Origin of the sequence: Silvania confinis (assembly GCF_025564085.1) — a bacterium.
Classification (GTDB): Bacteria; Pseudomonadota; Gammaproteobacteria; order Enterobacterales; family Enterobacteriaceae; genus Enterobacter; species Enterobacter confinis.
Map to the genome: position 1 here is coordinate 57,672 of NZ_JAMGZJ010000065.1, position 48,102 is coordinate 105,773.

Here is a 48,102-nt window from a genome sequence, read left to right on the forward strand (position 1 = left end):
GCTATGAAGTGGCGATCGACGATTTTGGTACTGGCTATTCCAACCTGCACAATCTGTACTCGCTGAACGTCGATATCCTGAAAATCGATAAAACCTTTATCGACACGCTGACCACCAACAGCACCAGCCATCTGATCGTCGAGCACATCATTGAAATGGCGCAAAGCCTGCGCTTAAAGACCATCGCGGAAGGGGTGGAGACGGCAGAGCAGGTGACATGGTTACATAAACGCGGGGTACAGTATTGTCAGGGCTGGCACTTTGCGAAGGCAATGTCGCCGCAGGACTTTATGACCTGGCAGCAACAGCCTGTCGCAGCATCACTGGCCCACAGCCATTAATTGAGCTGATGACGGTAGTCGGTAGGCGTGCGATCAAATTCGCGGCGGAAGACACGAGAAAACGTCTGCTGAGACACGTAGCCCAAATCCATCGCGATATCAAAAATAGGACGTTGCGTGGTGCGTAACGCCTGCGCCGCCAGTAATAACCTGCGCTGACGAATATACTCGCCCAGCGTCTGGTGCATCACCGCCCGGAACATCCTCTGCAGGTACCACTTCGAATAACCCGATTTTTTAGCCACCACATCGATACTTAATTGTTGATCGATATGCTCATCCATCCATTCAATAAGTGTGTGAACAATCTGCTGATGCGACATAAATCGGCCTCTCTCCGGATATACCTGTAGCTGTGGATTCGTGTTTTTATCTGCGGCCGAGTATAATTCCTCAAGTTAACTTGAGGTAAAGGGGTTTTATGGAAAAGAAATTACCGCGTATTAAAGCGCTGCTGACCCCGGGTGAGGTGGCCAAGCGCAGTGGCGTGGCGGTGTCAGCACTGCATTTCTATGAAAGCAAAGGGTTAATTAAGAGCATCCGCAATGCCGGCAACCAGCGGCGTTACACCCGCGAGGTGCTGCGCTACGTGGCGATCATTAAGATTGCCCAGCGGATAGGCATCCCGCTGGCGACCATTGGCGAGGCGTTTGGCATTCTGCCTGAAGGGCACGCGCTGAGTGCTAAAGAGTGGAGGATGCTGTCATCCCAGTGGCGCGAAGAGCTTGATCGACGCATTCATACCCTGGAGGCGCTGCGCGATGAACTGGACACCTGCATCGGCTGTGGATGTTTGTCGCGCAGTGATTGCCCGCTGCGCAACCCTGGCGACAGGCTGGGTGAGCAGGGGACCGGGGCGCGACTGCTGGAAGAGGATTAATTCCGGCAACACATAAAAAACTAAAGCGCCACAACAGGGCGCTTTAGTTTATTCCCGGTCTTTGTCTTTCTCTCTATCCCGCTGGTTCACAGGAGGGTTTCCCCCGACATCAACACCCCTCAGTCGAGCAATTTTGGGAGGTTCCGGTTTGTGCTGACACTTTAATTCTAGGCCGGGGCCGCAGGTTTGCCAGCTTTCAAGGGAAAAATCCTGGCAAAATTTTTTCGCCATGTTGTGCAGTTTTTTATAGTTAGTGAGTCAGCCTAACTGGAGATGACCATGATTACGGTTCACCACCTCAATCAGTCCCGATCTCAGCGCGTGCTCTGGGCGCTGGAAGAACTCGCTCTGCCTTATCAGATTGTCCGCTATCAGCGCGAAAAAAACATGATGGCACCGGACGCGCTGCGCAAAGTCCATCCGCTGGGTAAATCCCCGGTGCTGGAGGATAACGGCCTGATCCTTGCGGAGTCGGGCGCTATTCTCGAATATCTGCAGGAAACCTACGATCCCGAATCACGGCTCAAGCCGCAGGAGGCACAGCTCAAGCTGAACTACCGCTTCTGGCTCCATTACGCCGAAGGATCGCTGATGCCGCTGCTGCTGATGAAGCTGGTCTTCGCCAGCCTCGGCAAGCCGCCGATCCCCTTTGGTCTGCGATCGCTCGGCAAAGTGCTGGGCCAGGGGGTACAAAAAGCGTATCTCAATCGCCAGCTGGAAACCCACGCCCGCTATCTTGAGTCCTGGCTGACGGAGAACCCCTGGTTTGCCGGGGATCGCCTTAGCATGGCGGATATTCAGATGAGCTATCCGGTGATGGCGTTGCTGTCCCGTGGCGAAATCAGCGATCTTCCGCATCTGCAGGCCTGGCAGAAAAAGGTCGATATGCGTCCGGCCTGGCAGCGGGCGATCCAGCAAGGAGGACCGTTCGAGATCCCCGGCGGGCCCTGAAAATGTTATCAAATTGCGCATTGACGATAACGTTTGCGCATCCTCTGTCTACTTCTTCGCCGTCCCGATCAAATTTTAGGGGAAAACGACAAAGTTAAGTTGAAAATGCCCATGTTCAGGACGGATAATCGTTTGCTTTTATTTCACCACCCGATTTGTAAGCGCGGAGCTAAACGTTTGCTTTTTTTATGACGCCCCCTGGTGGTCATCAATCTGGCACAAGGATATGACGTTTCGCTGGCCGTGGAATGTCCATCACGCTTACAAACGACGATTATCTTTTTCAGGGGATGTTTTCTATGTCTACGCCTTCTGCGCGTACCGGCGGTTCACTTGACGCCTTCTTTAAAATTTCAGCGCGCGGCAGCACCGCGCGTCAGGAAGTGGTTGCCGGTCTGACGACCTTCCTGGCCATGGTTTACTCCGTGATCGTGGTGCCAGGTATGCTCGGCAAAGCCGGTTTCCCACCGGCTGCGGTTTTTGTTGCCACCTGTCTGGTTGCGGGCGTCGGCTCCATCGTGATGGGCCTGTGGGCGAACCTGCCGCTGGCGATCGGCTGCGCCATCTCCCTGACCGCGTTTACCGCGTTCAGCCTGGTGCTGGGTCAGCATATCAGCGTGCCGGTTGCGCTGGGTGCGGTGTTCCTGATGGGCGTACTGTTTACCATCATCTCTGCCACCGGGATTCGTAGCTGGATCCTGCGCAACCTGCCGCAGGGCGTGGCGCACGGCACCGGTATCGGTATCGGTCTGTTCCTGCTGCTGATTGCGGCGAACGGCGTGGGCCTGGTCATTAAGAACCCGCTGGACGGGCTGCCGGTTGCAATGGGCCACTTCGCCAGCTTCCCGGTGATCATGTCCCTGATTGGCCTGGCGGTGATCATCGGTCTGGAAAAACTGAAAGTGCCTGGCGGGATCCTGCTGACTATCGTGGGTATCTCCATCATCGGCCTGATTTTCGATCCGAGCGTGCATTTCTCCGGCATTTTCGCGATGCCATCCCTGAGTGATGAAAACGGTAACTCGCTGATCGGCAGCCTGGACATTATGGGCGCGCTTAACCCGGTGATCTTGCCAAGCGTGCTGGCACTGGTGATGACGGCGGTCTTTGATGCCACCGGCACCATCCGCGCCGTTGCCGGACAGGCTAACCTGCTGGATAAAGACGGTCAGATTATCGATGGCGGCAAAGCGCTGACCACCGACTCCCTGAGCAGCGTATTCTCGGGCCTGGTGGGCGCAGCCCCGGCGGCGGTGTATATCGAATCCGCAGCGGGAACCGCGGCAGGTGGCAAAACCGGTCTGACGGCCGTTACCATTGGCGTGTTGTTCCTGTTGATCCTGTTCCTCGCGCCGCTCTCTTACCTGGTTCCGGCCTACGCGACAGCCCCTGCGCTGATGTACGTTGGCCTGCTGATGCTGAGCAACGTGGCGAAAATCGATTTTGCCGATTTCGTTGACGCGATGGCAGGGCTTATCACCGCCGTGTTTATTGTGCTGACCTGTAACATCGTTACCGGCATCATGATTGGCTTTGCCTCGCTGGTGATTGGCCGTATTGTGTCGGGCGAATGGCGCAAACTGAACATCGGTACGGTGGTTATCGCCATTGCGCTGGTGGCGTTCTATGCGGGTGGTTGGGCAATCTAAGCTGTCAACTGCCTAAAAAGACGGGTGGCTCAGGCCGCCCGTTTTCATTTTCGGAACACATCTCGTTGCCTTATGCGTTACTCTGGGGACGATACACTGTGGCAAGATGCCAATGATTTAAACGTACAGAAATCTCGCAAACAGGGAACGCATGGAAATCTTCTTCACAATACTCATCATGACCCTTTTGGTCTCCCTTTCCGGGGTCGTCACCCGCGTACTGCCCTTCCAGTTACCGCTGCCGCTGATGCAGATTGCCATCGGTGCTCTGCTGGCGTGGCCCTCGTTCGGATTGCATGTCGAGTTTGATCCGGAACTGTTTCTGGTGCTGTTTATCCCCCCCTTGCTGTTCGCCGACGGCTGGAAAACGCCCACCCGTGAGTTTCTCGAACATGGACGAGAAATCTTCGGTCTGGCGCTGGCGCTGGTTGTCGTCACCGTGGTGGGGATTGGTTTTCTCATCTACTGGGTGGTGCCGGGGATCCCGCTGATACCGGCGTTTGCGCTGGCGGCAGTGCTGTCGCCGACCGATGCCGTGGCGCTGTCCGGCATCGTCGGAGAAGGGCGTATTCCGAAGAAAATCATGGGCATTTTGCAGGGCGAGGCACTGATGAACGACGCCTCCGGCCTGGTGGCACTGAAATTTGCCGTCGCCGTGGCGATGGGCACCATGGTCTTTACTATCGGCGGCGCGACCGTCGAATTCTTTAAAGTGGCGATTGGCGGCATTATTGCCGGCTTTGTGGTGAGCTGGCTGTACGGCCGCTCGCTGCGCTTCCTGAGCCGCTGGGGCGGTGACGAACCGGCTACCCAAATCGTGCTGCTGTTCCTGCTGCCGTTCGCCTCATACCTGATTGCCGAACACCTTGGCGTGTCGGGCATTCTGGCGGCGGTGGCGGCGGGGATGACCATCACCCGTTCCGGCGTGATGCGCAATGCCCCGTTGGCGATGCGCCTGCGCGCCAACAGCACCTGGGCGATGCTGGAGTTTGTCTTTAACGGCATGGTATTCCTGCTGTTGGGCCTGCAATTGCCGGGCATTCTCGAGTCGTCGCTGGTGGCGGCAGAAGCGGATCCGAACGTCGAAACCTGGATGCTGTTCACCGATATCGTGCTGATTTATCTGGCACTGATGCTGGTGCGTTTCGGCTGGCTGTGGACGATGAAAAACTTCAGCATGCGTTTTCTCAAGAAGAAGCCGATGGAGTTTGGCTCCTGGACCACCCGCGAGCTGCTGATTTCAACCTTCGCCGGGGTACGTGGTGCCATCACCCTTGCCGGTGTGCTCTCCATTCCACTGCTGCTGCCGGACGGCAACGTCTTCCCGGCGCGCTACGAGCTGGTGTTCCTCGCGGCGGGAGTGATCCTGTTCTCCCTGTTTGTGGGCGTAGTGATGCTGCCAATCCTGCTGCAGCATATGGAGGTGGGCGATCACGTCCAGCAGCATAAAGAGGCGCGGATTGCCCGGGCAGCAACCGCTGAAGTGGCGATTGTCACCATCCAGAAAATGGAGGAGCGGCTGGCGGTCGATACCGAAGAGAACATTGATACTCAGCTGCTGAAAGAGGTGAGTTCGCGGGTAATTGGTAACCTGCGCCGCCGTGCGGATGGGCGTAATGATGCGGAAAGCTCGCGGATGGAAGAAAATCTCGAACGCCGCTTCCGTCTGGCCGCGCTGCGCGCTGAACGCGCCGAGCTATACCACCTGCGCGCCACGCGGGAGATCAGCAACGAGACGCTGCAAAAATTGCTGCACGATCTCGATTTGATGGAAGCGCTGTTGGTTGAGAAGCAGTAACCGCTTGCCCGGTGGCGCTACGCTTACCGGGCCTACAATTAGCGCGTAGGCCGGGTAAGGCGAAGCCGCCACCCGGCATTATTCCACCGACGTCCAAAACCCTTCACAGCATTTCAGCCACGCCTGGGCGCTGTGCGACAGATAAACCCCTTCCCGCCAGATCATCCCTAACTGCCAGTGCAGATCGCTTTGTAGCGGGATCCAGCGCAGCGTATTTTTATCCAGCTTTTCGCAGATCGGCTGCGGCAGAATGGCGATGCCGACGCCCGCCTGCACCATCGCCGCCAGAAAGTCCCACTGGCCGCTGCGCACCGCGATGCGCGGTTTAACGCCGTGCTGGCTGAACAGCTGCATCAGCTGGCGGCTGAGGGCAAAATCTTCGTTGTAGATAAGCAAAGGGTGCTCGGCCAGCATCTCGGGCTCGATGGTGTCGAGCGTCAGCCAGCTACCGGAGCGCGGCACCAGCACGCACAGCGGATGGCTGAACAACGGCAGCGCAGTCAGCCCGCTGTCCTCTTCGACCGGCAGGGCGGTCATCGCCAGATCCAGCTCGCCATTCATCACCGCCTGCTGGACGGTTAAGCCGCCGAATTCAGAAATTTTAAGCTCCACGCCGGGATAGCGCTGGCGAAACAGGCCGATTGGCCCGGCCATCATCATCCCGACCATCGGGGGGATCCCGAGGCGCAATATGCCTTTGTTCAGATGGTTGATGTCGCCAAGCTCGGCCTCCAGCTGGCGAAATTCCGCCAGGATCGCCAGCCCGCGCTCAAATACCACCCGGCCAGTATCGGTCAGCAGCAGCTTGCGCCCGTCGCGGATCAGCAGGGTACAGTTCAGCTCATCTTCGAGGTTTTTCAGCATTTTGCTGATGGTGGGTTGCGTGACGAATAGCTTCTCCGCTGCGCGGGTAAAACTCTGCTGACGGACCACTTCGACAAAGTAACGCAGCGTTCTTATGTCCATGATTATTCCTCGAAACTATACCTTTGATGATTTTAATTCATTTCAGTCAGTAACGTGCGCTCACTATACTGGCGCCTCGTCTCATTTTAAGGAATCCGCCATGACCGTGGCGTTAGTTCGTGTTACGCCTGCCGTCGTGCAACGACTCCAGGTACCGGTTCAGGTACTGCTGTATGCGGGTCTTTTCGTCTTTGCCGAATACCTTGTCGACTGGCTGCATCTGCCGCTTCCGGCCAACCTGGTCGGGATGGTGCTGCTGTTCAGCCTGATCCTGTGCCGCATTATCCCCCTGCGCTGGGTGCGGGCCGGTTCCCGCTGGCTGCTGGCCGAAATGCTGCTGTTTTTTGTCCCAGCGGTGGTGGCGGTGGTGAATTATGCCCAACTGCTGCTGGTGGACGGCTGGCGCATCTTTGCGGTGATCGCTCTGAGCACCCTGATGGTGCTGGGCTCTACCGCGTGGGTGGTGGATAAAGTCTATCGCTTTGAAATCAGCAGGCAGAAACATGACTAACTTTCAGGTCAGCGTGCTGTGTCTTGCTGTGACGCTGGTTATCTACTTTGCCAACAAACGTCTCTATCGCCGCTTTCGCAAACTGCTGCTGATGCCGCTGGTATTCACCCCGATTTTGCTGGTGATGATGCTGGTATGGGGGCATATCTCCTGGCAGAACTATATCGGCGAATCGCACTGGCTGCTGTGGCTGCTCGGTCCGGCAACCATTGCCTTTGCGGTGCCGGTGTATGACAACCTCGCGGTCATCAAACGTCACTGGATGTCGCTCTCTGCCGGGGTGGTAACGGCCACGGTGGTCGCTGTCTGCAGTTCGGTGTGGCTGGCGCGGCTGTTTACCCTGTCGGATGAGATCCAGCGCAGCCTGGCGGTGCGCTCCGTGACCACGCCGTTTGCGCTGGCGGCGGCAAAACCGCTCGGCGGACAGCCGGATCTGGTGGCCCTGTTCGTGGTGGTGACCGGGGTGTTTGGTATGGCGGTGGGGGATATGCTGTTTTTGCGCCTCGCCATCCGCGAAGGGATGGCGAAAGGCGCCGGATTTGGTGCGGCATCGCACGGGGCGGGCACCGCACGCTCCTATGAACTGGGTCCACAGGAGGGTGTGGTGGCAAGCCTGGTGATGATGCTCTCCGGCGTGGTGATGGTGTTGATTGCCCCGCTGGTGGCGTGGGTGATGTTCTGAACTAACGGTTCAGACGCCGCACAATCCGCTCCACCTGCTGGCGGAAATCGGCGGCCACCTGGGCAGGGGTCTGCTTGCCCTGATCCAGTTTTTCGCGCGCGGCGGTGAACTGGTCGATCACCTGCAAATCCTCAATATACGGCGTGGCGACGACGGTAGTCTGCAGCGACTGCGCCTGACGTAACCCGGCAATCACCGGATCGCTCGGGTCAATCACCCCTTTTTCGGATAACAGCGCCTCCGCCCCCTTGTTGAGCGGGATGCCACGCTCCAGCCCCAGCGCCTCGACCGACTGCGGATCGTTAAGCAGGAAGTTGACGAGGATCGCCGCCTCCTTTGGGTGTTTAGTGGATTTCGCCACCGACAGCATCTGCGCCGTTTTGAAGTACACCCCGGACTCACTGCTACCGGGCTGCATCACGTAGTCGCCCAGCACCAGTTTCGCCGGCGGCGTCATGTTGTTGGCGAACATGCGGATGGTGATGTTCCAGGTGAACAACCCGCCCCATTCGCCGTTGATCCACGGCTTCATCTCATACAGATTGCCCTTGCCGTACGAGGAGAGGGTCTTCGGCGACGGCAGTACATGGTCGTCACTCAGACGCTTCACAAAGCTGAAGGCCTCACTCCACTGCGCCTCGTTCCAGGCAAAAGTACCGTCGCTGTTGAACATCGATTTCTGGTGCGTCTGCATCATGTAGGCATTGAGCAGCAGAATGACGTCCTGATCGACCATGGCGTAAGGATAATAGTTGTTGCCGAGCTTTTGCTGGAACACTTTCCCGGCGGCAAAGAATTCATCCCAGTTTTTCGGGTAAGCCAGCCCGGCTTTTTGCCAGGTGAGATCGTTGTAGTAAAACACCGGCGCGTTGACCGAGATCGGCAGTCCGTTGAGCTTGCCTTTAACGGTGGTGGATTGCAGGTCGCTGGCCTGATACTGGCTGAGATCCAGCTCCGCTTTCAGCGTGTTGAGGTCGTAATAGCCGTCACCGTTTTTGGAAAAGAGGATCAGCCACGGCCAGTTGGTCTGCATCACGTCCGGTTCGGTGCCGCTGGCCATCTGGGTGGTCAGGCGTGAAAGATGCCCGTCCCAGCCGGTGTACTCGGCCTTCACTTTGATCTCCGGATGCGCTTTTTCAAAGGCTTCCAGCGCCTTTAGCGTGGCCTGGTGACGGCTGTTGCCACCCCACCACGACATGCGTAATTCAACGGGCTGCGCCCAGCTTGCGGTACAGGAAAATAACAGCGATGCGATGATACCTGACACGAGTTTATTCATTATTGTCTCCAGTTATACACTTCATCCTTCAAGCTGCCTCTGCATTGGCTGCGCTCACTCACCCCAGTCACGTACTTATGTACGCTCCTGGGGCTGCGCTTCCTTGCCGCAACTTGAATGATTTTGTGTATAGGGGCATAAATTTTTATTATTAAACAGGTGAGTAACGGCTCAATACTGACCCGTGTCCGGCGCAGCCCTCTGCCGCGCCGGGATACGGTACTTAACGTTTCGTCAGACGCGAAACCAGCTCAAACTCCTTAAAATTCACCGGGCGCTGCTGCTGCATCGAAATGTTGCCCGCAATCCCGGTGAGGATCGACATCGCTCCCGCGCGATGATCGGCCGCCCGCTGCAGCGGATCGTTGCCGGGTGTGCCGAACAGGTCGTCCAGCATGGCGTTATCACCGCCGCCATGACCCCCTTCGCCGAGGCTAAACTCCGCTTTCCAGGGTTCGGCAAACATCGGGAAGACGGTGATATCGCAGGCTTCCAGGCTGCCCTCTTCAGCGCGTTTGCCCCCGGCGTTGACGTACGACTTCTCGACAATCTTCATCTCCAGACGGCCTTCGGTGCCGTTAAAGACCACGTTCAGCCCCTCCCACGGCAGGTAGGCATTGAGGGAGTAGGTGAGTTGCACCTGATTCTGGTATTTCACCAGCACCGACATGGTGTCTTCGATGGTGATCCCGTCGCTGAACACGCTCTGGTCGCGGAAGTAGTTATCTTCATGCTCGGCGTCCAGATACAGCGCTTTAAGCTGGGCGTTATCCGCCATATGCAGCGCAAACGGATCATCCTGCGCTGCGGCAAAGCCGTGGGCGCGCGGGTAGAACTGGGTCACGCCGCGTTTTTCGGCGTTCTCTTTGCCGTAGAACTGCAGGCTGCCTTCGGCGTATACGCGTTCCGGGTAGCTGCCGAGCCAGAAGTTCATCAGGTCGAAGTGGTGGGTGGATTTATGCACCAGCAGGCCGCCGCTGTTGCGTTTTTCACGGTGCCAGCGGCGGAAGTAGTCTGCGCCGTGCTCGGTATTCAGCAGCCACTCAAAGTGGACGGAGGTGACGTTGCCAATCGCGCCCTGCATCAGCAGTTCGCGCACTTTGCTGTGGTGCGGCGCGTAGCGGTAGTTGAAGGCTACGCGCACGGTGTGGCCGGTCTCTTCGATGGCATCGAGAATGCGCAGGGCGCGCTGTTCATCGATAGTCATCGGTTTTTCGGTGATCACATCACAGCCCGCATGCAGGGCGCGGATGATGTAGTCATCGTGGGTGCGGTCCATCGTGGTGACGATGACCGTGTCCGGGCGCGTTTCGCGGATCATCTCTTCAAACTGCGCCGCTTTCCAGGTTGAGACCGGCTCTGCGCCTTCATTTTTTAACAGCTGGTTGGCGTAATTCATTCGCGTCTGGTTGGTATCGCAAAATGCGACCATCGTGGCGTTATCACGCCAGCTGCCGCCAATAGCGGAAATATATAAACCCGCGCGCCCGCCCGTTCCGACCAATGCATATTTTTTCATGACATCCTCAATTAAGATATGGACTCAAATATCAGCAAGGCGACGCAATGAAACGTATTCCGCATCAACTGATGGAGCTGAACAGCACTTTTATCTGGCACTGGCCCTGGTTTATTCAGGGCGTTAAAAGCGCGAAACAGCATGGTTTCACTGGGATCATCCTGCACCAACAGGAACTGCTTTCTGTGCTTGCAACGCCCTCGCCGTTAAGTCAGAAACTTAACGTCGAGAACTTAATTCATCAGCAACATTACGCGTTGCAGTATTTAATACGCGTCGACCGTTATCTGGCAGACAATAATTTATCGTTCTGGCTGCAGGGTGAAGCCGCGCCGAATGACGATATTATTAAGCGTAAATTTCCCGAACTGACCTTCGAAGAAAAAAGCGCGCCGGATTTCTGGCAGCATTTCTATTCGGCAATATTGCATCCGCTATTACATTCGCTGCCGCATCTGAGCGGGCTTATTCTCAGCCTGACGACGCCAGACTTTCAGACCGCGCGCTGGCAGCAAAGCCTGCACGATGTCTGGAGCCTGCTGCGCGCCAAGGGCAAAAAGCTGGTGCTGCGCGACTATATCGATGACAGCTGGCCGCGACAGCAGCTGTCCAACATGCTGGCAACCCTGCCGAATGACGTTCGCGCCTCGATCAAAGCCACGGAGCTGGATTACCACCCGGGTTTTGCCAATCATCCCCACATCGCCACGCTGCCGGGGCACAAAAAGTGGATCGAGTACGATCTCTTCGGTACCGGCTACGGCTGGACCGCGCTGCCGTGCTATCTGGCCGATGAAATCAGCGGCCGCTTAAGCTGGGCGCTCAGCGCCGCAGAAAACGAAGTTGAAGCTGTGACCTCTCGAGTCAGCTGGCAGTGGTTGCCCGACAGCCGGGTGATGGACTCCGCCAACGCCATCAATCTGTTCGGCCTGACCGCCGCTAACCAGACTGCCGATTCGACGCTGCCCGCCCCCTTTGAGCGCTGGGTCGAGCATCATCAGCTTGGCTTTCGCTCGCTGCAGGACAAACATCAGCTCGACGCCATCCTGCGCGCCAGCTACGACTGGCTGTGTAAAACGCCCAACTTCCTCGGGCGACGGCTGCACTATCAAAGTCAGATCCCCGAGAGCGTGGCCCAGGCGCAGCTACTGCTGCATATGGACACCCGCAGCGCCAACTGGATGCACGCCTGGCAGCCGCTGATGCCCACTGACGATCCGACACTTGGCAAAGAGCAGCGCGAGCGGGTGGCGCTGGAAAAAGAGGCCGCCTGCTTCCTGGCGTCGCGTACGGTACAAAACCTGCGTGAGCTGATGCCGCGGATAACCTGCCCGGACGACACGCTGGAGATCCTGCTGGCCGCCTGGCGCAGCGCGGAAATCTACAGCCAGATGTTTTCCCATGTTGCGGCCGCGGTGACCGATATCCTGTGGCTCGACCATTACGGTGCTAACAGCCTGCCTGCGGACACGTTGCTGCAGCATCAGCAACGCCTGCTGCGCTACAGCGATACCCTCGAGCGCTGGCTGGTGAATCCGCCCGCCAGCGGGCCGCTGTTCCTGCCGCTGCTGCTGAGCCCGGAGCGCCTGCACCGTTTTGCCAGCAGCCTGAATGAGTTGCGATAACCTAAGCATAAAAACTACCGGCAGGGTTGTCTGTACGGGGGGCAGAGGTAAAGCTGGGGATTGCGGTGAAAACGGGGAAAGTGTGACGACCTTTGCGAAATGCAGATAAAGCTTGTGATACACATCGGCTTTTTTGCTTCCGGTGACGTGATTAACGTCACCAGAAGGGGGAAAAAATGTGATCCCCGACCAGCGGCCGGGGAGGGGATTAGTGCGCGTGACCTTTTTCGATACCCAGACCGGTTTGCGAACGGATGAACTGCGCACGGAATTTCTCGCGCTCCAGATTCCCTTCTGCTGAGTTGTCCGTCGCAGAGAAGAACCAGATCCCGATAAATGCCACCGCAATGGAGAACAGCGCCGGGTATTCATACGGGAAGATTGCCGTGGCATGACCGAGGATCTTCACCCAGATGGTCGGGCCAAGCACCATCAGGACCACCGCCGTCATCAGGCCCAGCCAGCCGCCCACCATCGCCCCACGAGTGGTCAGTTTTGACCAGTACATCGAGAGCAGGATGATCGGGAAGTTACAGCTGGCCGCAATCGAGAAGGCCAGACCCACCATAAAGGCGATATTCTGATTCTCGAACAGGATCCCCAGCAGGATCGCCACGACGCCCAACACCAGAACGGTAATTTTGGAGACGCGCAGCTCATCGCGCTCGCTGGCACCTTTACGGAACACGTTGGCGTACAGGTCATGGGAGACCGCAGAAGCACCCGCCAGCGTCAGACCGGCAACCACCGCCAGGATGGTGGCAAAGGCGACCGCCGAGATAAAGCCGAGGAACAGGTTGCCGCCTACCGCATCGGCCAGATGCACCGCTGCCATGTTATTGCCGCCAATCAGCGCGCCCGCTGCGTCTTTAAACGCCGGGTTCGCCCCCACCAGCATGATGGCACCAAAGCCGATGATAAAGGTCAGGATGTAGAAGTAACCCATAAAACCGGTGGCGTAGAAGACGCTTTTACGCGCTTCACGCGCATCTGACACGGTGAAGAAACGCATCAGGATATGCGGCAGACCGGCGGTACCAAACATCAGGCCGAGACCCAGAGACAAGGCCGATATCGGATCCTGCACCAGCCCACCCGGACTCATGATTGCCGCCCCTTTCGGGTGAACCGCCATCGCTTCGGCAAACAGGTTATTGAAGCTGAAACCGACGTGCTTCATTACCATAAAGGCCATAAAGCTCGCACCAAACAGCAGCAGAACCGCTTTGATGATCTGCACCCAGGTGGTGGCGAGCATGCCGCCGAACAGCACATACATCACCATCAGTACGCCGACCAGCACCACCGCGATGTGGTAGTTCAGGCCGAACAGCAGCTGGATAAGCTTACCGGCACCGACCATCTGGGCGATCAGATATAGCGCCACCACCACCAGCGAACCGCAGGCAGAGAGAACACGGATCGGCCCCTGCTTCAGGCGATAGGAGGCGACATCGGCAAAGGTAAATTTACCCAGGTTACGCAGACGCTCAGCGATCAGGAACAGAATGATCGGCCAGCCCACCAGGAAGCCCAGCGAGTAAATCAGCCCGTCATAGCCGGAGGTGTACACCAGCGCGGAGATCCCGAGGAACGACGCGGCAGACATATAATCGCCCGCAATCGCCAGCCCGTTCTGGAAGCCAGTGATATTGCCGCCCGCCGTGTAATAGTCATTACGCGAACGTACGCGTTTGGAGGCCCAGTAGGTGATCCCGAGGGTAAACACCACAAACACCAGGAACATCACGATCGCCTGCCAGTTAGTGGGCTGGCGCTGGACTTCCCCGGTCAGGGCATCCGCCGCGTTGGCGGCTAAGGGGAGTGTGGCGGCGAGCGCCGTCAGGACTCTCTTCATGATACTTTTACCTCACGCAGTACAGCCTGATTCAGACGGTCAAACTCGCCGTTCGCCCGCCAGATGTACACCCCGGTCAGGGCGAAGGAGATCAGAATCACACCCACGCCAATCGGGATCCCGCGAGTGACGCTGGTTCCGGCATGCAGCGGGGTACCCAGCCAGCCAGGCGCAAAGGCAATCAGTAAAATAAAGCTGATGTAAACAGCTAACATGATGATAGATAAAGTGAAGGCAAACCGTTGCCGCTTATCGACGAGCTCCCTGTAGTGCGCACTGTTCTCTATCTGCTGACAAATATTATCATTCATCACAGAGTCTCCGGGGTTTGTAGGGTAGTAGTTTTTATTATTCCCTCTCCCGGTGGGAGAGGGTTAGGGTGAGGGGGAAAGGTGCGGTTGAATGCCCTTACCCCGGCCCTCTCCCACAGGGAGAGGGAGAAAACCGGATTACGATGGCATGGCGATGGCCTGCTTCTCTTCGAGCAGTTTTTCCACTACGCCCGGATCGGCCAGGGTTGAGGTATCGCCTAAATTACTGGTATCGCCGGCGGCGATTTTGCGCAGGATACGACGCATGATCTTGCCTGAGCGGGTTTTTGGCAGTGAGTCGGTCCAGTGCAGCACGTCCGGGGTGGCAAGCGGGCCGATCTCTTTACGCACCCAGTTACGCACTTCGGTATACAGCTCCGGCGACGGTTCTTCGCCGTGGTTCAGGGTGACGTAGGCGTAAATCGCCTGGCCTTTAATGTTGTGCGGAATACCGACCACGGCCGCTTCGGCAATCTTCGGATGCGACACCAGCGCTGATTCGATTTCCGCCGTCCCCAGACGGTGACCAGAGACGTTCAGCACGTCATCCACGCGTCCGGTGATCCAGTAGTAACCGTCCTCGTCACGCCGCGCGCCGTCGCCGCTGAAGTACATGTTTTTAAAGGTGGAGAAGTAGGTCTGCTCGAAGCGGTCGTGATCGCCGAACAGGGTACGTGCCTGGCCCGGCCAGGAGTCGGCGATCACCAGGTTTCCTTCGGCTGCACCTTCCTGCGGCTTGCCTTCGTTATCCACCAGCGCAGGCTGGACGCCAAAGAACGGACGGGTCGCAGAACCGGCTTTCAGTGGGGTGGCGCCAGGCAGCGGGGTAATCATAAAGCCGCCGGTTTCGGTCTGCCACCAGGTATCGACCACCGGGCATTTCTCGTTGCCGATCTTCTTCCAGTACCACTCCCAGGCTTCCGGGTTAATCGGCTCGCCCACGGAACCGAGAATGCGCAGAGAAGAGCGGTCAGTGCCTTCGATCGCCTTGTCGCCCTCTGCCATCAGCGCGCGGATAGCAGTGGGTGCGGTGTAGAGAATATTGACCTGATGTTTATCCACCACCTGGCTCATTCGCGCCGGGGTTGGCCAGTTAGGCACGCCTTCGAACATCAAGGTCGTTGCGCCGCAGGCCAAAGGGCCGTACAGCAGGTAGCTGTGACCGGTGACCCAGCCCACGTCGGCGGTACACCAGTAAATATCGCCCTGATGGTAATCAAAGACATACTTAAAGGTGGTCGCGGCATACACCAGATAACCGCCGGTGGTATGCAGGACGCCTTTCGGCTTGCCGGTGGATCCCGAGGTATAAAGGATAAACAGCGGATCTTCCGCGTTCATCGCTTCCGGCTGGTGCTGGTCGCTGGCTTGCTCTATCAGGTCGCTCCACCACAGGTCGCGTCCCTCATGCCATTCCACGGCGTTGCCGGTACGTTTGAGTACAATCACACTGTTGACGCTGTTCACATTCGGATTTTTCAGCGCGTCATCGACATTTTTCTTCAGCGGCACCGCACGCCCGGCACGCACGCCTTCATCGGCGGTGATCACCAGTTTTGAGCTGGAGTCGATAATGCGTCCGGCAACGGCTTCCGGCGAGAAGCCACCGAAGATCACCGAATGCACGGCACCGATACGGGCACAGGCCAGCATCGCCACGGCGGCTTCCGGCACCATTGGCATATAAATGGCGACGACATCGCCTTTTTTGATGCCTTGCTCCAGCAGCACGTTGGCAAAGCGGCAGACGTCGCGGTGCAGTTCGCGGTAGGTAATTTTTTTGCTCTGGGTCGCGTCATCGCCTTCCCAGATGATGGCGGTCTGGTCGCCGCGCTCGGCGAGATGGCGATCCAGGCAGTTGGCGGCCAGGTTCAGGGTACCGTCTTCATACCATTTAATAGAGACGTTACCGGGTGCAAAAGAGGTGTTCTTGACCGTCTGATACGGGGTGATCCAGTCAAGGATTTTGCCCTGTTCGCCCCAGAAGGCGTCAGGGTTAGTAATGGATAGCTGATATTGCTCCTGGTATTGCTCCGGATTGATCAGGCAACGGTCCGCAATATTGGCGGGAATGTCGTGTTTGTGGACTTGGCTCATGGCTTTTGTTCTCCTTGTTGAATGTTAATAATATGTCGCATAAAAGTTAATTACAGAGGGCTGGTCAGCTTTGTTTACTATTTGGGCGGCAGATCACGGGAAAATTGTGGAGTTCAAAAAATAAGCAAATGATACTTTCAAGAAAAATAATTGCCTAAAACGATTATTTACATTTGTTGATAAAAAAGTTTTTTTATAACAAAAGGTTATTAAGCCAGACTAATAGAAATTAGCGTAATAACCTCATTTGTCAGTCAAATGCCTTGTTGTTAAAGGCTTGCGCAGCATGCCGTGCAAATGGTACTGATACGCCGCGTTAAAAAACCCATAAACGAACGCAACACAATTCATGCCCTTTCAGTATGTGTCGTCCTCCTCTTTTTACGAGTACGAACGCTTCATTGAGGAAGTCTCTTGTTATGAAAATTTTGAAAGTCAGCCTGGCCTGGCAAATTTTGCTGGCCCTTGTGCTGGGTATCTTGCTGGGTAGTTATCTGCATTATCACAGCGACAGCCGTGAATGGCTGGTGGTGAACATGCTGCAGCCTGCGGGTGATATCTTTATTCACCTGATTAAAATGATTGTTGTACCGATTGTGATTTCGACGCTGGTGGTCGGGATTGCAGGCGTGGGCGATGCGAAGCAGCTCGGGCGTATCGGCGCGAAAACCATCCTTTATTTCGAAGTGATCACTACGGTGGCGATCATTCTCGGCATCACGCTGGCGAACGTGTTCCAGCCGGGCTCGGGTATTGATATGTCGCAGCTGGCGACGGTGGATATTTCGAAATACCAAAGCACCACGGCGGATGTACAGAGCCACGCGCATGGCCTGATGGGCACCATCCTGTCGCTGGTACCGACCAATATCGTGGCGTCGATGGCGAAGGGCGAAATGCTGCCGATCATCTTCTTCTCGGTGCTGTTTGGTCTGGGGCTTTCCTCCCTGCCGGCGACGCATCGCGAACCGCTGGTGACTGTGTTCCGTTCTATCTCCGAAACCATGTTTAAAGTCACCCATATGGTGATGCGCTATGCGCCGGTTGGGGTGTTTGCGTTAATTGCTGTCACCGTGGCGAACTTCGGTTTTGCCTCCCTGTGGCCGCTGGCGAAGCTGGTGCTGCTGGTGCACTTCGCGATCCTGTTCTTTGCGCTGGTGGTGCTGGGACTGGTGGCGCGAATTTGTGGGCTGAGCATCTGGATTTTGATCCGCATCCTGAAGGACGAGCTGATTCTGGCGTACTCCACCGCCAGCTCTGAGAGCGTGCTGCCGCGTATTATTGAGAAGATGGAAGCCTACGGCGCTCCAGCGTCGATCACCAGCTTCGTGGTGCCGACCGGCTACTCGTTCAACCTTGATGGTTCGACGCTGTACCAGAGTATTGCCGCCATCTTTATTGCGCAGCTGTACGGAATCGATCTCTCTCTGTGGCAGGAAATCGTCCTCGTGCTGACTCTGATGGTCACCTCGAAGGGGATTGCCGGTGTTCCGGGCGTTTCGTTTGTGGTGCTGCTGGCCACGCTGGGTAGCGTAGGCATTCCGCTGGAAGGACTGGCGTTTATCGCCGGTGTAGACCGTATTCTCGACATGGCGCGTACGGCGCTGAACGTGGTCGGCAATGCGCTGGCGGTGCTGGTGATTGCCAAATGGGAACATCAGTTCGACAGCAAGAAAGCGCGGGCTTATGAACGTGAAATGCTGGGTCGCTTCGATAAGACGGCGGATCAGTAAGACAGAATCATCCTCTCCCCTTTGGGGAGAGGATGGGAAATTACTCCCCGCTTAACGCATCAAACTCTTCGCATCCGGTATCAAACCCTTCGCTACAGCTCAGATTTAACCAGTACAGCGCCTTCTGTTTATTGGGGGTGATAAACCCAACTTCCCCCTGCTGAAACACTTTGCCTGCCCAGTACTCGGCGTAACCCGTGCGCGAGAGGGTGGAACTGCGCTTAAACCAGACGGTGGCCTGGGCGTCATCCTGGGCGACTTCCACGCCGTTGGCGTAGATCAGCCCCAGCAGCAGCTGCGCATCCACCGCGGCGTCATCCTCGGTATTTTCTGCAGCCTTCTGCAGCAGGCTCAGCGCCTGCGGGTAGTCGGTTTTCCCGGCCTGGGTATTGACCAGTAGCCGCGCCAGCATCACCGCACCCGGTGCGCTGCCCGCTACCATCGCCTGCTGCGCCAGCCCTTTTGCCTGGGCCAGATCGCCATGCTTAAACTTGATTTGTGACAGCAGCGCCATGGCGTCGACGTCCCCGCCGGTGGCGGCTTTTTCGGCCCACTGTTCGGCCTGTTTATCGTCGCCGGAACTGTAATAGGTTTCGGCGAGGTAATACTGGGCGCGGCTGTCACCGGCCTGCGCCTGCGCCAGATACTGGCTGCCAATCTCCTCGGCAAATGCCCGGGAGGATAAAAGTAACAACAACAGATAAAGGTGTTTCATATGCTTTTTTCGTCTGGGTACATTGCGCGAGTATAAGCGCGGTACGAGCAGAAAAAAAAGGGTGCATTAAGACCCCAACCCCACTCAAGCCGGGCGGGTGACCCCGCCCACCGAAGCTAGCCTGCGGCGCAGGCTAATTTAGCCGCCACTTCATGCTGCTCACTCTTTATTGTGAGTTCGCATAACTTGCCGCGATTAATAAAGGTGAATAGCACTATGGTCAAACAGATAATTAATATTATTGCTGTCGCATATTTTAATGGCGTCATGCCTTTTACTCCTTGCAAATAAAAGAATAAGAGGCTATCGTCCCTCGTGTTGGGTTGTGAGGGAAGAGAGCCTCGGTTAATGGAAACATTATCCGGGGCTTTTCACTTTCTGTCCCTCGGTACTGCTTAAGACAGAAAGCCTTAAGCACCCGTCGTCAGTATTATCTCCATGAATCAGAAAGAGAAGGTGTAAATCGCTGTATGGCGAATTACATTATTCTGGAATTGCGCTCGCATAATAATATTCAGCAGGTTTAATTATTATTGAATGAATAAAAAGGGAGTGAATATATCACTCCCTTTTTATTCTTCGTTCCGTTAATGACGCATCAGCCCATGGCGGTTTCGCGTAAATGCTTTTTCAGTTGGGTATATTCCTCGAGGACATACTCTTCTGCCGCCCGCTGGTCGGCGATGGGCTCTACACGCACAGCACAATATTTATATTCCGGTGTTTTGGTTATCGGGCTTAAATTTTCTGTGACCAGTTCATTACAAGCCCCAATCCACCACTGGTAAGTCATGTACACCGCACCCATGTTGGGCCTGTCGCTGACCTGGGCCCGGGTGATGACCCGACCTTTGCGCGAATTGACCCACACCAGCGCCTCATCTTCAATGCCGAGGCGTGCGGCGTCGTCGGTGTTGATCTGCACGTAGCCCGGTTCATCAGCAAGCGCAGACAGGGCCGCACAGTTGCCGGTCATCGAGCGGCAGGAGTAGTGCCCCACCTCACGTACGGTAGAGAGCACCAGTGGATAGTCATCATCGAGCTTATCCATTGGCGCCATCCAGTCGCAGGTGAAGAATTGCGCCAGCCCGTTCGGGGTATCGAATTTTTCCTCGAACAGGAACGATGTACCCTGGTCGTCCGGGGATTCATCCCGGCACGGCCACTGGATATACCCCAGTTCACCCATTTTTTCGTAGGTTGCACCTGTAAAGCCCGGACACAGCTGGCGCAGTTCGTCCCAGATCTGCTGAGTATTGTCGTAATGCATCGGATAGCCCATCCGGGTGGCAATTTCACTGATGATTTGCCAGTCGGTTTTCAGATCCCACTGTGGCTCCACCGCTTTAAAGAAGCGCTGGAAGCCACGGTCTGCGGCCGTGTAAACCCCTTCATGCTCGCCCCATGAGGTAGACGGCAGGATAACGTCCGCCACGGCGGCGGTTTTGGTCATAAAGATGTCCTGCACAATCACCAGCTCCAGGGCATCAAAGGCGTTGCGTACTGCCGACAGTTCGGCGTCAGTTTGCAGCGGATCTTCCCCCATGATGTACGCCGCGCGCACCTCGCCATGCGCCACGCGATGCGGCAGCTCGCTGATGCGATACCCGGTATGCGCGGGCAGGCTCTCCACTCCCCAGGCGTTGGCGAATTTCTCGCGGTTTTCCGCATGCTTAACAAACTGATAGCCCGGGAAGGTATCCGGCAGGGCTCCCATGTCGCAGGCACCCTGCACGTTATTCTGCCCGCGTACCGGGTTGACCCCGACGTGGGCTTTGCCGAGATTGCCGGTCAGCATCGCGAGGCTGGTCAGCGAGCGCACGGTCTCCACCCCTTGCCAGAACTGGGTGACGCCCATGCCCCACAGCAGCGTCGCGGTTTTGGCCCCGGCGTACAGGCGCGCCGCCTGGCGGATCTGCTGCGCACTGACGCCGGTGACGGCTTCGACCGACTCCGGCGGGTAGCCTTCGACAATCTTACGGTAGTCCTCAAAGCCTTCGGTGCGGGCCGCGATAAACGCCGGGTCGTACAGCTGCTCGGCAATAATGACGTGTCCAATCGCATTCAACAGGGCGATGTTCGAGCCGTTGCGCAGGGCGATGTGCAGGTCGGCAATACGCGCGCTTTCTATCCGACGCGGATCGCAGACGATGATTTTGGCACCGTTGTGCTTCGCGCGCAGAATATGGTTCGCCACGATAGGGTGCGAATCCGCCGGGTTATAGCCGAAAATAAACACCAGATCGGTGTTATCAATCTCGTTGATGGCATTACTCATGGCGCCATTACCGACCGACTGGTGCAGACCTGCAACCGAGGGGCCGTGTCAGACGCGTGCGCAGCAGTCGACGTTATTGGTGCCAATCACCGCCCGGGCAAATTTTTGCATCAGGTAGTTGGTTTCGTTCCCGGTACCGCGCGAGGAGCCAGTGGTCTGGATCGCGTCCGGGCCGTACTGGTTCTTGATGTCGCTCAGGCGGCGGGCGACGTAGTCCAGCGCCTCGTCCCACGAAACCGACTCCAGCTTGCCGCCGCGCGTGCGGCGGATCATCGGGTTTTTCAGGCGCGGGGTGAGGATCTGGGTATCGTTGATAAAATCCCAACCGTAATAACCTTTCAGGCACAGTTTGCCCTGATTGGTTTTCCCGTTGGCAGCCTCTGCGCGCACGATTTTGCCGTTATCGACCACCAGGTTTATCTTGCAACCCGATGCGCAATAGGGGCAAACCGTGATGACGTTTTTCATCGCTCTCGCTCCGGTTATCTAGAATAGGCGGTTGATTTTATTATGCCGTCTTAATGCCACATTCCTGTTGTGGGATCTCCCTGACTTTACGGGCGAATCCTGGTCAATACCCTGACGAAAAGCAGGCAAGCGGCAAAATCGGTCGTGCATTCGCGGTTGGGATGTGACGGCGGTTGAAGATCCGTGAGGGAAATGCCGTTTTGGCTGGAGGCTGGCACAGAATGGGCCAGACTGATCGTTATCCCCTCAATGGAAACCGGCAATGAAACCCGCAATTCTGGTGGTTGATGACGACATCGCGGTCTGCGAGCTGTTACAGGATGTGCTCAACGAGCATGTCTTCACGGTTTACGTGTGCCATACCGGCCAGGATGCCCTGTGCCAGGCCGCGCAGGCACCGGAGATTGCGCTGGTGCTGCTGGATATGATGCTGCCGGACATCAACGGCCTGCAGGTGTTGCAGCAGTTGCAAAAGCAGCGCCCGGAGCTGCCGGTGGTGATGCTGACCGGGCTGGGCAGCGAGTCGGATGTGGTGGTCGGTCTCGAGATGGGAGCCGACGATTACATCGGCAAGCCTTTTAATCCCCGAGTGGTGGTGGCGCGGGTCAAAGCCGTGCTGCGGCGCACCGGCGCGCTGGCGGCCGAGCCCACTGTACCGCGAGCGGCGGGGTTGAGCTTTAACGGCTGGACGCTGGATACCGCCCGCTGTGAACTGGTGGATGCCCGGCGCAACGTGGTGCCGCTAACCCAGGGCGAGTACGGCCTGCTGCTGGCGCTCACGCAAAATGCCCGCCGGGTTCTGAGCCGCGAACAGCTGCTGGAGCTGACCCACAGCGAAAGCGCGGAGGTCTTTGATCGCACCATCGACGTGCTGATCATGCGCCTGCGGCGTAAAATCGAAATCAATCCCCATCAGCCGCTGCTGATTAAAACCATTCGCGGGCTGGGCTACGTCTTTGCCGCCGACGTGCAGCACGGCGATCGGGCAGCCTAAATCTCACGGTTTTCGTCGATAAACTGCTGCAGCTCCGGCAGCGTTTTTGCCCCGTCGATGGCGTTGGCGGCCAGCAGGCTGGCCCGGGCGCAGGCGTGTGCCATCTGGATGCTCTCCTCCAGCGACAGGGATTGATGGCAACCGTATAAGAACCCGGCGCAGAACGCATCGCCCGCCCCAACGCTGCCGATAATCTCCTGCGAAGACAGCCGCCACGACGGGATCCAGACACCCTGTTTCCCCGGCTCTTGACCCCAGGCCCCTTCCGGGCAGTGGATCACCAGCCGCGCGTTAACCCCCGCCGACAGCAGCAGCGATGCCGCATCAGCAATGTGGGCGATATCCGGTGCATCGCTGCTATCACGCATCGGCAGGCCGCTAAATTCGCCCGCCTCCAGCTCGTTAATCACCAGATAGTCGAGATGGCGCAGGGCAGGGAGCACCAGCGGCTGGTAGCGCGGATCGCCTTTGCGCGACACAAGGTCGAGCGAGGTCTGATACCCCAGCTCGCGCATCTGCGCCAGCAGTCGCGCGCTGCGGGTGCCGTACTCCTCGTCCGGCATATCCAGGCTGTCGAGCAGCAGCAAATAGCCCAGATGGAAGATTTTCATGTTGCTGTCGAGCCGGTCGAAGGCGGGCAGATCCAGCAGGCGGTTGGCGCCCGGCAGGTGGAAAAAGGTGCGCTGCCCGCTGGGATCGGTCATTACCTGCGACATCGAGGTGGGGGCGAAGGTGGTGCGCTGCACGCGCTGGCGATTGACGTGATACTGGTCGAGCATCGCCAGAATGTAATCCCCGTCATGGTCATCGCCCACCAGCCCGACGGCCTGCAGCGGGATGCCGACATGCATCTTTGCGATCGTCAGCAGGACGTTAAGTGGTGCGCCGCCGGTGGCGCGTTCGCTGTGGGTGATCTCCGCCAGCCAGCCGCGCTCCGGCCACTGGACGATCTGGTGGACATGATCCACCAGCATATTGCCCGCAGCGATAATCCCCCGGCGTTCCATTATGCGTACCCCGCGCTGCCGAAGGTGCGCATCTGAGTGGCGACGGTATCGGTGATCGCCTCTTCAATGCTTAACAGCAGCTCGGCAAATTCGTCATACAGCGGCTGCCGGTTGGCCATCCGCTGTTCCACCGACGCCAGCGCGGCCTGCGACATCCCGGTGTAAAAGTTAATTTTATGGATCCCCAGCTCGATGGCACGGCGGAAATCGGCATCGCTGATCCCCGACCCGCCGTGCAGCACCAGCGGCAGGCCAGTCTGCTGACGAATGGCGTCGAGGCGGGCGAAATCGAGTTTCGGCTCGCCCGTGTATTTACCGTGAGCATTGCCAATGGCCACCGCCAGCGCATCAATGCCGGTCTTGTCGACAAATTCGCGGGCCAGCTCAGGATTGGTGAAAAAGGCTTCATCGGCATGGCCGTATAACGCTCCACCTTCATCGCCGCCCACTGCGCCTAGTTCCGCCTCGACCGACACGCCCACCGCATGGCACATCTTCACCACTTCGCGGGTCTGGCGGATGTTCTCGTCGTAGCTCAGGGTTGAACCGTCGAACATCACCGAGCTGAACCCCAGGCGCAGCGCCCGCACCACCGCTTCAAAATGCAGGCCGTGATCGAGGTTGAGCACCACCGGAATGTCGTGCCGGGCGGCTTCGAATTTGACGGCCTCAACCAGTGAATCGAGGGAGACATACTTAAAATGCACTTCGGCAATGTTGATGATAAAAGGCGAGCTCTCCTGACGGGCGGCGGCAAACAGCGCCCGCAGGAAGTGAGAATCGAGGACGTTAAAGGCCCCCAGCGCATAGCGATGTTCGCGGGCGTGCGCCAGCCCTTCGGCGAGAGAGATAAGCGGCATGGAGACTCCTTATGGACGAAACAGGCTGTACTCGTTGCACAGCACCAGCACGGCCGGTTCGTCTTCTTCAATAGGGTTAAAGCGGGCGGTTGGCTGCAAAAAGTGGTTATCGTGCTCGTCGTCATTGACCGAGGAAACTTCCCCCACCAGCACGTCGCCAAAACCGCGTTCACCCCAGAATGTGTGATACAGACCGGGCGGCAGGCAGATGCTCTCCCCCGGCAGCAGGCGGATCTGGCTGCCCGCAATGTGGGTCTGGCGACAGCCGTCGAGGGTCACGGTGACGTCGCCCTCGATCTTCTCTTCGTGCGCCCCGGCGTTCCACAGCTCGACAATCAAATTGCCGCCGCCGCGATTGACGATGTCCTCACGCTTGCGCCAGTGAAAGTGCAGCGGCGTGACCTGCCCGTCGCGCACGTGCATGATCTTTTCGGCGTAGGTTTTTTCCCACGGCACGCCGTTGGGTGAGCCGTTGCGCAGGGTGAACAGGGTTAAACCCTCGGCGGTGAAATTCTCCCCGCCGAACGCGGTCACGTCCCAGCCGAGCTTGAGGTCGAACACTTCACGCCAGGCGTCAGGATCGAGCTGTTGCCAGCGGGTCGGGGGGAAGCTGGCAAAAGGAGGCAGATGCACGTCGTGCATGGAGAAAAACTGGCGCGTGTGGCCGAGGATTTCGTTAATTTCGGAGCGTTTCATCGTGACTCCTTGAATGATGTGCAAGATTTACCCCTCACCCTTTGGGAGAGGGTGAGGGGCTCAGACCGCACCGTGGCTTACTTCACCGTCCAGCCCTTATAAGTGCCGACGTTGCTCTTATCGATCATCGTCACCGGGATCAGCACCGGCTCTTTCGGCGCCGGTTTACCCTGCAGAATGCCGTAGCCAATCTCGACCGCTTTGGAGGCCATCACCTGAGGATCCTGCGCTGGGGTAGCGATAAACAGCGAGTTCTCACGCTTGAGGGCCTCTTCCGCATCCGGGGAGCCATCCACGCCGACGATAAAGAACTCGCTACGTTTGGCCTGTTTCGCCGCCAGATCGGCCCCGATCGCGGTCGGATCGTTAATCGCGAACACCCCGTCGATCTTCGGATTGGCGGCCAGCAGAGAGGTCATCACTTCCAGGCCGCCTTCACGGCTGCCTTTGGCGTTTTGATTATAGGACAGCACCTTGATATCCGGATGGCGCTTGAATTCGGTCTGGCACCCTTCCACCCGGTTTTGTACCGCAGAGACCGGTGGGCCGTTAATGATCACCACGTTGCCTTTGCCTTTCAGGCGATCGGTGATTAATTTACAGGCCACTTCACCTGCCTGAGTGTTGTCAGAGGTGATGGTCGCATCGGCCCCTTCGGCCGCCACGTCAACCGCGATCACCACGATCCCGGCGTCTTTCGCCCGCTTCACCGCCGGGCCGATCCCTTTTGAATCGGCGGCGTTAAGAATGATCATGTCGACCTTGGCGGCAATAAAGTTATCAATCTGCGCCACCTGCTGGCCGAGATCGTACCCGCTGGAGACCAGGGTGACTTTCACGTTATCACCCGCCAGTTTGCGGGCTTCCAGCTCGGCCCCTTTGGTGATCTGCACGAAGAACGGGTTCGCCAGATCGCCCACCGTCACGCCGATAGATTTCAGATCTTTGGCCTGCGCAAACGGTGCGGAGGCCAGCAGTGCGCCAGCACAGAGCGCGGTAACTAAAGGCTTTAAACGCATAGGGTAGTCCTCAAGGTAAGATGTTGTTGTTATGCACTTTGATGATGCCGGGTACGGTATTTGTCTATCAGCACTGCAATGATGATCACCGCCCCTTTGATCACCAGTTGCCAGAAGTAAGAGACCCCCATCAGCGTCATGCCGTTGTTGAGGGTGGCGATGATCAGCGCCCCGACCAGCGTGCCGGTGATCGTGCCGATCCCGCCGACAAAGCTGGTACCGCCGAGGATCACCGCCGCGATGGCGTCCAGCTCGTAGCCGGTGCCTAAATTGCCGTTGGCGCTGTACAGCCGCGAGGCGCTCATCACCCCGCCAAGACCCGACAGCAGCCCGCTCATGCCGTACACAAACAGCAGCACCAACCACACTTTGATGCCCGTCAGGCGTGCCGCCTGCATGTTGCCGCCCACTGCGTAGATATGGACCCCCAGCGTGGTACGACGCAGGATGAACCAGCAGATGGCGATCACCGCCAGCGCAATCACCACCAGCCACGGCACCGGCCCGAGGTAGTCATTGCCGATCCACTCAAAGCTGATGCTGGAGTTAATCACCGTGGTGCCGTCGGCCAGCAGGTATGCCGCGCCGCGCAGGGCGGTATAGGTGCCGAGCGTGACGATAAACGGTGGCAGTCCGGCAAAAGCTACCAGCGCCCCGTTGATGGTTCCCAGCGCCAGCCCGAGCATCAGCGCCGCCGGGACCGACAGCATCGACAGCTCCGGCATCAGTGACACCACCATGGCAGCCACCGCGGTGGTGCCCAGAATCGAGCCCACCGACAGATCGATCCCGCCGGTCAAAATAATGAAGGTCATCCCCGCCGCCAGCACGATGTTGATCGACGCCTGGCGGGTAATGTTCAGCAGGTTACTTTCGGTGAAGAAGTTGGGCGCGATAAAGCCAAATACTGCGACAATCAGGATCAAAATCGGCAGGATGCCGACCGTTTGCATCAGATCGCCCATCAGCATCTTTTTGGCGGAAGCGGATTTGGCTTCCTGCTGCGGATTAGTGGATTGCGTCATGGTGTTACCGCCTGGTGATGAGAGTCGTTAACGCCGGTTGCCAGCGTCATGATGTTTTCCTGGGAGATGTCGTTGCGGTGCAGTTCCCCGGCAATGCTGCCTTCGCGCATCACGTACACGCGATCGCTCATGCCGACCACTTCCGGCAGTTCGCTGGAGATCATCAGGATCGCCACCCCTTTGCGCGCCATCTGGTTCATGATCCTGTAGATCTCGCTTTTGGCTCCGACATCCACGCCGCGCGTTGGCTCATCGAGGATCAGGATGCGTGGGCCAATCGCCACCCAGCGCGAGATCAACAGTTTTTGCTGATTACCGCCGGAGAGCCCGCCCGCCCGCACCTGGGCATGGGGTACGCGGATATTCAGCAGGGCGATAGCATCGTCGGATATCGACTGCGCCTTCTTGCGATTCAGCATCCCCCAACTGGCGTCGCGCTCCAGCGTCGCCATGGTGATGTTGTCCTGCGCTGCCAGCTCCAGAAACAGCCCCTGCTCCTTGCGGTTCTCGGTTAAAAAGCCGATCCCATGGTCGATGGCGGCACGCGGGGAGTGGATCACCACCGGCTCGCCATCCACCTCAATCATGCCGCCGGTGGCTTTGCGCACACCAAAAATCAGCTGCGCCAGTTCAGAGCGTCCGGCCCCCACCAGCCCGGCCAGCCCGACGATTTCGCCCGAGCGTACCTGCAGACTGCACGGCTGCACTTTGCCCCCGTCCGTCAGGTGATGAACGTTAAGGCGCGGGCTGCCCAGCGGGATATCACGCTCTTTGTTAAACAGATCGCTCAGCGGCCGGCCGACCATCATGCGGACCAGTTCGGTGGCGTTAAGCTTGTCACGAAGCAGGCTGCCGACGTACTGGCCGTCGCGCAGCACGCTGACCCGGTCAGAGAGTTCGTACACTTCCGCCATGCGATGGCTGATATAGATGATGGCCATCCCTTCGTCACGCAGGCGCAAAATCAGCTCGAACAGGCGTTGCGTTTCGCGCGAAGAGAGGGCGGCGGTGGGTTCATCCATCACCAGAATGCGGCTGTTACGGTGCAGGGCACGGGCGATTTCCACCTGCTGCTGCTCGGCGATGGTCAGCTTCATCACCCGATCGGTGGCCTTGAAGTGCGCCCCCAACCGGTCGATCACTGCCTGCGCCTGGGCTGCCATGGTTTTGCGCTGCACCAGGCCTGCGCGCGACAGCTCGCTGCCGAGAAAGATGTTTTCCGCCACCGTGAGGTTCGGTGCCAGCTGCATCTCCTGGTAAATAAGGGTGATGCCTGCCGCGAGGGCATCTTTCGGCCCCTTGATATGGAACGGCTGGCCGTCAATCAGGATCTCGCCGCCGCTGGCGGTATAAGCACCAGCGAGGATTTTCATCAGCGTGCTTTTTCCTGCACCGTTTTCGCCCATCAGGGCATGGATCTCGCCGGGGAAGACCGTCAGATCCACACCCTTGAGCGCATGGAAGTTGCCAAAGGTTTTGGCAATATTGCGCATCTCTAAAACCGGGGTCCTGCTCATGGCGGATCTCCTGTGAAGGTCGATATCCGCACTTCATCACAGCCTGATAAATGCAAAATGTCAGAAGTCGTTCATATTTGTCATAGTTATGAATAGTTAATGTGGATCACAGTTCATGACCGTAATTACCCCTCACCCTAACCCTCTCCTACAGGAAGAGGGGACGATCTTGCGCCCTCTCCCTGTGGGATAGGACAGGGGTGAGGGCAGCCAACACGCACCGGAGCCACAATCAATGCCTTCACGCCGTCCCCCTTTCTTCGCCAGCGCCCGCGGCCGCCTGCTGATTTTTAATCTGCTGGTGGTGGCGGTGACGTTAATGGTCAGCGGCGTGGCGGTGCTGGGTTTTCGTCATGCCAGTGACATTCAGGAGCAGGTCCAGCGTCAGACGCTGGACGACATGACCGGTAGCATGAACCTGGCGCGTGAAACCGCCAACGTGGCCACGGCGGCGGTGCGCCTGTCGCAGGTGGTGGGGGCGCTGGAATATAAAGGCGAAGCCGAGCGGCTGAAACAGACCCAGACGGCTCTGCGCGGCGCGCTGGAACAGCTTGCCGACGCCCCGCTGGCGCAGCAGGAACCGGCGCTGGTGGCGCGGATCATCCAGCGCAGCACGGAGCTACAGCAAAGCGTCACCGGGATGCTGGAGCGCGGCCAACGGCGTCACCTTGAGCGTAACGCCTTACTCAGCTCGCTCTACCAGAGCCAGAGCTACCTGCGCCATCTGCAGGATATTAACCGCCGCTACGCCAGCAACGTGCCGGACGCCAGGACGCTCAGTGAAATGGACCGGCTGATTGCGGCCGCCATCGAAACGCCCTCGCCGCGCGCCACTGTCCAGCAGCTGGATACGGTAACGGCGACGCTGCCCCAGCGCGCCACCCAGCCGGTGGTCAATTTCGTGCTGCCCGATTTCGAGGCGGAACTGCGCAAGCTGGCTCCGCTGTCGACGCAGCTGGAGGCGAGCGACCTGTCGATCAGCTGGTATATGTTCCACATCAAGGCGCTGGTGGCGATCCTGAATACGGATATTAATCAGTACGTGGAGCAGGTCGCCCAGGCCTCGCAGCTGCGCACCGCCCAGAGCCATCAGGAGCTGCGCTCGATCAGCGTCTTTATCACCGTCTTTGCCGTGCTGGCGCTCCTCATTACCGCCTGTGCCTGCTGGTATATCTACCGCAACCTGGGCTCCAACCTGACGGCGATCTCCCGGGCGATGTCGCGTCTGGCGCACGGCGAACAGGATGTGTCGGTGCCGGCGCTGCAGCGGCGGGATGAACTGGGGGAACTGGCGCGGGCGTTTAACGTGTTTGCCCGCAATACCGCGTCGCTGGAGCACACCACCCGCCTGTTGAAAGAAAAGACCTCGCAGATGGAGGTCGATCGGCTTGAGCGACAGGGGCTGGAAGAGGCGCTGCTTCATAGCCAGAAGTTGAAGGCTGTCGGGCAACTGACCGGTGGCCTGGCGCATGATTTTAACAACCTGCTGGCGGTGATCATCGGCAGTCTGGAGCTGGTGAACCCGGATTCACCGGACGCGCCGCGCATCAGCCGGGCGCTAAAAGCCGCCGAGCGCGGGGCCCTGCTGACCCAGCGTCTGCTGGCGTTCTCGCGCAAACAATCCCTGAACCCACATGCGGTGGAGATGAAGCCGCTGCTGGAAAACCTCGTGGAGCTGATGTGCCATTCGCTGCCTGCCACCCTGACCCTGGAGATCGAAGCGCAAACCCCGGCGTGGTCCGCATGGATTGACGTCAGTCAGCTGGAAAACGCCATGATTAACCTGGTGATGAACGCCCGTGACGCGATGGAAGGGCAAAACGGCGCGATCAGAATTCGGACCTGGAACCAGCGGGTGACCCGCAGCGATGGCCGCAAGCAGGATATGGTGGCGCTGGAGGTGATCGACCACGGGTGCGGCATGTCGCAGACCATCAAATCCCAGGTCTTCGAACCCTTCTTCACCACCAAGCAGACCGGCAGCGGCAGCGGGCTAGGGCTGTCGATGGTGTACGGCTTCGTGCGTCAGTCCGGCGGGCGGGTCGAAATTGAAAGCGCGCCGGGCCAGGGCACGACCGTGCGCCTGCATCTGCCGCGCTCAACGCTGCCGGCGCTTCCCCGACAGGACGTGCAGGCCCCCGCCGCCGCGCCGCAAAGCGAACGGCTGGTGCTGGTGCTGGACGATCAATCCGACGTCCGGCAAACCCTGTGCGAACAGCTCCATCAGCTGGGTTATCTGACGCTGGAGGCCGAAACGGGCGAGCAAGCATTGCAGATGCTGGCGGCCTCTGCGGATATCGACATGTTTATCAGTGATCTGATGCTGCCCGGCAGCCTGAGCGGTGCAGAAGTGATCCAGTACGTCCGCCAGCACTTCCCGCATCTTCCGGTGCTGCTGATGAGCGGCCAGGATCTCCGCCCGGCGCACAACCCGCAGCTGCCGGAAGTGGAGCTGCTGCGCAAGCCGTTTACCCGGGCACAGCTGGTGCAGGCGCTGCGCAAAGCGGCCAGAATTTGAGATTCCTCCGCTACTCGCTCTTCCCGCCGTTGATTACCGTAAGGCCAGTCCACCCTGCGAGACTGGCTTTATGAAACGTTATCCTACCGCTCTGTTATTTGGTCTGCTCTCTTTAACCAGCCAGCTGGCGCATGCTGACATCGTTGACGATGCGATTGGTAATATCCAGCAGGCAATCAACGACGCCTATAAGCCGGACAACAGCCGCAGCGATGATGACGATCGCTATGACGCGCGGCGCAGCAGTGACAGTCGGCAATATAACGATCGCCGCAGGCAGCTTGAGGACCGACGTCAGCGTTTAGATGAGCGTCAGCGCCAGCTTGATGACGATCGCCGTCGGTTAGAAGATGATGAGCGCAGGCTGGAAGAGGATGACGATCGTTAGCGGTCTGGCACCTCGGAAAAGCGATGTGTCGCCTCGCCACGAAAGGGCAGAGACGGCACTATCCACCCCATCACCATTCCGGCCATTAAACCGGGTCCGACCGACATCCACAGAAATGCATCGTCCATCGCGCGGATAAGAAGCAGCCAGACAATGGCCGCTATGACGGCCCCAATCGCACCGCTGATAAGCACTCTCTGCCAGACACAGGCGTAAATACGTTGCGGCAGGCAAGCCATCGCAATGCCGGTCAGCAAGGCGGGAACACCGCCGACAATCCATGTTAATGCGATGAAAATAGGCAAAATGCTGAGTATCTCCAGCAAAAATGGGCCAGCTGCCATGGTGCTGGCCTGCATTTCCCCTGCGAGGGTGGCCAGCACCCCGATATGTGGCCCCAACACAGCAAACCAGCAGGCGTGATGGATGATGCGGCGTGTTTTTGTCATGTCATTTTCCTCCAGGGTATTGATTCTGAAGGGGAGGATAATCAGCGTAAGTGAAGAGACCGTGAAGTGGCGTTAATCCAGCACCAAAACCATTCCGTCATACCCTGCCTCGAATCCCTCCGGCAGCGGGTTGTTCATCATCCACACGTCGAACTGATGGCTGATGTGGGTCAGGATCACCTGCGGACAGCCAATCACTTCATTTAGTGCAATGACGGTATTGAGATCGCAATGATTACGCGGGGTTTCTTCGCGTGGTTCGTGGCTGCAATCAATCACCATCGCCTGCGGCTGGTTATTGAGTAAAAACTTCACCGTTTTGTCCGGCAGCCCGGCGGTGTCAGAGAGCCACGCCACGCGGCTGTGGGCGCTTTCCAGTAAATAGCCATACGTCAGCTTCGAGTGATTCAGCGGCAGGGGCGTAATCCGCAGGCCCTGCAGCTCAAACACCACAAAAGGTGCCAGCGTATGGCTAAAGTCCAGAATCCCCGGATGGTTAAACAGGTCGTCGCAGCCCGCGTCGTCCGGCGGGCCGTACACCGGAATTTTCGCCCCGACGCCCCAGCGCAGCGGGAACAATCCCTGGACGTGATCCATATGGTAGTGGGTGAGTAAAATCTGCTGAAAACTGCCCGCTGGCCAGTCGTCCATCAGGTGCGGGATCCCCGCGTCCAGCAGCGTCACCGCATCGTTGAATTTGACCACCGCACTGCAGGGGCGACGGCGATACTCGTCCTGCAACCGCGCCCGCCGACAGGCCGGGCAGTCGCAGCCGAAGGCGGGCACCAGCTGCGCGCCACCGGTTCCGGTCAGGGTGAGGGTCAGACTCATATCACCGCCTTACAGAGGTTTGGTGAAGCGGAAGTGGCTCTGCGCATAGCCTTCGCGCAGATAAAAACGGTGCGCATCGTGGCGTTTCACGCTGGTGGACAGCTCGGTCATCTCTGCCCCGGCCTGCCGGGCTTCGTGTTCCGCCCAGGCCAGCAGCTGGCTGCCGACTTTCAACCCACGCGCCTGCGGCATCACCACCAGCTCCTGAATTTCGCCGATCCAGTTGGCATGATGCAGGTGAAACTGCATATGCAGGCCGATCATGCCGACAATATGCCCGTCCTGCTCGGCCAGCTGATAGCGCATATTGTGATCCTGCAAATTCGCGGTGAACCCGGCGTGAAACGCCGGGCGATCCAGTTCCGCTTGTTTTAGCTCGCAAATCAGGCCATATACGGCCTCAACGTCCTCGGGGGTGGCCGGACGTAACGCACACTCAGGCATGGTTTTTCTCCTTCTGGTGAATGAGTGACAGCAGGTTGTCGACTGACTGTAGCAAACTTCCGTCGTTATCCAGCACCGGACAGTCAGACGGCGTATAGCGGGCGGCGCGTTCCAGCCGCTGGTCAATCTCTTTGGCGCTCTCGCGGCCGCGATTTTGCAGGCGGCTACGCAGGATATCCGCTGAAACCTGCAGGCAGACCGGCAGCAGCGCCCTGGCGTAGCGCGCCTGTGCCTGGGGCAGATGCGCGCGCGACCCGTTCACCACCACGTCAAACCCGGCGTGCAGCCACAGGTCAATCTCCAGGCCGACGCCATAATAATAGCCGTTCGCGTGCCAGCTCAGGGCAAACAGCTGCTGCCCGGCGCGGGTAAAAAACTCCGGCTCGCTCAGGGCGATATGATTTTCGCTGCCCGCGTTGGCCGCGCGCGTAATGTAGCGATGTGCCACCAGCAGCTGCGGGTGCGACTGCTGGCGTAAGGCTGCCAGCAGGCTGTCTTTTCCGGAGCCGGACGGCCCCATCAACCAGATAAGCCTTCCCATCAGAACACCCGTTTTCCCTGACGCCAGACGTGGTCGATATGAATGTGCTCGCCCTTGCGATGCGCCAGCACCAGGTCTGCCCGTTTCCCTTCCGCGATGACTCCGCGATCCTGCAGCTGCAGCGCCTGGGCCGGGTTTTTCGTTACCAGTCGGATGGCCTGCGGCAGCGTAAAGCCGTTGCCTTCGTCGTCGGCGACGCGGAACGCCGCATCCAGCAGGCTGGCCGGGTAGTAATCGGAGGAGAGAATATCCAGCAGGCCGAGGGAGGCCAGCTTGCTTGCCGCCACGTTGCCAGAATGCGATCCGCCGCGCACGATGTTCGGTGCGCCCATCAGCACGTTCATCCCATGCTGGCGCGAGGCTTCTGCCGCTTCAAAGGTGGTGGGGAATTCGGCGATCACGCTGCCCAGCAGGTGGGATTCATGCACGTGATCGTGGGTGGCGTCGTCGTGGCTGGCGAGCGCGATATTCCGCTCCCGGCAGATGGCCGCAATGGCCTGACGATTAGGCTGAGACCAGCGTGCCGCAAGCTGAAGTTGCTCTTCTTCGTAACGCGCCATCTGCTCGTCATTGAGCGAGTATTTTCCCTGATAATATTCGCGGTACTTTTCGATATTGGCGAACTGGCGCTGGCCTGGGGAGTGATCCATCAGCGACACCAGGGTCACCGGCTCGCGGCCGACCAGCTTCTCGAACAGGGGCAGGGTGGTGTGATGGGGTAGCTCGCAGCGCAGATGCAGGCGGTGCTCGGCGCGATTCAGGCCGCGCTTCTGCGTCTCTTCCACGGCGTTGATCATCTTCTCGAGATTCTCCAGCCGGTCGCCGCCGTCGCGCACGTCGCCAATCGCGACGGCATCCAGCACGGTGGTGATCCCGCTGGCGACCATCATCGCATCGTGGCTGCTCATCGCCGAATGGGCAGGCCAGTCGACCTTCGGGCGGGGCGTGAAGAACTTGTCCATGTTGTCGGTGTGCAGCTCTATCAGCCCCGGCAGCAGCCAGCCGCCTTCGCCGTCCATCGCCTCTGGCAGGCGACTTTGGCTTTCGGCAAAGGCGCGGATCACGCCGTCCTGAATATCAATCGAGCCGTCAACGACGTCGTTTTCCAGCACCAGCTTTACATTATTGATGATCATGCGGTGATCCCCATCGGGTGCAGACGATCCGCCACGCGATCGCGCACGCCTTCGTCGTGGAAGATCCCGACGATCGCTGCGCCTCGCGCTTTGGCTTCTTCGATCAGTTCAATGACTGCGGCGCTGTTTTTGGCATCCAGCGAGGCGGTCGGTTCATCGAGCAGTAAAATCGGGTAATCGACGATAAAGCCGCGGGCGATGTTTACCCGCTGCTGTTCACCACCGGAAAAGGTAGAAGGGGCAAGGTGCCACAGGCGCTCCGGCACGTTCAGACGGGTCAGCAGGCTGGCGGCTTTGGCGGCGCAGACCTCGCGCGGCACGCCCAGATCCAGCAGCGGCTGCATCACCACGTCCAGCGCGCTGATGCGCGGGATCACCCGCAAAAACTGGCTCACCCAGCCGATGGTGGTGCGCCGAACGTCGCGTACCTTGCGCGCCGGCGCCTGCACCAGATCTACCCATTCATCGCCGTGACGAATATGAATGTGGCCTTCATCTGGCAAATAATTGGCGTACAGCGAGCGCAGCAGAGTTGATTTACCGCTGCCGGAATGGCCGTGCAGCACCACGCATTCGCCCGGCCCCACATTCAGAGAGGCATCTTTCAACACCGGCAGGCGTACGCCGTGTTGCTGGTGGAGCACAAAAGTTTTACTGACGTTTTCGACGCGGATCATGTTGGCCTCGTGGTTCGGGATGCCGGGTGGCGGCTGCGCCTGACCCGGCCTACAAAATCGTAGGCCCGTGCAAGCGAAGCGCCGCCGGGCAACAGCAAATTCAATTTTGCAAAACGGATGACACCAGCAGCTGGGTGTACGGATGGTGCGGGTCGTCGAGCACCCGGTCGGTTAAACCACTTTCCACCACCTGACCGTTCTTCATCACCAGCAGGCGGTCGGCCAGCAGGCGCGCAACGCCCAGATCGTGGGTGACAATGACCACCGCCAGGTTCAGCTCCACCACCAGGCCGCGCAGCAGATCCAGCAGGCGCGCCTGCACCGAGACATCCAGCCCGCCGGTAGGCTCGTCCATAAACATCAGCTTCGGATGGGTAACCAGGTTGCGGGCGATCTGCAGACGCTGCTGCATGCCGCCGGAGAAGGTGGTCGGCAGGTCGTCAATGCGTGAGGCGGGGATCTCCACATCAACCAGCCACTTCTGCGCGGTGGCGCGAATGTCGCCATAGTGGCGCGCGCCGGTGGCCATCAGCCGTTCGCCGATGTTGCCGCCTGCGGAGACCTGGCGGCGCAGGCCGTCCATCGGATGCTGATGCACCACGCCCCACTCGGTGCGCAGCAGGCGGCGGCGCTCGGCTTCGCTCATGGCGTACAGAGAGTGATCCTGATAGAGGATCTCGCCATTTTGCGGCGCCAGACGCGCGGAAATCGACTTCAGCAGGGTGGTTTTGCCGGAGCCGGACTCGCCGACAATCCCCAGCACTTCGCCCGGCCACAGGTCGAACGAGACGTCGCTAAAGCCTTTGCCCGGCGCGTAAAGGTGGGTCAGGTTGTTGACCGAAAGCAGCGGTTTCATTGGCTGTTCGCCTCGCTCTGTTGGCGGCAAAAATCGGTGTCGGAGCAGACAAACATCCGTTTGCCCGTATCGTCCAGCACCACTTCATCGAGATAGCTGTGCTTAGAGCCGCAAATCGCGCACGGCTCGTCCCACTCCTGCACCGTAAACGGGTGGTCGTCGAAGTCGAGGCTCTCGACGCGGGTAAACGGCGGCACGGCGTAGATGCGTTTTTCGCGCCCGGCACCGAACAGCTGCAGGGCAGGCATCATGTCCATCTTCGGGTTGTCGAATTTCGGGATTGGCGACGGGTCCATCACGTAGCGGCCGTTGACCTTCACCGGGTAGGCGTAGGTGGTGGCGATATGGCCGAAGCGGGCGATGTCTTCATACAGTTTTACCTGCATTACGCCGTACTCCTCCAGCGCGTGCATGGTGCGGGTTTCGGTTTCGCGCGGCTCGATAAAGCGCAGCGGCTCCGGGATCGGCACCTGGAAAATCAGAATCTGATCTTCAACGAGCGGGGTTTCCGGGATGCGGTGACGGGTCTGGACAAGCGTCGCGTCTTCGGTTTTCTCGGTGGTGTTGACCCCGGTGACGCGCTCAAAAAACTGGCGGATCGACACGGCGTTGGTGGTGTCGTCCGCGCCCTGGTCAATGACCTTGAGTACGTCCGCTTCGCCAATCACGCTGGCGGTGATCTGGATGCCGCCGGTGCCCCAGCCGTAAGGCATGGGCATCTCGCGGCCACCGAACGGCACCTGATAGCCGGGGATCGCCACCGCTTTGAGAATGGCGCGGCGGATCATGCGTTTGGTCTGCTCATCCAGATAGGCAAAGTTGTAGCCGCTGAGATTAGCCATGGTTGTGCTCCCGTTGCAGACGTTTCAGCAGTTCCAGTTCGGCCTGGAAATCGACGTAGTGCGGCAGTTTGAGGTGCGAGACAAATCCGGCGGCCTCGACGTTATCCGCGTGAGCCAGCACGAACTCTTCGTCCTGCGCCGGGCCTGCGAGGTTCTCATTGTAGTCCGGGGCCTGCAGGGCGCGGTCCACCAGCGCCATCGCCATCGCTTTGCGCTCGCCCATACCGAACACCAGCCCATAGCCGCGGGTAAAGTGCGGGGCGTCGTCCTGCGGGGCGACGAAGCCGTTGACCATTTCGCACTCAGTCATCAGCAGTTCGCCGACGTTCACCGCAAAACCCAGCTCTTCCGGCACGATGGAGACCTCGACGTGGCCGCTGCGGATCTCTGCGGCAAACGGGTGGTTACGCCCGTAGCCGCGCTGGGTGGAGTAAGCCAGCGCCAGCAGATAGCCTTCGTCGCCGCGCATCAGCTGCTGCAGGCGCGAGGCGCGCGAGCACGGATAGACCGGCGGGGTGCGGGTGATGTCGTCGGGTTCGTCGCCGTTATCCTCTTCCGCCTTCGCCAGCCCCTGGTTTGCCAGCAGGCTAAAGACGTGCGGGGCCGCATCCTGCGGGGCTTCTGAGGTGGCAGGTCGAGGGGATTCGCCATTTGCCAGCAGGGTGAAATCAAGCAGGCGATGGGTGTAATCGTAGGTCGGGCCGAGCAGCTGGCCGCCGGGGACATCTTTATAAACGGCAGAGATGCGGCGTTCCAGGCGCATGTCGGCGGTATTCAGCGGCTCGCTGACCGCAAGCTTGGCCAGCGTGGTGCGGTAGGCGCGCAGCAGGAAGATGGCTTCGATGTTATCGCCGCTGGCCTGCTTGAGTGCCAGCGCCGCCAGCTCGCGGTCGGCGATGCCGCCTTCGGTCATCACCCGATCCACCGCAAGGTTCAGCTGCTGTTCAATCTGGGCAACGTTCAGCTCGGGAAGCTGCTCATCGCCCCGGCGTCTCTGTTCCTGCAGCGCGTGGGCGGCGGCTATCGCCTTCTCGCCCCCTTTGACGGCTACGTACATCAGCACACCTCCACGTGGGTGGTTCGCGGGATCGCCAGCAGGCGTTCACCGCAGGTCAGGATCAGGTCGATGCCCAGCGGGAACGGGTGCGGGCGTTCGGTCAGCTCATGCATGATGCACTCCGGTAGTTGCGGGGCCACCATCCGCTCTTCGGCGATCCCGGCTCCGGTCAGGCGCAGCATGCGGCCGCCGCTGAGGCTGGTGACCTGCAAAATCAGGGTGGCGCTGGTTTCCGGGGCTACGGCACTGCCTTCGCTCAGGGCGTTCAACTGCTCGTGGCCGATCTGCTCGTTGGCCACGGCGAAGACGGCCTGCTGGGGCTGATCCACCAGCATGGCGCTGGTGTGAAAACGCAGGTTGGTGCTGACCAGATCGTTGTTCAGCGCACCCGAGATCCACACCGGGGTGTCGTTATCTGCCAGGGTCAGCAGCACGCTGGTGGTGGCGAGGTTCAGCGGCTGCCAGCCGTGCTTCAACTGATGCAGCGAGACGATGACGCCCGGTTCGCTCATCGCTTTCAGCAGACGGCGAAAACTGTGCTGGGCGTCCGGCACGGCGTGGGTAAAAGCGGGTTGAAGGGTCATGCGTTGTCTCCGCGAACGAGCGTAAAGAAGTCGACCCGGCTGGCGTTGATTTCTGCCTGACGGGCGGCAATGCGCGCCGCGCGGTCAGCTTCCAGCGGGGTAATTAAGGTTTCCATCAGAGTCTGAAAATGGGCGTTTTCCTGCAGCAGGGCATCGATGACGGCGCACTGCTCGGCATGGTGTTTGTTGCGCCCAAGCTGGTAGCTGTAGCCGAGCGTGCCGCTGGCGAGGCGCACCACGGCGCGGGTCAGGGTGGCATCCCCGGCAAAATAGCGCGCGCCGGTGCCGCCGGCTCGGGCCTGGATCTGCACCAGACCGGTTTCCGGGGTGCGGATAAGCTCGTAGGCTGGCGCCAGGTTCAGTGCCGTCATCCGTGCGGCAAGCGCGGCAGGCTGACTGTGGGCCAGCACGGCCATCCAGCGCTGACGGGTTGGCGTGTCGAAGTGCATTCAGTGCTCCATCGTAAATTCGATCATGTCGGCGCGGGTCAGGCTGACGGAGTATTCCGTCGCGTTGATCTCGCCGTCACGGTGGTTAAGGGTGCGCACACAGAGCAGCGGCGCCATGTTGGGGATCTCCAGCACCTTGCTCTCTTTGGCCTGCGCGCGGCGGGCGCTGATCCGCGTCTGGGTGCGCTTGAGCGCAATCCCGGTGGCCTCAAACAGAAAGTCGTGCAGCGATCCGCTGGTGAAGTGTTGCAGCACTGGCCACAGCGTCAGCTCGGCGAAGTAGTGGTCGATCTGGCACAGGGCGATGCCGTTGACCCGGCGCAGGGTGCGCAGGTGCACCACGTTGTTGCCCTCCAGGATCCCCAGCGCATCAGCGACGTGTTGCGAGGCCGGGCGCAGGACCGAGAGCAGTTTTTCACTGGTGGGATGGCTGCCCTGATCGAGCAGGTTTTGGCTGAAGCGTGCCTGGGCGTTGAGCGGGTAGTCGAAAGGGCGCATCAGCACCAGCACGCCAACGCCCTGACGGCGCTGCACCCAGCCGCGCTCGACCAGCTGGTCAATGGCGCGGCGCAGGGTGTGGCGGTTCACTTCGTAGCGGTCGGCGAGCTGTTGTTCCGCAGGCAGATAGTCGCCACAGCGGTAGTGGGCGCGCAGCTCCACCTCAAGCTTTGCGGCAATCTCTTGCCAGCGGGTCGGGTAACTGGTCGGATGTCTGGATAAGTGCATATCGATCAATGCCTCGCTTATCAGATGAAGTGCTTACGCAGTCGTTGGGAGAGGAAATCCAGCAGGCTGACGGTAATGATGATCAACACCATCAAGGCGCAGGTTTGCTGGAACTGGAAGCCGCGAATCGCTTCCCAAAGCGTCACACCAATGCCGCCTGCACCGACCATACCGACGACGGTGGCCGAGCGAACGTTGGACTCAAAGCGGTACAGGGAGTAGGAGATCAGTAGCGGCATCACCTGCGGCAGGACGCCGTAAAGAATTTCTTCGATCTTGTTGGCCCCGGTGGCGCGAATGCCTTCAACCGGACCGGGTTCAATGGCTTCTACCGCTTCGGAGAGCAGCTTGGAGAGCACGCCGGTGGTGTGGATAAACAGCGCTAATACCCCGGCGAAAGGGCCCAGGCCGACGGCGACCACGAACAGCATCGCAAAGACCATTTCGTTGATGGCGCGGCAGGCATCCATCAGGCGACGCACCGGCTGGTAAATCCACCAGGGTACGATGTTATCGGCGCTCATCAGGCCAAACGGAATCGAGAGAACCACCGCCAGTGCGGTGCCCCAGACGGCAATTTGCAGGGTGATGGCCATTTCACCGAGGTAGTCCTGCCACTGGCTAAAGTCCGGCGGGAAGAAGTCGGCGGCAAAAGTCGCCATATTGCCCGCGTCGGTGTAGAGCGTGAGCGGGTTCATCTCCGCGCCCTTCCACGAGATAACAAGCACCGCCAGCAGTACGGCCCAGCTGATTAACGAGAACCAGCTGCGTTTTGGCGGTGGGATGGTGATGGTTTGCATGTGGACTCCTTAATCTGTTCTCCCTCTCCCTGTGGGAGAGGGCCGGGGTGAGGGCATCAGCGTGCGCCTTTCCCCCTCACCCTAACCCTCTCCCTCAAGGGAGAGGGGACGTAAATTACTGCACGGCTTTCGTCACGCTGGTCATGGCACCCAGCGCGGCGGTTAGGCGGTCGAGGTCGTCCAGCTGGGCCTGAATTTCAGACATCTTGCTGGTCTTCTCTTCTGCCTTCAGGCCTTTGTTGTCCTTCACGCCCTGAATCTGCTTGAACAGCGCCAGCTGGCGGATAGGGACCAGCTGCAGGTCGCTGGAGGCGCGGAACGGTGCCCAGCCCAGACGTTCCAGCACGGTCTTCTCTTCAGGTGTTTTGCCGTAATTCATAAAGAAGTCGTACACCTTATCCTTGGTGCTCTCGGAGAGATTTTTACGCCACACAATCGGGTCGCCTGGGATCAGCGGTGATTTCCAGATTACTTTCAGCTGTTTCAGCTTGTCCGGGGCGGATGTCTTCAGCTTGTCGAGGTTTTCGGTGTTGTTGGTGGCAACGTCCACCTGCTTGTTGGCGACGGCCAGGGCGTTGGTTTCATGTCCGGCGTTGACCGTGCGCTTAAATTCGTTGGGGGTGATGTTGTTTTTGGCGAAGACGTAATAGCCCGGGACCAGGAAGCCCGAGGTGGAGTTCGGATCGCCGTTGCCAAAGGTCAGCTCTTTGCGTTTGGCGAGCAGGTCGTTGAGGTTGTTGATCGGGCTGTCTTTGTTGACGATCAGCACGCTCCAGTAGCCCGGAGAGCCGTCTGCGGCAACGGTCTGAGCGAAGACCTGGCCGTTGGCGCGGTCCACCGCTTCCATGGCGGAGAGGTTGCCGTACCAGGCGATATCGACTTTATTAAAGCGCATCCCCTGGATGATGCCCGCGTAATCCGGGGCGAAGAAAGCGTTCACTTTGATGCCCAGCTTGCTTTCCATATCTTTCAGGAACGGTTCCCACTGGGGTTTCAGGTTCTGCTGTGATTCCGTCGAAATAATGCCGAAGTTCAGCGCTTTCTCTTTTTCCTGCTCCTGCGCAAAGGCGGGGGTGACCAGGGTGCTGAGGCTAAACATGCTGGTGAAGGCCAGCGCGGCAACGGCTTTGTAGCTCATGTACTTTCCTCGGATCGGGGTTTAGTTAAGCAGCCTGCGCGTTCTCATCGACGCGATTGATGCTGCGATAGAGATGGTCAAAGCGTTCGTTATCAAATGCCTGGCTTGCGCCGTCGTAAAACACATGTCCCTGACGCAGCGCGACAATGCGCTCGCAGTAGCGCAGGGCGTAATCCACCTGATGCAGCGTCACCACCACGGTGATGCCGTCGTTCTGGTTAATGTCGCGCAGGGTTTCCATCACGATGCGGGCAGATTCCGGGTCGAGTGAGGCAATCGGCTCATCGGCCAGAATGATTTTGGCTTTCTGCATCAGCGCGCGGGCGATGGCGACGCGCTGCTGCTGGCCGCCGGAGAGCGTTGAAACGCGCTGGTGGGCAAAGTGCACCATCCCGACGCGGGTCAGTGCCTGTAACGCCTGCTGCTTTTGTTCGGCGGAGAACCAGCGTAAGCAGGTGCGCCAGAAAGGGGTGCTGCCGAGTGCGCCAATTAGCACGTTTTCCAGCACCGTCAGGCGATTTACCAGGTTGAACTGCTGGAAGATGTAGCCGGTTTGCGCACGGCTTTTGCGAATGTCACTCGCCAGGCGACCGGCGCGCTGCACGGTATTGCCCAGCAGCTCAACGTGGCTCTCTGGCGTTTTATTGCCGGTGATCAAGCCGCTCAGATGACGCAGCAGGGTCGATTTGCCTGAACCGGAGGGCCCCAGCAGTGCCACCATTTCGCCCTGCCGGACCGCCAGGTCTACGGCATGGAGCGCCTTGTTTTGTGCAAAAGTTTTGCTCAGTTTCTCGACGCGGATGACAGTTTGCATGGGTGAGGCCTCGATTCAAATGTGGCCTCATGCTGGCGGATTAATGTGACATTTTGGTTAAGTCTCTGTTGCGGGAATTTGAAGAGTTGGCGTGAAAGCGATGACAGCTCTGTAGGCCCGGTCAGCGCAGCGCCACCGGGCGCTGTTGCCGGATGCGCTGCGCTTATCCGGCCTACGAAGGTTGTTGCTGTTTTACGACGTTGATCATCCAGGGCACGCCGTATTGATCGGTGACTTTCCCGAAGCCGTGCGCCCAGAAGGTCTCCTGCCAGGCCATCTCGACCGTGCCGCTGGCCGCCAGGTTATCGAACCAGCGCTTGCCTTCGGCCACATCCTGGGTGTCGAGCACCAGCGTGAAGCCCGAGTAGCTGGCATTGCCGCTGAGCGTACCGTCACTCATCATGATGTCGCTGCCGGCGATGCGCAGGTTGGCGTGAGCAATGGCGGTATCGGGGAACTGCATGCCGGAGGGGCAGCCTTCATCGCTGTTTTGCCCGTCTTTGGGCATCTCGCCGAAGGTCATTTGATAGAGGAGTTGTGCACCGAGTGACTGCTGGTAGAAGGCCATCGCCTCCACGCAGTTACCGGCGAAAGAGATGTAGGGACTTAATGGCATAATCTTTACCTCAGGTAAGAGAAGCCCATTAAGTGTAGTTTGGTATGGGTAGGCTGGATAAGCGAAGCGCATCCAGCGGCGCTTCGCTTGCCGGGCCTACAAAACAATCAGTTCTTTTTCACAAACTCGGATTTGAGCTTCATTGGGCCAAAACCGTCGATTTTGCAGTCGATGTTGTGATCGCCTTCGACCAGACGGATGCCTTTCACTTTGGTGCCAATTTTCAGCATCGACGAGCTGCCTTTGACCTTCAGATCTTTCACCACGGTGACGTTGTCGCCGTCGGCCAGCAAATTACCGTTGGCGTCTTTCACGATCAGCGCATCATTCTCTTGCGCCGGTTCGGCGTTATTCCATTCGTGGGCGCATTCCGGGCAGATGAACATGCCGTTATCTTCGTAGGTGTATTCAGAACTGCATTTTGGACAGTGTGGAAGTTGCATGGTGTTCTCCTCAAAATAGTACGAACCGGCGGCAATAATGCCTGCCAAAAATCGACAGATTGTCGAAAAAGGCGGCAAGTATAGCGCATGTCCTTACTGTTGTCGGTGATATTGTTTTTCATCTTTCGTTAAAAATGTTGTTACCGGTGACATCACCTGTCGGGGAGTTGGGGTCAGATACGACAGAGAAACGGCGGTCATTAAAAGCAAGAATATTTTATTGCGGCAAATTGATACGCCGGGGCATTTCGGATAAGGTGAAGACTCTTAAGAATTTATTGCACTTGTCTGACCTGCTGCTTTCTGTCCGGCAGGATGGATACCCCTCATTTTGGGTGGGTAATAATGATTTATCCTGAAGTTTCCTGGAATTGGTCTACGCTCTTATTCTTTCGGTTTCCCTGACCGAAGGAACGTGTGGCGACGGCTTACGCTATTACAGAATATATTTTGGCTGTGACCTGGGAATTATATTTCATTAAACATCGTTGCCACACGTAATCATAAAAACCGAGCCTTCATTCTTAAAACTATTCGGTTAAATAAAATCTATAAAATTTGTGTTAAGGGAACTCTTTAGCTATGCACACACAAACAATATTTGAATTAAGCCAGGAAGCCGAGCGGCTACTCCAGCTCTCTTTACAGAATCTGGAGGCGTTAGGCGCAATGCCCACAGCCATGATGGACAGCGCAACCACCGCCATGACCGGCGAAGTCAGTAATGTGTTTTCTCTGCATTTCAATGCGCGCGGCTTAGAAGCGCAGCAGTCGATGCTGAATAATGAGCTGCGTAAAATCACCCGCCTGGAGATGGTGCTGGCGATTGTCGGCACCATGAAGGCCGGCAAGTCGACCACCATTAACGCGATTGTTGGCACCGAAGTGTTGCCGAACCGCAACCGTCCGATGACCGCGCTGCCGACGCTGATTCGCCATACGCCCGGACAGAAGGAGCCGGTGCTGCATTTTTCGCACGTTGCGCCGATCGATACATTAATAAAGCAGATGCAAAAGAAACTCGCCAATTACGATCGTGGCAAGCTGGCGCAGCACCTGGAAATTGATAAAGACATGAATGCCCTGCTTGAGCGCATTGAATCCGGCGAAGCGTTTGAAAAGCATTATCTTGGTGCGGAACCTATTTTTATCTGTTTAAAAAATTTAAACGATTTAGTTCGCCTTTCTCAGGTGGTGGGTACTGACTTTCCTTTTTCTGCCTATGCGGCGATTGAAAATATTCCGGTTATTGAGGTCGAATTTGTCCATCTGGCCGGTCTCGATACCCATCTTGGACAATTAACGCTGCTTGATACGCCTGGGCCTAATGAAGCCGGGCAGCCGCACCTGCAAAAAATGCTAACCGAACAACTCGCCCGGGCGTCGGCAGTGCTGGCGGTGATGGATTATACCCAGTTGAAGTCGATTTCTGATGCTGAGGTGCGTCAGGCCATTTCTGCCGTCGGTAAATCGGTACCGCTGTACGCGCTGGTGAATAAGTTCGATCAGAAAGACCGCAACAGTGATGATGAAGAGCAAGTGCGGGCGATGATCTCCGGCACGCTGATGAAAGGGCATATTTCTCCCGGGCAGATTTTCCCGGTGTCATCGATGTGGGGATATCTGGCTAACCGTGCGCGTCATGAACTGGCGCTGAACGGCAAGCTGCCCCATCCGCAGGCGCAGCGTTGGGTGCAGGATTTTGCCGAAGCCGCGCTGGGACGTCGTTGGCGGACGGCCGATCTGGACGATATTGAGCACGTTCGCCATTCTGCCGATCTGCTGTGGGAAGACTCCCTGTTCGAACAGCCGATCCGCAAGCTTATCTATGCCGCCTACGCCAACGCCTCACTGTATGCCCTGCGATCCGCGTCGCATAAGCTGCTGAACTATGCCCAGAATGCCCGTGAGTACCTTGAGTTTCGCTATCAGGGGCTGACGATCGCCTTCGACCAGCTGCAACACAACATTCTGCGGCTGGAAGAGGACATGTCGCTGCTGCAAACCCGGCAGGAAGTGGTTAGCGATGAGGTGAGGCATGAGGTTGGACAAGCACTGGAGGCGACGGAGCACTTTATCGCCGCCCAGCAGAGCGAGATCCAGCACGCAATCACCTATATTTTCAATCGCGATAATATCCTCGATTTGGCGGGCCAGGCTGCCGCAAATGTGCGCGCCGATGAACAGGCTGCGCCGGGGCAACTGGTGCTGGAGGACGAAGGACAGGCGCAGATCCTGCTGAGTAAAATCCACTCCGCCTGCGAGCTGATTTTGCTCGACGCCCAGAACACGATCGCCCGCGAGCTGGGGCTGCGCTTCGATCAGCTGGAGTCGACGCTGGCGCGTTCGTTGAATGATGCCATGCGCCCGATTGAGCTGCGCATCAAGGATGAACTGAGCCATGCCGGGTTTCGTGCGCGGATCAGCTTCCCGGCCTTTCAGGCCAACCAGCTTAACTTTAATACCCGGGGACTGTTCAGCGATGCCATTGCGCATGAGAGCCCGACCGGCAACCGGGGGCAGGGAGGCAGCGTGCGTGATACGGTTTCGCGCTGGCTGAATAACCCGGGCTGGGGCTGGGACGATTATGTGGAGGCGCGCACCCGCTATGTGATCAACGTGCCACAGCTGCATGAAAAATTTAAAAAGCATATCGATCACTTTTGTACACAAATCCGTAAAGCTTTGGCCGCCCAGGTCGATGTTTCTGTTACAGCAGGCATGGCGACATTCTTTGCCGAATTCTCCTTATGTCTTGCAGGGTTACAAGAAAGCTTGCGTGATAGCCTCGCGGTGCGTCAGCAAAATGAGCATGCCACGCGTGCGCTCAGCCAGCTGCTGCAGCAGTGTATTACTACCGCGACGTGGATTCAGGAAGATACCCGACTGTTACGCGATGATATTCAAACGCTATTCGCGGCAGAGCAACCATGACAAAACAACTACTGGACGGTCCCGGGCGGACGCTGGAATGTATTCATCCTAAATTTATGGTCGACCTGGTTCAGGGCGGGGACGCGATGCGTCACGCCCCTCTGGCGTCGCAGCAGCAGCAGTTTCGTGAACGTTTAACCCAGGAGATCATGGCGCAGACTCAGCTTCGCCAGTGGGCGATGGGGGGAATGTTCAACGAAAATGCTGCGCTGCGGCTTGGGCTGGCGGAAAAGCTGGCGGGGATGCTCGATCCCGGGCATCTGGCGCTGACCCGCATGACCCAGACCTTAACCACCCTCAGCCAGCAGGCCCAACTGCGTAATCAATCGCCTATCGGTATCATCCAGCAGTACGAAACCCTCTCCGCACATTTTCGTCAGCGCGCTGCCTTCAAAGAAAAAGCCTTAAGCCAGCGTGGATTGATGGTGCAGGCGGGCGAGCACAGCGAACAGATTTTTACCCGCTGGCGCGCCGGGCACTACGACGGTTGGTCGCTGGCCGGGCGCGCCTATGTGGTGCTGGAAGAGCTGCGCTGGGGGGCATTCGGTGACGCCTGTCGGCTGGCGAAAGCGGACGTCAGCGCGATGCTGAAAGATGACCTGCAAAACAGGGTGGCCAACTATCTGGCGCAGGGCATTAATGCTGCCCCGGCGACCCGCCATTTTTATCATCAGTGGCTGAACACCCCCAGTACCCCGGGCATTATCGACTATAAGGATATGCTGGGCTGGCTGGGTGACTGGTGCGATGGCGATCGCCATCCGCTGTGCTGGTCTGTGACGCAGAGCTGGCAGAACGTGGCGCTGGGTATGCCGAGACTCTGTTCGGCGACAAGGCTGGCAAAAGCGATGGTTGAAGAGGTGTTTGGCGACCCGATTTGATAGTTGATTCTCTGCCAGTGGGCTGAGGGATCCCTACATAAAAATGGGCACGGTCGGCCCCCTCTCCATTCAGGGTGTACAGACCGGGGACATGGTAAACAGGTGTTCGGGGACATGGTGAACACTTTTTAACACCCTTTACCCATGGTGATCGACTTTTTCTTCAGGTCGATCACCCCCACTTTCGTGCTGTACCACC

General features: G+C 58.4%; 47 protein-coding genes (1 of these 47 cut by a window edge). 14 read left to right on the forward strand and 33 right to left on the reverse strand.

Translation table 11 applies throughout. From position 1 onward, the window contains the following. On the forward strand, positions 1-341 hold the end of the coding sequence (locus tag M8013_RS02930; RefSeq protein ID WP_271266340.1) for an EAL domain-containing protein. Its footprint begins 1,246 nt before the window's first position; the window shows 341 of its 1,587 coding nt (coding positions 1,247-1,587); its start codon lies beyond the left edge, outside the window; it ends in the stop codon at positions 339-341. Here M8013_RS02930 and soxS read toward each other — a convergent pair. Further along, the gene (gene soxS / locus M8013_RS02935) at positions 338-664 is read right to left on the reverse strand and encodes a superoxide response transcriptional regulator SoxS (protein WP_271266341.1); all 327 of its coding nucleotides are present in this window, start codon (positions 662-664) and stop codon (positions 338-340) included. The two genes, M8013_RS02930 and soxS, sit on opposite strands and share 4 nt — an antisense overlap. Positions 665-762: 98 nt before the next feature. On the opposite strand from soxS, the gene soxR reads away from it, so the two are divergent. From soxR to M8013_RS02955, 4 genes are all read left to right on the forward strand, one after another. Beyond that, entirely contained in the window at positions 763-1,221 is a 459-nt protein-coding gene (gene soxR / locus M8013_RS02940) for a redox-sensitive transcriptional activator SoxR (RefSeq protein WP_271266342.1), read from the forward strand. A 279-nt stretch (positions 1,222-1,500) separates the two neighbouring features. Continuing rightward, positions 1,501-2,172: a glutathione S-transferase family protein gene (locus M8013_RS02945; protein ID WP_271266343.1), complete on the forward strand. Its 672-nt coding sequence runs from the start codon at positions 1,501-1,503 to the stop codon at positions 2,170-2,172. Positions 2,173-2,471: 299 nt separating this feature from the next. Next, complete coding sequence (ghxP, locus tag M8013_RS02950) at positions 2,472-3,821, forward strand: guanine/hypoxanthine transporter GhxP (RefSeq protein WP_271266344.1); 1,350 nt, start codon at positions 2,472-2,474, stop codon at positions 3,819-3,821. A 151-nt stretch (positions 3,822-3,972) separates the two neighbouring features. Further along, positions 3,973-5,619 (forward strand): Na+/H+ antiporter, encoded by a 1,647-nt coding sequence (locus tag M8013_RS02955; protein WP_271266345.1) that lies wholly within the window; start codon positions 3,973-3,975, stop codon positions 5,617-5,619. A gap of 78 nt (positions 5,620-5,697) precedes the next feature. Here the strand turns inward: M8013_RS02955 and M8013_RS02960 are convergent, their stop codons facing one another. Then, a complete protein-coding gene (locus M8013_RS02960; protein WP_271266346.1) occupies positions 5,698-6,585 on the reverse strand; it encodes a LysR family transcriptional regulator in 888 nt (295 codons plus the stop codon). A 100-nt stretch (positions 6,586-6,685) separates the two neighbouring features. Here M8013_RS02960 and M8013_RS02965 point away from each other — a divergent pair, with 100 nt between their 5' ends. Further along, the gene (locus M8013_RS02965) at positions 6,686-7,096 is read left to right on the forward strand and encodes a CidA/LrgA family protein (protein ID WP_271266347.1); all 411 of its coding nucleotides are present in this window, start codon (positions 6,686-6,688) and stop codon (positions 7,094-7,096) included. Then, on the forward strand, positions 7,089-7,778 hold the full coding sequence (locus M8013_RS02970) for an LrgB family protein (protein ID WP_271266348.1): 690 nt from the start codon (positions 7,089-7,091) through the stop codon (positions 7,776-7,778). The genes M8013_RS02965 and M8013_RS02970 overlap by 8 nt, the downstream gene beginning before the upstream one ends. 1 nt (position 7,779) lies before the next feature. Here the strand turns inward: M8013_RS02970 and M8013_RS02975 are convergent, their stop codons facing one another. Together M8013_RS02975 and M8013_RS02980 are read right to left on the reverse strand one after the other, a co-directional pair. Then, complete coding sequence (locus M8013_RS02975; protein WP_271266386.1) at positions 7,780-9,060, reverse strand: ABC transporter substrate-binding protein; 1,281 nt, start codon at positions 9,058-9,060, stop codon at positions 7,780-7,782. 220 nt (positions 9,061-9,280) lie between these two features. Then, on the reverse strand, positions 9,281-10,576 hold the full coding sequence (locus M8013_RS02980) for a Gfo/Idh/MocA family protein (protein WP_271266349.1): 1,296 nt from the start codon (positions 10,574-10,576) through the stop codon (positions 9,281-9,283). 47 nt (positions 10,577-10,623) lie between these two features. Between M8013_RS02980 and M8013_RS02985 the strand changes: the two genes are divergently transcribed. Continuing rightward, positions 10,624-12,201, forward strand: coding sequence for a hypothetical protein (locus tag M8013_RS02985; protein ID WP_271266350.1), 1,578 nt, complete (start codon positions 10,624-10,626; stop codon positions 12,199-12,201). A gap of 208 nt (positions 12,202-12,409) precedes the next feature. Here M8013_RS02985 and actP read toward each other — a convergent pair whose 3' ends face one another. The 3 genes from actP to acs form a co-directional block, all read right to left on the reverse strand. Next, on the reverse strand, positions 12,410-14,059 hold the full coding sequence (gene actP, locus M8013_RS02990) for a cation/acetate symporter ActP (RefSeq protein ID WP_271266351.1): 1,650 nt from the start codon (positions 14,057-14,059) through the stop codon (positions 12,410-12,412). Beyond that, complete coding sequence (locus M8013_RS02995; protein ID WP_271266352.1) at positions 14,056-14,370, reverse strand: DUF485 domain-containing protein; 315 nt, start codon at positions 14,368-14,370, stop codon at positions 14,056-14,058. The genes actP and M8013_RS02995 overlap by 4 nt, the downstream gene beginning before the upstream one ends. A 138-nt stretch (positions 14,371-14,508) precedes the next feature. Beyond that, the gene (gene acs / locus M8013_RS03000) at positions 14,509-16,467 is read right to left on the reverse strand and encodes an acetate--CoA ligase (protein ID WP_271266353.1); all 1,959 of its coding nucleotides are present in this window, start codon (positions 16,465-16,467) and stop codon (positions 14,509-14,511) included. Positions 16,468-16,886: 419 nt separating this feature from the next. Here acs and gltP point away from each other — a divergent pair, with 419 nt between their 5' ends. Further along, positions 16,887-18,200, forward strand: a complete 1,314-nt coding sequence (gene gltP / locus M8013_RS03005; RefSeq protein WP_271266354.1) for a glutamate/aspartate:proton symporter GltP — start codon at positions 16,887-16,889, stop codon at positions 18,198-18,200. Between the two features lie 40 nt (positions 18,201-18,240). Here gltP and M8013_RS03010 read toward each other — a convergent pair whose 3' ends face one another. The 3 genes from M8013_RS03010 to fdhF all read right to left on the reverse strand — a co-directional run bounded on the left by M8013_RS03010 (position 18,241) and on the right by fdhF (position 21,661). Continuing rightward, positions 18,241-18,915: a tetratricopeptide repeat protein gene (locus M8013_RS03010; protein ID WP_271266355.1), complete on the reverse strand. Its 675-nt coding sequence runs from the start codon at positions 18,913-18,915 to the stop codon at positions 18,241-18,243. Positions 18,916-19,031: 116 nt separating this feature from the next. Beyond that, positions 19,032-19,184 carry a Hok/Gef family protein gene (locus M8013_RS03015; protein WP_271266356.1) on the reverse strand — a complete coding sequence of 51 codons (153 nt, stop codon included), beginning with the start codon at positions 19,182-19,184 and terminating at the stop codon, positions 19,032-19,034. A gap of 329 nt (positions 19,185-19,513) precedes the next feature. Then, the gene (fdhF, locus tag M8013_RS03020; protein ID WP_271266357.1) at positions 19,514-21,661 is read right to left on the reverse strand and encodes a formate dehydrogenase subunit alpha; all 2,148 of its coding nucleotides are present in this window, start codon (positions 21,659-21,661) and stop codon (positions 19,514-19,516) included. Between the two features lie 262 nt (positions 21,662-21,923). On the opposite strand from fdhF, the gene M8013_RS03025 reads away from it, so the two are divergent. Further along, positions 21,924-22,655, forward strand: a complete 732-nt coding sequence (locus M8013_RS03025; protein ID WP_271266358.1) for a response regulator — start codon at positions 21,924-21,926, stop codon at positions 22,653-22,655. Here M8013_RS03025 and M8013_RS03030 read toward each other — a convergent pair. The 6 genes from M8013_RS03030 to M8013_RS03055 all read right to left on the reverse strand — a co-directional run bounded on the left by M8013_RS03030 (position 22,652) and on the right by M8013_RS03055 (position 28,779). Further along, a complete protein-coding gene (locus M8013_RS03030; protein WP_271266359.1) occupies positions 22,652-23,662 on the reverse strand; it encodes a carbohydrate kinase family protein in 1,011 nt (336 codons plus the stop codon). The two genes, M8013_RS03025 and M8013_RS03030, sit on opposite strands and share 4 nt — an antisense overlap. Continuing rightward, entirely contained in the window at positions 23,662-24,522 is an 861-nt protein-coding gene (locus tag M8013_RS03035; protein ID WP_271266360.1) for a ketose 1,6-bisphosphate aldolase, read from the reverse strand. The genes M8013_RS03030 and M8013_RS03035 overlap by 1 nt, the downstream gene beginning before the upstream one ends. A gap of 9 nt (positions 24,523-24,531) precedes the next feature. Then, positions 24,532-25,218 carry a D-lyxose/D-mannose isomerase gene (locus M8013_RS03040; RefSeq protein WP_271266361.1) on the reverse strand — a complete coding sequence of 229 codons (687 nt, stop codon included), beginning with the start codon at positions 25,216-25,218 and terminating at the stop codon, positions 24,532-24,534. A 77-nt stretch (positions 25,219-25,295) separates the two neighbouring features. Beyond that, positions 25,296-26,237, reverse strand: a complete 942-nt coding sequence (locus M8013_RS03045) for an ABC transporter substrate-binding protein (RefSeq protein WP_271266362.1) — start codon at positions 26,235-26,237, stop codon at positions 25,296-25,298. Between the two features lie 29 nt (positions 26,238-26,266). Then, entirely contained in the window at positions 26,267-27,262 is a 996-nt protein-coding gene (locus tag M8013_RS03050; RefSeq protein ID WP_271266363.1) for an ABC transporter permease subunit, read from the reverse strand. After that, positions 27,259-28,779: a sugar ABC transporter ATP-binding protein gene (locus tag M8013_RS03055; RefSeq protein ID WP_271266364.1), complete on the reverse strand. Its 1,521-nt coding sequence runs from the start codon at positions 28,777-28,779 to the stop codon at positions 27,259-27,261. Before M8013_RS03055 ends, M8013_RS03050 begins: the two co-directional genes overlap by 4 nt. A gap of 235 nt (positions 28,780-29,014) precedes the next feature. Between M8013_RS03055 and M8013_RS03060 the strand changes: the two genes are divergently transcribed. Then, complete coding sequence (locus M8013_RS03060) at positions 29,015-31,297, forward strand: ATP-binding protein (RefSeq protein WP_271266365.1); 2,283 nt, start codon at positions 29,015-29,017, stop codon at positions 31,295-31,297. 70 nt (positions 31,298-31,367) lie between these two features. Continuing rightward, positions 31,368-31,685, forward strand: a complete 318-nt coding sequence (yjdP, locus tag M8013_RS03065; protein ID WP_271266366.1) for a DDRRRQL repeat protein YjdP — start codon at positions 31,368-31,370, stop codon at positions 31,683-31,685. Here the strand turns inward: yjdP and M8013_RS03070 are convergent. The 17 genes from M8013_RS03070 to M8013_RS03150 all read right to left on the reverse strand — a co-directional run bounded on the left by M8013_RS03070 (position 31,682) and on the right by M8013_RS03150 (position 44,088). Further along, positions 31,682-32,134 (reverse strand): inner membrane protein CbrB, encoded by a 453-nt coding sequence (locus tag M8013_RS03070; protein WP_271266367.1) that lies wholly within the window; start codon positions 32,132-32,134, stop codon positions 31,682-31,684. The genes yjdP and M8013_RS03070 overlap by 4 nt on opposite strands. A 72-nt stretch (positions 32,135-32,206) precedes the next feature. Further along, positions 32,207-32,965 (reverse strand): phosphonate metabolism protein PhnP, encoded by a 759-nt coding sequence (phnP, locus tag M8013_RS03075; RefSeq protein ID WP_271266368.1) that lies wholly within the window; start codon positions 32,963-32,965, stop codon positions 32,207-32,209. Positions 32,966-32,974: 9 nt separating this feature from the next. Then, positions 32,975-33,409: an aminoalkylphosphonate N-acetyltransferase gene (gene phnO / locus M8013_RS03080; RefSeq protein ID WP_271266369.1), complete on the reverse strand. Its 435-nt coding sequence runs from the start codon at positions 33,407-33,409 to the stop codon at positions 32,975-32,977. Next, positions 33,402-33,953: a ribose 1,5-bisphosphokinase gene (gene phnN / locus M8013_RS03085; RefSeq protein ID WP_271266387.1), complete on the reverse strand. Its 552-nt coding sequence runs from the start codon at positions 33,951-33,953 to the stop codon at positions 33,402-33,404. Before phnN ends, phnO begins: the two co-directional genes overlap by 8 nt. Continuing rightward, complete coding sequence (phnM, locus tag M8013_RS03090) at positions 33,950-35,086, reverse strand: alpha-D-ribose 1-methylphosphonate 5-triphosphate diphosphatase (protein ID WP_271266370.1); 1,137 nt, start codon at positions 35,084-35,086, stop codon at positions 33,950-33,952. The genes phnN and phnM overlap by 4 nt, the downstream gene beginning before the upstream one ends. Beyond that, positions 35,083-35,763 carry a phosphonate C-P lyase system protein PhnL gene (gene phnL, locus M8013_RS03095; RefSeq protein WP_271266371.1) on the reverse strand — a complete coding sequence of 227 codons (681 nt, stop codon included), beginning with the start codon at positions 35,761-35,763 and terminating at the stop codon, positions 35,083-35,085. The genes phnM and phnL overlap by 4 nt, the downstream gene beginning before the upstream one ends. A 100-nt stretch (positions 35,764-35,863) precedes the next feature. Then, entirely contained in the window at positions 35,864-36,619 is a 756-nt protein-coding gene (gene phnK, locus M8013_RS03100) for a phosphonate C-P lyase system protein PhnK (protein WP_271266372.1), read from the reverse strand. Next, a complete protein-coding gene (locus M8013_RS03105) occupies positions 36,616-37,461 on the reverse strand; it encodes an alpha-D-ribose 1-methylphosphonate 5-phosphate C-P-lyase PhnJ (RefSeq protein ID WP_271266373.1) in 846 nt (281 codons plus the stop codon). Before M8013_RS03105 ends, phnK begins: the two co-directional genes overlap by 4 nt. Further along, complete coding sequence (locus M8013_RS03110; protein WP_271266374.1) at positions 37,454-38,518, reverse strand: carbon-phosphorus lyase complex subunit; 1,065 nt, start codon at positions 38,516-38,518, stop codon at positions 37,454-37,456. The genes M8013_RS03105 and M8013_RS03110 overlap by 8 nt, the downstream gene beginning before the upstream one ends. Next, a complete protein-coding gene (gene phnH / locus M8013_RS03115; RefSeq protein ID WP_271266375.1) occupies positions 38,518-39,102 on the reverse strand; it encodes a phosphonate C-P lyase system protein PhnH in 585 nt (194 codons plus the stop codon). Before phnH ends, M8013_RS03110 begins: the two co-directional genes overlap by 1 nt. After that, a complete protein-coding gene (gene phnG, locus M8013_RS03120; RefSeq protein WP_271266376.1) occupies positions 39,099-39,551 on the reverse strand; it encodes a phosphonate C-P lyase system protein PhnG in 453 nt (150 codons plus the stop codon). Before phnG ends, phnH begins: the two co-directional genes overlap by 4 nt. Then, a complete protein-coding gene (gene phnF / locus M8013_RS03125) occupies positions 39,552-40,277 on the reverse strand; it encodes a phosphonate metabolism transcriptional regulator PhnF (protein WP_271266377.1) in 726 nt (241 codons plus the stop codon). It abuts the gene before it with no gap. Positions 40,278-40,297: 20 nt separating this feature from the next. After that, entirely contained in the window at positions 40,298-41,077 is a 780-nt protein-coding gene (gene phnE, locus M8013_RS03130; RefSeq protein ID WP_271266378.1) for a phosphonate ABC transporter, permease protein PhnE, read from the reverse strand. Positions 41,078-41,192: 115 nt separating this feature from the next. Then, positions 41,193-42,215, reverse strand: a complete 1,023-nt coding sequence (gene phnD / locus M8013_RS03135) for a phosphonate ABC transporter substrate-binding protein (RefSeq protein ID WP_271266379.1) — start codon at positions 42,213-42,215, stop codon at positions 41,193-41,195. A gap of 25 nt (positions 42,216-42,240) precedes the next feature. Beyond that, positions 42,241-43,029, reverse strand: a complete 789-nt coding sequence (phnC, locus tag M8013_RS03140) for a phosphonate ABC transporter ATP-binding protein (protein WP_271266380.1) — start codon at positions 43,027-43,029, stop codon at positions 42,241-42,243. A gap of 172 nt (positions 43,030-43,201) precedes the next feature. Continuing rightward, positions 43,202-43,645 carry a VOC family metalloprotein YjdN gene (yjdN, locus tag M8013_RS03145; protein ID WP_271266381.1) on the reverse strand — a complete coding sequence of 148 codons (444 nt, stop codon included), beginning with the start codon at positions 43,643-43,645 and terminating at the stop codon, positions 43,202-43,204. A gap of 107 nt (positions 43,646-43,752) precedes the next feature. After that, positions 43,753-44,088: a zinc ribbon domain-containing protein YjdM gene (locus tag M8013_RS03150; RefSeq protein WP_271266382.1), complete on the reverse strand. Its 336-nt coding sequence runs from the start codon at positions 44,086-44,088 to the stop codon at positions 43,753-43,755. A 582-nt stretch (positions 44,089-44,670) separates the two neighbouring features. Here M8013_RS03150 and crfC point away from each other — a divergent pair. Both crfC and M8013_RS03160 read left to right on the forward strand, forming a co-directional pair. Beyond that, positions 44,671-47,022 (forward strand): clamp-binding protein CrfC, encoded by a 2,352-nt coding sequence (gene crfC, locus M8013_RS03155; RefSeq protein WP_271266383.1) that lies wholly within the window; start codon positions 44,671-44,673, stop codon positions 47,020-47,022. After that, positions 47,019-47,903 carry a diguanylate cyclase regulator RdcB family protein gene (locus tag M8013_RS03160; RefSeq protein ID WP_271266384.1) on the forward strand — a complete coding sequence of 295 codons (885 nt, stop codon included), beginning with the start codon at positions 47,019-47,021 and terminating at the stop codon, positions 47,901-47,903. Before crfC ends, M8013_RS03160 begins: the two co-directional genes overlap by 4 nt. The last annotated feature ends 199 nt before the right edge of the window (positions 47,904-48,102 follow it).

Bases quoted from the DNA above. Each gene is read 5' to 3' on its own strand.
- actP (WP_271266351.1), bottom strand. From the start codon at position 14,059: ATGAAGAGAGTCCTGACGGCGCTCGCCGCCACACTCCCCTTAGCCGCC.
- M8013_RS03160 (WP_271266384.1), top strand. From the start codon at position 47,019: ATGACAAAACAACTACTGGACGGTCCCGGGCGGACGCTGGAATGTATT.
- M8013_RS03110 (WP_271266374.1), bottom strand. From the start codon at position 38,518: ATGTACGTAGCCGTCAAAGGGGGCGAGAAGGCGATAGCCGCCGCCCAC.
- phnF (WP_271266377.1), bottom strand. From the start codon at position 40,277: ATGCACTTATCCAGACATCCGACCAGTTACCCGACCCGCTGGCAAGAG.
- M8013_RS03015 (WP_271266356.1), bottom strand. From the start codon at position 19,184: ATGACGCCATTAAAATATGCGACAGCAATAATATTAATTATCTGTTTG.
- phnG (WP_271266376.1), bottom strand. From the start codon at position 39,551: ATGCACTTCGACACGCCAACCCGTCAGCGCTGGATGGCCGTGCTGGCC.
- phnH (WP_271266375.1), bottom strand. From the start codon at position 39,102: ATGACCCTTCAACCCGCTTTTACCCACGCCGTGCCGGACGCCCAGCAC.
- phnE (WP_271266378.1), bottom strand. From the start codon at position 41,077: ATGCAAACCATCACCATCCCACCGCCAAAACGCAGCTGGTTCTCGTTA.
- phnD (WP_271266379.1), bottom strand. From the start codon at position 42,215: ATGAGCTACAAAGCCGTTGCCGCGCTGGCCTTCACCAGCATGTTTAGC.
- M8013_RS02970 (WP_271266348.1), top strand. From the start codon at position 7,089: ATGACTAACTTTCAGGTCAGCGTGCTGTGTCTTGCTGTGACGCTGGTT.
- yjdP (WP_271266366.1), top strand. From the start codon at position 31,368: ATGAAACGTTATCCTACCGCTCTGTTATTTGGTCTGCTCTCTTTAACC.
- M8013_RS03045 (WP_271266362.1), bottom strand. From the start codon at position 26,237: ATGCGTTTAAAGCCTTTAGTTACCGCGCTCTGTGCTGGCGCACTGCTG.
- M8013_RS02960 (WP_271266346.1), bottom strand. From the start codon at position 6,585: ATGGACATAAGAACGCTGCGTTACTTTGTCGAAGTGGTCCGTCAGCAG.
- M8013_RS03040 (WP_271266361.1), bottom strand. From the start codon at position 25,218: ATGAAACGCTCCGAAATTAACGAAATCCTCGGCCACACGCGCCAGTTT.
- phnL (WP_271266371.1), bottom strand. From the start codon at position 35,763: ATGATCCGCGTCGAAAACGTCAGTAAAACTTTTGTGCTCCACCAGCAA.
- M8013_RS03070 (WP_271266367.1), bottom strand. From the start codon at position 32,134: ATGACAAAAACACGCCGCATCATCCATCACGCCTGCTGGTTTGCTGTG.
- phnO (WP_271266369.1), bottom strand. From the start codon at position 33,409: ATGCCTGAGTGTGCGTTACGTCCGGCCACCCCCGAGGACGTTGAGGCC.
- M8013_RS03055 (WP_271266364.1), bottom strand. From the start codon at position 28,779: ATGAGCAGGACCCCGGTTTTAGAGATGCGCAATATTGCCAAAACCTTT.
- M8013_RS02985 (WP_271266350.1), top strand. From the start codon at position 10,624: ATGAAACGTATTCCGCATCAACTGATGGAGCTGAACAGCACTTTTATC.
- M8013_RS03030 (WP_271266359.1), bottom strand. From the start codon at position 23,662: ATGGAACGCCGGGGGATTATCGCTGCGGGCAATATGCTGGTGGATCAT.
- crfC (WP_271266383.1), top strand. From the start codon at position 44,671: ATGCACACACAAACAATATTTGAATTAAGCCAGGAAGCCGAGCGGCTA.
- phnK (WP_271266372.1), bottom strand. From the start codon at position 36,619: ATGAAACCGCTGCTTTCGGTCAACAACCTGACCCACCTTTACGCGCCG.
- soxR (WP_271266342.1), top strand. From the start codon at position 763: ATGGAAAAGAAATTACCGCGTATTAAAGCGCTGCTGACCCCGGGTGAG.
- phnC (WP_271266380.1), bottom strand. From the start codon at position 43,029: ATGCAAACTGTCATCCGCGTCGAGAAACTGAGCAAAACTTTTGCACAA.
- M8013_RS03050 (WP_271266363.1), bottom strand. From the start codon at position 27,262: ATGACGCAATCCACTAATCCGCAGCAGGAAGCCAAATCCGCTTCCGCC.
- acs (WP_271266353.1), bottom strand. From the start codon at position 16,467: ATGAGCCAAGTCCACAAACACGACATTCCCGCCAATATTGCGGACCGT.
- M8013_RS03025 (WP_271266358.1), top strand. From the start codon at position 21,924: ATGAAACCCGCAATTCTGGTGGTTGATGACGACATCGCGGTCTGCGAG.
- M8013_RS02945 (WP_271266343.1), top strand. From the start codon at position 1,501: ATGATTACGGTTCACCACCTCAATCAGTCCCGATCTCAGCGCGTGCTC.
- M8013_RS02995 (WP_271266352.1), bottom strand. From the start codon at position 14,370: ATGAATGATAATATTTGTCAGCAGATAGAGAACAGTGCGCACTACAGG.
- gltP (WP_271266354.1), top strand. From the start codon at position 16,887: ATGAAAATTTTGAAAGTCAGCCTGGCCTGGCAAATTTTGCTGGCCCTT.
- M8013_RS03105 (WP_271266373.1), bottom strand. From the start codon at position 37,461: ATGGCTAATCTCAGCGGCTACAACTTTGCCTATCTGGATGAGCAGACC.
- M8013_RS03150 (WP_271266382.1), bottom strand. From the start codon at position 44,088: ATGCAACTTCCACACTGTCCAAAATGCAGTTCTGAATACACCTACGAA.
- yjdN (WP_271266381.1), bottom strand. From the start codon at position 43,645: ATGCCATTAAGTCCCTACATCTCTTTCGCCGGTAACTGCGTGGAGGCG.
- M8013_RS03035 (WP_271266360.1), bottom strand. From the start codon at position 24,522: ATGCCGCTTATCTCTCTCGCCGAAGGGCTGGCGCACGCCCGCGAACAT.
- M8013_RS02980 (WP_271266349.1), bottom strand. From the start codon at position 10,576: ATGAAAAAATATGCATTGGTCGGAACGGGCGGGCGCGCGGGTTTATAT.
- M8013_RS03060 (WP_271266365.1), top strand. From the start codon at position 29,015: ATGCCTTCACGCCGTCCCCCTTTCTTCGCCAGCGCCCGCGGCCGCCTG.
- M8013_RS03010 (WP_271266355.1), bottom strand. From the start codon at position 18,915: ATGAAACACCTTTATCTGTTGTTGTTACTTTTATCCTCCCGGGCATTT.
- phnP (WP_271266368.1), bottom strand. From the start codon at position 32,965: ATGAGTCTGACCCTCACCCTGACCGGAACCGGTGGCGCGCAGCTGGTG.
- soxS (WP_271266341.1), bottom strand. From the start codon at position 664: ATGTCGCATCAGCAGATTGTTCACACACTTATTGAATGGATGGATGAG.
- phnM (WP_271266370.1), bottom strand. From the start codon at position 35,086: ATGATCATCAATAATGTAAAGCTGGTGCTGGAAAACGACGTCGTTGAC.
- M8013_RS02965 (WP_271266347.1), top strand. From the start codon at position 6,686: ATGACCGTGGCGTTAGTTCGTGTTACGCCTGCCGTCGTGCAACGACTC.
- ghxP (WP_271266344.1), top strand. From the start codon at position 2,472: ATGTCTACGCCTTCTGCGCGTACCGGCGGTTCACTTGACGCCTTCTTT.
- M8013_RS02955 (WP_271266345.1), top strand. From the start codon at position 3,973: ATGGAAATCTTCTTCACAATACTCATCATGACCCTTTTGGTCTCCCTT.